Here is a 55,760-nt window from a genome sequence, read left to right on the forward strand (position 1 = left end):
GGGCGCCCCGCCCGCTCACTGCGGGTGCAGGCGCATCAGGGCGCTGACCCGCTTGCCGACGGGGACCCGTTCCGCGGTGACCTGCGCGGCCAGCGCGTGGACGATTTCCAGCCCGTGCCGGCCGACCCGCTCGGGGTCGCGCGGGAACCGCAGCGGAAGGGCGACGCTGCTGTCGTAGACGGACACCGTGATGGCGGCGTCCGTGCCCTCCAGCTCCAGGATGTACGGGCCGTTGCTGTGCCGTTCGGCGTTGGTGACCAGTTCGCTGACGACGAGCAGCAGCGCGTCCTCGGCTCGGTCGCCGATCCGCGCGCACCACTCGGTCCTCAGCTGCTCGACGAACTGCGCCGTGAAGGCGCGTGCGTCGGCGATGCTTCCGGGCTCGCCGGTGTAGTGGGTCGCCCGCCTCAGGGGTTCCACGGGTACGTCGAAGCCCGTCGGTATCACTTCCCCGCCCAGGTGCTCGGTCATGCGTTTCTCTCTAGGAAGCCGGACTGGCCGCACGTTGCTGCACCTGTCCTCGTACCCCGAGTCTCGCCGCGCACTCCCCGTGCGGGGCGGCGCATCGAGCGGTTTCGGTCACACGCGGGTCAGCTCGACGGCGGCTGCTCGCTGGACGCGGGCGCGGAGGAGGCCGGCTCGGGGACGAGCGGCTCCGAGGACGGTGGCGGGGAGGAGGGCGCCTCCTCGGAGGTCGGCGTCGTGGAGCCCTGGGACGACGGGGACGACGGGGCCGACGTGCTGGACGTGACGGGCACCGGCGTGGTGGGGCCGACGGAGGTGGACACGCTCGTCGAGGGGGTCGGCTTCGCGGGCGGGTGGGTCTTGCGGTCGTGTTCTCCGGTGTCCCCGCGGTGCCGGGCGATCCAGGCGTGGTGGTCGGGGTCGTACAGGACGAAGACGGTGATGACCCGTGTGCTGGGGGCCACGGCGACGACGTTGGAGGGGTTGTATCCCGGCCAGGAGTCGCCGGTGCGGACGACGGTGCCCTGCTGGGCGACCGGCGGGGTGAGCGGGTTGCCGCAGGCGCAGCGCACGCTCGGTGAGCCGTGGGCGTCGACGAGGACGGCGGTGCCGGCCTGCAGGACGGCCTGGTAGCTGGTGGCGGCGCCCTCGTGGTAGCCGTGGTTGGTGACGCGGGTGTCCATGCGCAGCTGTACGGGCGTCAGGGAGCGCAGATACGCGGGGACCTGGGCCGGGGGCACGCCGGCGACGGCGGCGAAGGCGCGGTTCTTCTCCGGTTCCGCCGTCAGATAGCGGATCTGCCGTTCGACGTCGCAGGCGGAGCGTTCGCGGGTGCCGCCGTACAGGCCGGGTGCCGAGCCGTCGACGCCCCGGACCGCGTTCACCGGGGCCGAGGCGCTGGCGGGGGCCGGGGAGACGGGGGGCACCGAGCTGTCGGTGGCGGTGGACGGGGTGAAGGGGTCGGGACCGGTCTTGCCGGCGGCCTGCAGGAACACCTCGCCGTGGGTGCCGGAACCGCCGCCGCCGCCGCCGGAGCGGCCGAGGACGACCGCCACGACCACGGCGGCGACGATCAGCGTGGCGATGACGGCGATGCGGGGAGCGGACTTCCACCAGGGGCGGCGCGGTTCGGGTGCCTGGGACGCGCCGCCGGTGGGCTGGGACGGCGGCCCGGAAGGCGGCGGCTGGGCGGGGCCGCCGGGCCCGGAGAGCGGGCCGGAGGGCGGCCCGGTCGGCCGGCCGGAGGAGTTGGGCGGTCCGCTGGGGCGCCCCGAGGAGGGCGGTTCGACGCTCACAGGCCCCTCTTCCCGGGTGGGTTCTTCGCGGCATTTCCTCTGTTTTGCTCCGCTTCGACCCACACCATCCTCATTGTCGTACGGGATCCGGTCGTGTCGCGAGCGGACGCGGACGGCTCTCCCGGCGCGCGCCCGCAGCCCGCGCTGCATAGCGTGGCGATGTGAGCCCGCGAACCACATCCGCCCCTGCAGTCGCACGGCACGGCTGGATCCAGGCCCTGGCCACGGTGTTGTCCGGACTCGTCGCCATGGTGGTGACGGCGGCCCTCGGGCTGTGGGCGGCCGGTGCGGCCGACCTGCCGCAGGGCGGGTTCTGGCGGGTGGTGGCGGCGACCCTCGTCACGGCCGTCGGCGGCTCGGTGGAGGTGACCGGCAGCGCCGGTTCGCTCGCCGACACCGGGGCCGGCGTGACGGTGATGCCGCTGTCGGTGACCCTGGTCGGCGCGCTGGCCGTGGCCGGCGGCTTCCTGCGGCCACTGCGGCACCGCGCGGTGGCGGGCGGCGCCGAGCTGGCGGGCTGGGCCGGCCGTATCGCCCTGCTCTGGCTGGCGGCGCTGCTCGCTCTGGCTTTCACCGCCCGGCACACGTTCGCCATCCCGCTCGGCAACGACACGCTCAGTGATCTGGGCGAGATCTTCGGCATCGAGCCCGAGGTCGGCTTCACCACGGACGTGCCGCTGACGGTGCTGTTCGGTCTGCTGTGGCTGGCCGGGGTGCTGGCGCTGGCCCTGCTGGTGGCGCGCGGGGCACCGCTGCCGCCGCGCGTCCTGCGCTTCGCCGACTCGGTGCGCCCGGCGGCGTACGCGATGGTCGCGCTGCTGCTGGCCTGCGTCGTCGTGGGCCTGGTCATCGCGCTGGTCGTCGCGGCGACTCGCGGGCACGCGGCGGAGACGTTCGCGGTGATCCTGCTGGGGCTGCCCAATGTCGTCTGGCTGGCGTTCACCCTGGGCCTGGGAGCGACCTGGCACGGCCGGGTCGACGGGCCGTTCGGGCTGCCGATGCCGCGCCTGCTGGACGAGGTGCTGCGCACCCCGGACGTCTCCACGGTGAATGTGCACACACTCGCCGAGCGCGACGCCAAGGCGTGGTGGCTGGTGGTCGTGGCCGCCGTGCTGCTGCTCGGGGCGGCGTTCGTGATGGCGGTGCGCTCCCCGGCCCGCATCCGGCTGTGGCAGCACGCGGTGCACCTGGCGATCGCGCTCGCCCTCACCGTGCTGATGATCTGCCTGGTCTGCCGGATCTCCGCCCACTACGGCCTGTCCCTGCTGGGCATCGGCGACCTGGGCGGCGGCCTGTCCGGCGAGCTGTTCCTGCGCCCCGACGTGTGGTCGGCGCTGGGCTGGGCGCTGCTGTGGGGCCTGGTGGCCGGCTTCCTCGGCTCCCTGGCGGCCGTCCGGGTGCGGCGCCGCGGGCCGCGCCCCTGACGCGGGCGCGGTGACGCGGGCCCGGCCCGCTAAGGCCGGGGTTCGAAGACGGGCCGTGCCCATCGCGGGGGCTCCTTCGGGCCGCCGCGCTCGTGCGGTACGACGCTGAGGTCCACCTCGGTCGGCGGGTGACCGCCGGCGGTGCCGCCCGCGGCCGCCGCGCGCAGGTCGGCGACGAAGGCGAGGCAGGTGGGGTGGCGGTCGTCGGGGCTCTTGGCCAGGGCGCGGGCGAAGACGGCGTCGAGGGCGGCGGGCAGGTCGGGGCGGGCCTCGGTGAGCGGGTCCGGGTCGTCGTACTGGTGGGCCCACAGCAGGGCCATGTCGTCGTCGCGGCGGAACGGCGGGCGGCCGGCGAGGGCCTCGTGGACGACGCAGGCGAAGCCGTAGACGTCGCAGCGGCCGTCGACCGGACGGCCGGAGATCTGCTCCGGCGCCACGTAGTCGAGGGTGCCGACGAACTGGCCGACGGTGGTGAATCCGGTCAGGGACAGCGACTTCTTGGTCAGCCCGAAGTCGGTGAGGTACGCGTGTTCGGGGTGTTCGCTGTCGGTGCCGCGGGCGACGAGGATGTTGCCGGGTTTGACGTCCCGGTGGACCAGACCGTGCTCGTGGGCGGCGTCGAGCGCGGAGGCGACCTGGGCGGCGATGCGCACGGCGGTGTCGACCGGCAGCGGGCCCTGCCGGTCGAGGAGGTGGCGCAGGTCGCTGCCGGCGACGAAGCGCATGGCGATGTACAGCACGCCGTCGGTCTCGCCGGCCTCGAAGATCGGCACGATGTGCGGGTGGTCGATCGCGGCGGCCACCCGCGACTCGTGGGTGAAGCGCCCCCGGAAGGTGTCGTTGCGGGCGAGTTCCGGCGCGAGCAGCTTCAGCGCGACGGTGCGGTCCAGCCGCAGGTCGTGGGCGCGGTAGACGACGGCCATGCCGCCGCGGCCGATCTCCTGCTCGATGCGGTAGCCCGCGATCTGGCGGCCGATCAGCTCGGCGGGGCGGCCCGAGAACAGGCTGGTGTCACGGCTCATCGCGTCTCACCACCCGGGTGGGGGCGTGGGCCGCCGGCGAGGGGCCGGCCCGTTGCGCGTCATCGGCGGCGTCGGCGGGCGGGCGGTCCGCCCGGGGTTCCGCGTCGACGGCGTAGGTGCTCAGCCGGGTCCCGTCCGCGTACACCCACCGCTCGTGCGCGGCGTCGAACAGCCAGACGTCCTCGCCGTCGACGACGACGCCGATGCGGGTGCCGTGCGTGCGCCGGCGGAACGTCTCGCCGTCCAGCGTGCCGGCGCTCAGCTCCTCGACGGCGCCGCGGTAGCGGGTGAGGGCCGCCTCCACGCCGGCGAGCAGCGGGCGCGGGTCGGCCGTGACAGCGGCGGGTGCGCCCGCCCGGGGCGGGTCCTGGGGCACGGCGACGAGGAGTCGGCCGTCCACCCAGGCGGACCAGCCGTTGGAGCACAGCACATGGGCCCAGTCGCCGCGCCGCTCCGTCAGCTGCACCGGCAGCAGTGCGTCCAGGGCGACGGTCGGCCGGGCCGGGTCGGGCGCCTCCCAGGCCGGCATGCCGCCCCGGGGCACGACATGGGTGGGCGCGAAGCCCGGTACCGGCGTGGTCATCGGGGTGCCTGCTTCGGCGTCACGATCACGGTTCGGGTTGCCTGCTTCCGCATCACGGTTCGGGGGCCTACTTGCGCATCACGACGGGTTCGTGCCGGCGCAGCAGGCGGGCCACGGCCCAGCCGTAGAGCGCCGACAGCACGAGCAGCATGGCGATGTCGAGCAGCCACACGCCCGCCGAGTGCCTGAACAGCGGGTCGGAGGTGAGGGTGCCGGGCACGATCCGGGCGAGCCCCACCGTGCCGGCCATCGCGCCGAGCGCCCACCGCGAGGGCACCAGCCAGGACAGCTGCTCCAGACCGGGCACGCCGTGCAGCTTGAGCAGGGCGCCGCAGAACACCACCTGCACGATGGCGAGCAGCACCAGCAGCGGCATGGTGACCTCTTCCTTGCGTACCAGCGCCGACACCAGCAGCCCGAGCATCATCGCGGTGAACGCCAGCAGCGCCACGGCCACGGTGATCTCGACCAGCGGCGGCAGCAGCACGCCCTTGCCGCCGGGCGCGTTCAGGTCGACGCCGAGCAGCGCGACCAGGGTCAGCACGACCGCCTGGAGGATCGTGACGGTGCCGAGGACGACGACCTTGGACATCAGATACGCCGATCTGGACAGGCCGACGGCTCTCTCCCGCTGGTAGATCACCCGTTCCTTGACCAGTTCGCGCACGGCGTTGGCCGCGCCGGTCAGGACGCCGCCGACGCACAGGATGAGCAGCGCGTTCATCGCGGTGTCCCGGGTGAGGTGGCTCCCGGCCAGGGCGCGGGCCATGGCGCCCATCACGAACGGTAGCGCGATCATGATGGCGAGGAAGGTGCGGTCGGCGCTGAGCGCGGCCGTGTAGCGGCGGATCAGCGTGCCGAGCTGTGCGCCCCAGCTGCGCGGCGGGGACGGCGGCTCCATGATGACGGGGCCCTCGCGGGGGACCCGCGGCTGGGCTCCGGCGTCGACGACGTAGCGGCGGTGCTGGGGCGAGGTGCGGTACTCCCCCGCCCAGTCGCGGTCCTGTTCGCGTTCGAAGGCCTCGAAGGCCTCCGGCCACTGCTCGTAGCCGAAGAAGGGCAGGGCCTCGTCGGGCGGTCCGTAGTAGGCGACCTTGCCGCCGGGCGCGAGGACGAGGAGCCGGTCGCACACGTCGAGGCTGAGCACGCTGTGGGTGACGACGATGACGGTCCGGCCGTCGTCGGCGAGGCCGCGCAGCATGTGCATCACCGAGCGGTCCATGCCGGGGTCGAGTCCGGAGGTCGGCTCGTCGAGGAAGAGCAGCGACGGCTTGGTCAGCAGCTCCAGCGCGACGCTGACCCGCTTGCGCTGGCCGCCGGACAGGCTGTGCACGGGCTGGCCGGCGCGCTGTTCCAGGCCCAGTTCGCGGATGACCTCCTCGACGCGGGCCCGCCGCTCGGCCTTCGCGGTGTCCTGCGGGAAGCGCAGTTCGGCGGCGTAGGACAGGGCGGCGCGGACGGTCAGCTGGGGGTGCAGGATGTCGTCCTGCGGGACGAGTCCGATGCGCTGGCGCAGCTCGGCGTAGTCCCGGTAGAGGTCGCGGCCGTCGTAGAGGACGGTGCCGTGGCCGGCGGGGCGCTGTCCGGTCAGGGCGCCCAGCAGGGTGGACTTGCCGGCGCCGCTCGGGCCGACGACGGCGAGCAGGCACTTCTGCCCGACCGGGAAGGACACGTGGTCCAGCAGCGTCTTGCGGCCCCGGTCGACGGCGACCATGAGGTCCTGGACGTCGAGGGAGACCTCGCCGGTGTCGACGTACTCCTGCAGCTGGTCGCCGACCAGGCTGAACGCGAAGTGGCCGATGCCGACGATGTCGCCCTGGCCGATGGTGGCGACGTCGATCGGGCGGCCGTTGAGGAACGTGCCGTTGTGGCTGCCGAGGTCGGCGATCTCGTAGCTGCCGTCCGGCAGATGGCGCAGTTCGGCGTGGCGGCGGGAGACGACCAGGTCGTCGAGGACGAGGTCGTTGTCGGCGGCGCGGCCGATGCGCACGGTGCGGGTGGGCAGCGGCCGGACGGTGGTGGGCCGGGCGAAGGTGCCGGTGAGGGCGGGCATCGACACACCGGAGGGCCGCTCGGGCGCGGGAGCGGCGGCGGGCGGGCTGACCAGCACGACGCACGGGCCGTCGGCGGGGTTGCCGAACCGGATGACGCTGCCGGGGCCCACGCCCCACTGGTGGACGCGCCGCCCGTCGGCCCAGGTGCCGTTGGTGCTGTGGTCGTCGTGGAGCGTCCAGTGGTCGGAGTCCGGGTGGAGCACCGCGTGGTGCCAGGAGACCCGGGCGTCGTCGAGGACGATGTCGCACAGCGGGTCCCTGCCGACGTGGTAGTCGCGGCCGGGGGTCATCACCGTCGTACCCGAGTCGGTCTCCAGGACGAGCTCGGGCGCGGTCGAGGCGACGGGGCGCTCCGCCATGCCAGGATTCTATCGATTGGCACTGTTATGCGCCGTTCGAATGGGAAATCCCGGGTGCGACGGCCGGGTCAGGCGACCGGGGCCACCAGCACCGGGGCGGCCCGCTGCATGCGCAGCGCGTCGACCGACTCGGCGAGCAGTTCGTACTCGGTGGTGTCGTCGCTGGCGGCGATGCGCACCAGCCGCCCGGCGGCCAGCGCGTCGGCCACCTGCTCCTGCCGCCCCACGTCCGCGCACCAGGCACGCAGCACGGCGGGCACGTCCGGCACGGTGTCGGCGACCGGCACCAGCGCGCTCGCCGGATACGCCGCGCTCTGCGGGCTCGGGTCCAGCCGCTCGGCGATCCAGGAGGCCCGGTCGCGCAGCCACCACAGGGCGAGCGCCAGCGTGGGCGCCCGGTAGGTGCCGAGCGGTACCCCGATACGCCGTCCGTCGCAGACGCCGTACGCCGTGACATGGCACAGGAATTCGTCGTGCACCGTCCCACTCCCCCGTCGGTCGCTCGCGCGCCGGGCCTCGCTTTCGGTGCGGCTCGTAGGCGGTGCACTACCGCCCGTGTTCGAGTATGTTCACGGCTGAATCACTGTCACCACGACTTTCCGGCCACTCTCCTGGCATATTCACGGCCGTCCTTGGCCGAAATCCGGCGCCGACGGTCACGGGCGCCCTTACCTCGCGGGTAATCGACCCCGCCGACGCGCTCGGGCACCGTGGAGTCACCGGATCGCACCGATCCCCGATCCGGCTTCCGACCAGGACGTATGACCTCGTGGAGGGTGATTCCCCATGTCCGTGACCACCGACCGCTACGACTCCGCCGTCGCCCGCTACTTCGAGGCCTGGAACGCCGCCGACGCCGAGGCGCGTGCCAAGGCGGTCGCCGCCGCCTGGACGGCCGACGGCTCCTACACCGACCCCCTCGCCGACGTCCGCGGCCACGACGGCATCGCCGCGCTCATCACCGGGGCCCGCGAGCAGTTCCCGGGGTTCGCCTTCCGGCTCACCGGCGCGGTCGACGGGCACCACGACACGGCCCGCTTCTCCTGGGAGCTGGTGAGCGAGGCGGACGGTTCGGCGCCGGTGGCCGGCTTCGACGTGATCACGCTGGACGCCGAGGGCCGCATCCGCGCGGTGCTCGGCTTCCTGGACCGGGTGCCGGCCGGGGCCTGAGCAAGAGCGCCGACGAGTTCTCCGGCGGCCGGGGCCTGAGCCGGGGGCGGCGATGAGTTCTCCGGCGGCCGGGGGTCTGCACCGCGAGGCCACCGACCGCCGGAGGACATCATGACGACGCACACCGCACTGGACGCCGAGTTCACCGCCGTCCTGCGCAAGAGCCCCGCCCAGGGCGGCTGGACCTATCTGGTCTGGCCCGATTCCGTCGGCTTCTTCGGCACCCGCGGACTGGTGAAGGTCCGCGGGACCGTCGACGGCCACCCGTTCGAGAGCTCCTTCATGGCGCTCGGGGACGGCACCCACAAGCTCCCCGTCAAGGCCGAGGTCCGCCGGGCCATCGGCAAGGAGGCGGGCGACACGGTGACCGTCCGGCTCACCGAGCGGCTCGGGCGCTGAACAGCCGCCTCAGCCGCCTGCGCACCGCCCGGGAAATCGGCTCAGCCTTTGATCGCCGCGTCGATCCGGGCCAGTTCCTCGGCGTCGAAGTCGAGGTTGCCGGTCGCGGCCACGCTGTCGCGCAGCTGCTCCGGGCTGCTCGCGCCGACCAGCGCCGAGGTGACCCGGCCGCCGCGCAGCACCCAGGCCAGCGCCATCTGGGCCAGCGACTGGCCACGGGACTTGGCGATGCCGTCCAGCTCGCGCAGGGACGCCACCAGGTCCGCGGTGACCGCGTCGCGCTGCAGGAAGGGGCTGTCGCTCGCCGCCCGGGAGTCCTCCGGGATGCCGTCCAGGTAACGGGCGGTGAGCAGGCCCTGCTCCAGCGGCGAGTAGGCGATGGAGCCGACCTGGAGCTCGTCGAGGGCGTCCAGCAGACCGCCCTCCTCGGGGCGGCGGTCCAGCATCGAGTAGCGCGGCTGGTGGATCAGCAGCGGCGTGCCGAGGTCGGCCAGGATCCGGGCCGCCTCGCGGGTCTGCTCCGCCGAGTAGTTGGAGACGCCGACGTACAGGGCCTTGCCCTGCTGGACGGCCGAGTGCAGCGCGCCCATCGTCTCCTCCAGCGGAGTCTCCGGATCGGGCCGGTGCGAGTAGAAGATGTCGACGTACTCCAGGCCCATCCGCTTCAGGCTCTGGTCCAGCGAGGACAGCAGGTACTTGCGCGAGCCCCACTCGCCGTACGGGCCCGGCCACATCAGATAGCCGGCCTTGGTGGAGATCACCAGCTCGTCCCGGTAGGCCGCGAAGTCGTCCCTCAGCGCCTCACCCAGGGCCAGCTCGGCGGCGCCGGGCGGCGGTCCGTAGTTGTTGGCCAGGTCGAAGTGGGTGACGCCCAGGTCGAAGGCGGTGCGCAGGATGGCCCGCTGGGTCTCGACCGGGCGGTCCGGGCCGAAGTTGTGCCACAGTCCGAGCGACAGCGCCGGGAGTTTCAGGCCGCTGCGTCCGGTGCGCCGGTAGGGCATGTCCGCGTAGCGGTCGGGGTGTGCGGTGTACAACGCGACTCCATGAGGGGTGAGGCACGGATCCGGTTCGTGGAAACCGCTACCCACTCTGGCCTGACCTGGGGGCAGTGGTCCAACAGAAGAATCCGATGGGATTCAGCGGCTACGCTGCTCAATCATGGAACTGCGCCATCTCCAGCACTTCGTGGCGGTCGCCGAGGACCAGCACTTCACCCGGGCGGCCGAACGCCTGCTGGTGTCCCAGTCCGGGCTCTCGGCCTCGATCCGCGCCCTGGAGCGGGAGTTGCAGACCCCGCTGTTCGTGCGCACCACCCGCCGGGTCACCCTGACCGAGGCCGGGCGGGCGCTGCTGCGGGAGGCGGAGCGCATCCTGGCCGGCGTGCGGGCCGCGCACGAGGCGGTCGCCGCGGTGCAGGGCGTGCTGCGCGGCACGCTGTCGCTGGGCACCGAGCAGTGCATCGCCGGGGTGAACGTGGCCGGGCTGCTGGCGGCCTTCCGGCGGCGGCATCCGGACGTCGAGATCCGGCTGCGGCAGACCGGCTCGGGCGCGCTGGCCGAGGAGGTCGCGGCCGGGCGGCTGGACTGCGCCTTCGCCTACCGCACCCAGGCCGACACCGACCAGCTGCGCTCGGTCGCGCTGGCCGGCGAGCCGACGACGGTGCTGTGCCATCCCACGCACCGGCTGGCCGAGGCCGGCGCCCCGGTCACGCTCGACGACCTGGACGGCGAGGTCTTCGTCGACTTCCACCCCGACTGGGGGCCGCGCCGCGCCACCGACGCCGCGTTCGCCGCCGCGGGCGTACGGCGCACGGTCGCGCTGGAGGTGAACGACGTGCACAGCCTGCTGGACCTGGTCGACGAGAACCTCGGCATCGCCGTCGTACCGCGCCACTTCCGCCACAAACGGCCGTCGCTGACCGCGCTGCCGGTCAAGGGCGCGGACCGCCCGGCCTACGAGACGGTGGCCCTGCTGCCGCCCGCCCAGTCCACCAGCCCGGCGGCACGGGCGCTGATGGCGCTGGGCGAGATCCGGGGGGCGTGAGCGCGGGCGCTGGTCGCGCTGGGCGAGATCCGGGGAGCGTGAGCGCGGGCGCTGGTCGCGCTGGGCGAGATCCGGGGAGCGTGAGCGCGGGCGCTGGTCGCGCTGGGCGAGATCCGCCGGGCGTGAGCGCGGGCGCCGCCGAGGCGCCCGGGAACCTCCGGGAACGGGGAGCGGCCGCGCGCGGACTGCGCGATGGTGGACCCATGCATGCGAAGGACATCCTCATCGACGGCTACGGCCGCATCCAGGAAGAAGTCCATGCCGCCGTCGAGGGGCTGGGTCCGCAGGACCTCACCGCCCGCCCCTCCGCCGACGCCAACTCCGTCGCCTGGCTGATCTGGCATCTCACCCGGGTCCAGGACGACCACATCGCCGACGCCTTCGACCTGGACCAGGTGTGGCTGGCCCAGGACTGGGAGAAACGGTTCGGCCTCGACCTGCCCCGCCGGGACACCGGGTACGGGCACACCTCCGCGAAGGTCGCCAAGGTCCGGGTCGAGAGCCCCGAGCTGCTCACCGGCTACTACGACGCCGTGCACGAGCAGACGCTCACGGCCCTGCGCTCGCTGGCCGCCAAGGACCTGGAACGCGTCGTGGACGAGCGCTGGGACCCGCCGGTCACCCTCGGCGTGCGCCTGGTCAGCGTCCTGTCCGACGATCTCCAGCACGTCGGACAGGCCGCCTACGTCCGGGGGCTGCTTCAGAGCGCGTAGCCCGGCAGGATCACGTCCTCGATGAGGGCCTTGCGCTCGTCGAACGGGATGAACGCGCTCTTGACGGCGTTGACCGTGACGGTGCGCAGGTCCTCGACGGTCCAGCCGGCCTGTTCCACCAGCAGGGACATCTCGCGGGTCATCGTCGTCCCGGACACCAGGCGGTTGTCGGTGTTGAGCGTGACGCGGAAGCCGAGGTCCTTCAGGGCGGTGATCGGGTGCTCGGCTATGGAGGCGGCGCAGCCCGTCTGCAGGTTGGAGGTCGGGCACATCTCCAGCGCGATCCGCCGGTCGCGGACCCAGGAGGCGAGGCGGCCCAGCTTGCCGTCGACGATGTCCTCGGTGAGCCGCACACCGTGCCCGATGCGCTGCGCGCCGCACACCTGCAGGGCCTGGTGGATGCTGGGCAGGCCGTGCGCCTCACCGGCGTGGATGGTGAACGGCACGCTCTCGCGGCGCAGGTGCTCGAAGGCGGCGAGGTGGTCGGCGGGCGGGAAGCCGTCCTCGGCGCCGGCGATGTCGAAGCCGACGACACCGGCGTCGCGGTAGGCGACGGCCAGGTCGGCGGCCTCGCGGACCCGGTCGAACATGCGCATGCCGCACAGCAGGGTGCCGACGCGGACCGGCGTTCCGGCGGCGGCCGCCTTGGCCATACCGGCGGCGAGGCCCTCCTGGACCGTCTCCACGACCTCGCTCATGGCCAGCCCGCCCCGGGTGTTCAGCTCGGGGGCGTAGCGGACCTCGGCGTAGACGACGCCGTCGGCGGCGAGGTCGAGGACGTACTCCTCGGCGGTGCGCAGCAGGCCCTCACGGGTCTGCATCACGGCGAGGGTGTGCTCGAAGGTGGCGATGTAACGGACCAGGTCACCGGAGTTGGCGGCCTCGTAGTACCAGGCGGCCAGCTCGTCGGGGTCGGTGGTGGGCAGCGTGTGGCCGACCTCGGCGGCCAGCTCCACGACGGTGGCGGGGCGCAGGCCGCCGTCGAGGTGGTCGTGCAGGACGGCCTTGGGGAGGCGGCGGATCACATCGCTGTCTACGCGCGTAGCGTTCATGGCGGGTCTTTCCTTGAGCGGGGAGGTTCCAAAAGGGCGGGGCCGGACTCAGCCGGCGGGCTGCAGCAGGTCCCAGCGGTTGCCGTACAGGTCCTGGAAGACCGCGACGGTGCCGTACGGCTCATGCCGCGGCTCCTCCAGGAAGGTCACGCCGGCCGCCGTCATACGGGCGTGGTCGCGGGCGAAGTCGTCGGTGTGCAGGAAGAAGCCGACACGCCCACCGGTCTGGTCGCCGACGCGGGCCGCCTGGGTCTCACCCTTGGCCCGGGCCAGCAGCAGGCCGGTCCCCGAGGTGCCGGCACCGGGCTCCACGACGACCCAGCGCGAGCCGTCGGGGCGCGGGGCGTCCTCGGCGAGCCGGAAGCCGAGGGCCTCGGTGTAGAAGCGGATCGCCTCGTCGTAGTCGTCGACGACGAGGGTGACCAGGGCGATGCGTCTCATCGGAACCTTCCGTGCGGGCGATTAGCGGGAGAGGTTATACGTAAAACGTCGCGGGCGCCAGCCGCGTCGGGGCGGACCTAGGACGAGAGGCCCGGTCCGCCCCCGACCACAGCCCCAGGTGCCGGCCGAAGCCGACGGCTACCGTCCCCGTCATGAAGATCACCAAGGAGCCCCGCGACGCCGGGCAGCGCAAGCGGGATGTCCTGGCACGCCTGGGCCGTGAGCGGGACGTGTGGGTGGCGACGGCGGACTCCGCGGGCCTGCCGTGCCTGGTGGCCCTGTGGTTCGTCTGGCACGACGACTCGCTGTGGCTGTCGACCCGGCTCACCAACCCGACCGGCCGCAATCTGCGGGACGGCCGGCGCACCCGGCTGGCGCTCGGGGACACGCAGGACGTGGTGCTCATTGACGGGGAGGTGGAGCCCTACGGCGCCGCCGAGGTGCCGGCCGCGGCGGCCGAGGCGTTCATACGGCGGACGGGCTGGGATCCCCGGCGCGACAGCGCGTCGTACGCCTTCTTCCGGGTGCGGCCGGTCGCGGTCCAGGCGTGGCGGGGCACACACGAACTGCGGGAGCGGCAGGTGATGCGCGACGGGGTGTGGGTGATCTAGCCGCCCCCGCGTCACACGGTGCCCTCCTGAGGGTTACCCAGTGGTAATTCCCGGTGGTTTGATGTCCGGCGCCGCTGCCTCACGCCCCTTCACCCACAGGGAGATCCAGTGACGCTTCCCGCACCGCGCCGCACCCTTGGCGCCGTCGTGCTCGCCCTCGCCCTGCCCGCCGCCGCACTGGCCGGCGCGGCGCCCGCGGCCGCGGCCGATCCCGCCCCGGCGCTCAGGGTGCTGACGTACAACACCTTCCTGATGAGCAAGAACCTGTACCCGAACTGGGGCCAGGACCACCGGGCCGCCGAGATCCCGAAGGCGCCCTTCTTCCACGGCAACGACGTCGTGGTGCTGCAGGAGGCCTTCGACAACTCCGCCTCCGACGCGCTGAAGAGCGCCGCCGCGAGCGAGTACCCGTACCAGACACCGGTGGTCGGGCGGAGCAAGGACGGCTGGGACGCGACCGGCGGCGCGTACTCGGCGACGACGCCGGAGGACGGCGGCGTGACCGTGCTGAGCAAGTGGCCCGTCCTGCGCAAGGAGCAGTACGTCTACCAGGACGCCTGCGGGGCGGACTGGTGGTCCAACAAGGGCTTCGCGTACGTCGTGTTGAACGTCAACGGCACCAAGGTGCATGTCGTCGGCACGCACGCGCAGTCGACCGACCCGGGCTGCGACGCGGGTGAGGCCGCGGCGATGCGCAGCCGGCAGTTCAAGGCGATCGACGCCTTCCTCGACGCGAAGAACATCCCGGCGAACGAGGAGGTACTGATCGCCGGCGACATGAACGTCGACTCGCGCAGCGCCGAGTACGGCTCGATGCTCACCGACGCGGGGCTGGTCGGGGCCGACGCCCGCACCGGGCACCCGTACTCCTTCGACACGCAGGAGAACTCGATCGCCCGCTACCGCTACCCCAGTGACCCGCGCGAGGACCTGGACCACGTGCTCTTCCGCGCGGGTCACGCCCGCCCGGCGGTGTGGCGGAACGAGGTGGTCAAGGAGCAGTCGGCGCCCTGGACGGTGTCCAGCTGGGGCACCGACTACACCTACACCAACCTCTCCGACCACTACCCGGTGACTGGGTACGCCGGCTAGGAGTCGGCCCGGTACAGGCCGTCGAGCCGGGACAGCTCGTCGTCCGTCAGGCGCAGGGCGCCCGCCGCCACGTTCTCGGCCAGGTGGTCGGGGTTGCCGGTGCCGGGGATGGCGAGCACGTGCGGGCCCTGGTGCAGCGTCCAGGCGAGGCGGACCTGTGCCGGGCTCGCGCCGTGGGCGCGGGCGACGGCGAGCACCTCGGCGTCGTGCGCGGACGTGGCGCCCTGCTCGCCGGCCTCACCGGCGACGGCGTAGAACGGCACGAAGGCGATGCCCGCCTCGCCGCACAGGCGCAGCAGTTCCTCGCTCTCGGGGGTGCGGTGGTCGAGTCCGTAGCGGTTCTGCACGGACACGACCGGCGCGATGGCCTGCGCCTCGGCGAGATGGCGGGGCGAGACGTTGGAGATGCCCAGGTGGCGGACCAGGCCGGCTTCGCGCAGCTCGGCCAGGGCGCCGAAGTGCTCGCTGATCGACTCCTGCCGCATGCGGCGCAGATAGACGAGGTCGAGGTGGTCGCGGCCGAGCTGGCGCAGGTTCTCCTCGACGTGACCGCGCAGTTCGTCGGGGCGGGCGGAGGTTCCCCACTCCCCCGTGTAGGTGCGGAACGGGCCGACCTTGGTGGCGATCACCAGGTTCTCGCGATACGGCGACAGCGCGCTGTTGATGATCTCGTTGGCGGAGCGCAGCGAGGAGAAGTAGAAGGCGGCCGTGTCGATGTGGTCGACGCCGAGCTCGATCGCCTTGCGCAGGACGGCTATGGACCGGTTCCGGTCGCTCGGGGTGCCGTGGTGGAAGGCGGCGCTGCCCGTCAGCCGCATCGCGCCGAAGCCGACGCGGCTGACGGTGAGATCGCCGAGTGTCCAGGTGCCCGCGTGGTCTGCGGTGATCGTTTCCGTGGTCATCGGCGGATCCTATCCGTGCGGCAGGCGTCAGAGCGGCTTGCTCAGGACGGCCTTGCGGTGGCTGAAGGTCTCCAGCGAGTAGCGGCCGTGGTAGCTGCCCATGCCGCTCTCGCCGACGCCGCCGAACGGCAGGTCGGAGACGGTGAGATGGGCGAGCGGCAGGCCGTGGCCCAGTCCGCCGGAGGAGGTCTCGGCGGCGATGCGCCGGCGGGTGTCGTCGGAGTCGGAGAAGACGTACAGGGCGAGCGGCTTGTCCCGGTCGTTGATGAAGTCGACGGCCTCGTCCAGGCCCGCGACGGTGACGATCGGCAGGATCGGTCCGAAGATCTCCTCCTGCATCACCGGCGCCTCGGGGTCGACGTCGGCCAGGACGGTCGGCGCGATGTACTTCTCGGCCCGGTCGCCGGCGCCGCCGGTGACCACGCGGCCGGAGTCGAGCAGGGCGGAGAGCCGGTCGAAGTGGCGCTCGTTGACGATGCGGCTGTAGTGCGGGGCGCTGCGCGGGTCGGCGCCGTAGGCCTTCTCGACGGCGGCGGCGAGCGCCGGTTCGAGGGCGGCGGCCGTGGCCGGGTCGGTCAGCACGTAGTCGGGGGCGACGCAGGTCTGGCCGGCGTTGAGGAACTTGCCGCGTACCAGCCGGTCGGCGACGACGTCGAGGTCGACGCCCGCGTCGACGAATGCCGGGGACTTGCCGCCCAGTTCGAGGGTGACCGGGGTGAGGTGCTCGGCGGCGGCCCGCATGACGATACGGCCGACGGCGCCGTTGCCGGTGTAGAAGATGTGGTCGAACCGCTCGGCGAGCAGGGCCGTGGTCTCCGCGACGCCGCCCTCGACGACGGCGACGGCGTCGGTGTCGAGGTGGGCGGGCAGCAGCCGGGCCAGTGCGGCGGAGGTGGCCGGTGCCAGCTCGCTGGGCTTGACGATCACGGCGTTGCCGGCGGCGAGGGCGCCCACCAGCGGGGCGAGCAGGAGCTGGGCGGGGTAGTTCCAGGGCGCGATGACGAGGACGACGCCGAGCGGGTCGTACTGCGTCCAGGCGGTGGCGTCGGTGCCGAGGTGGGGCGGGACGGGGGCGGGCTCCGGGCGCAGCCAGGTGTCGAGGTGGTCGAGGGTGTGGTCGATCTCCCGGATCGTGAAGTCGATCTCCGTGCGGTAGGCCTCCGCCTCGCTCTTGCCGAGGTCGGTGTGGAGGGCGGCGGCCAGCTCGGCGCCCTGGTCGGTGAGCATCGCGCGCAGGGCGCGCAGCTGGGCGGTGCGCCATGCGACGGGCTTGGTGCGGCCGGTGCGGAACGTGGCGCGCAGCCGGGCGACGGTGCCGGTGATCTGCTCGGGGGTCTGGTTCACGATGCCTCCTCGGTAGGTGCAGTTGCCAACCTTTCAGGTACCGAAATGAATTCCCAGAGGCCGGCACAGTGATCGGCCTCACGTGCCCGTCCCGCATCGCCGCTCCGAACTCACGTCGCCGGCCCACACCGGCGCCGCGGGCTCACGTGACCAGCTCCCGCCGGCGCCGCTCCAGATACCGGCGCTCGGCCGGTCCGGGGGCCAGTGCCAGCGCCCGGTCGTAGGCGTCCAGGGCCTCGGCCGTGCGCCCCAGCCGGCGCAGCAGGTCGGCGTGTACCGCGTGGAAGACGTGGTAGCCGTCCAGGTCCAGGGCGTCGACGAGGGCGAGGGCCGGCTCGGCGCCCTCGGTCTCGGCCACGGCGACCGCGCGGTTGAGGGCGACGACGGGGCTCGGCGCGAGGGCCATGAGCTGGTCGTACAGCTGCCGGATCTGGCCCCAGTCGGTGGCCTCGGCGCTCGGCGCGTCACTGTGGACGGCGTTGATCGCGGCCTGGATCTGGTACGGGCCGGGCCGGCCGCGGCGCAGGCAGCGGCGGACCAGGTCCTGTCCCTCGGCGATCAGCGTCCGGTCCCAGCGGGAGCGGTCCTGCTCGGGCAGCGGGACGAGGGCGCCGTCGGCGTCGGTGCGGGCCGGGCGGCGGGACTCGGTGAGCAGCAGCAGCGCGAGCAGGCCGGTGACCTCGGGTTCGTCGGGCATCAGTTCGGCCAGCAGCCGGGCCAGGCGCACGGCCTCGGCGCACAGGCCCGGATCACCGTCGTATCCCTCGTTGTAGATCAGGTAGACGACGGCCAGCACTCCGCGCAGCCGGTCCGGCAGATCGGCGTCCCGGGGGACGCGGTAGGGGATGCCGGCGTTGCGGATCTTCGCCTTGGCACGCACCAGGCGCTGGGCCATGGTCGGTTCGGGGACGAGGAAGGCGCGGGCGATCTGCGCGGTGCCGAGCCCGCCGAGCAGCCGCAGGGTGAGGGCGACCTGAGCCGGGACGGCCAGCGCGGGGTGGCAGCAGGTGAAGATCAGGCGGAGCCGGTCGTCGCGCACGGGTCCCTCCTCGGCGGGCGGATCGGCGGCGTACAGCCGGGCCGCCTCGGCGTGCCGGGCGTCGCGGCCGGCCTCGCGGCGCAGCCGGTCGATGGCACGGTTGCGGGCGGTGGTGATGATCCACCCGGCGGGGCTCGGCGGGACGCCCTTGTCCGGCCAGGTCCGCACGGCCACCGTGAAGGCGTCCTGCACCGCTTCCTCGGCGAGGTCGATGTCGCCGAGGAAGCGCACCAGGACGGCGACCGCACGGCCGTACTCCGCGCGGAAGACCGACTCGACGTCCGCTGTCATCAGTCCGCTTCGCCCATGAAGGGCCGTACCTCGATCGGCAGGGTGGTGGCGAGGGCGGCCTTGCGGCCCCATTCCAGGGCCGCGTCCAGGTCGGGCGCCTTGATCAGGCAGATGCCGCCGAGGTGCTCCTTGCCCTCCGCGTACGGCCCGTCGGTGATCAGCACCTCGCCGCCCTCGGGGCGCAGCACGGTGGAGGACTCCGGTCCGTGCAGCCCCCCGGCGAACACCCAGGCCCCGGCCTGGCGCAGTTCCCGGTGGAAGACCTCCAGGTTCCTGCCGATCCCGGCGAGCACCTCGGGGGCGGGCGGCTCGCCGACCGGCTGCATCACGCTGAGCAGGTAGTGCTTCATGACGGCCTCCTCGGCCTCGTGGGGTTGTGTCACCTCCTACACGAACGACGACGCCCGGGATCGACACCCGGGCCGGGCAGATCGGGAAAAATCTTCGGCATGACCATCGCCGCACACCCCCTCGTCGCCCGCGCCCGGCAGCTCGCGGACGACGTCCTCGCCCCGCACGCCGAACGCGTCGACCAGGACGGGGGTGCCCGCGAGCCACATCGAGGCGGTGAAACGCTCGGGGCTGCTCGGGGTGAACGCGCCGGCGGAGTACGGCGGGGCGGCGGCGCCGGGTGCGGTGGCGCGGGAGACGGCGGAGATCCTCGCCGGGGCGTGCTGCGCGACCTGGTTCGTGCAGACGCAGCACCACACGCCGGTGCAGACGCTCGCCGGGAGCGACGCGCCGGTGCGGGAGCGGCTGCTGGGCCCGCTGGCGCGCGGGGAACTGCTCGCGGGTGTGGCCTACGCGCATCTGCGGGCGCATCCGCGCACCCCGGTCCGGGTGACACGGGAGCGCGGCGGGCGGCGCTTTGACGGGACCGTGCCCTGGTACACCGGGTGGGGCCTGAACGACGTGATGCTGCTCGCCGGGATCAGCGAGGACGACGAGGCGCTGTTCGCGTTCACCGAGGCGCGCGAGCAGCCCGGGCTGCGGGCGTCGGAGCCGATGCGGCTGGCGGCGCTGACCGCCTCGCGGACGGTGTCCCTGGAGCTGGACGGGCTGTGGGTGGGCGAGGACGCCGTGGTGCTGCGGATGCCGTACGCGCGGTGGGCGCAGGGCGACCGGGTGAAGACGGTGAGCGCCTCACCGGCGGTGTTCGGCGTCGCCGAGGCGGCGCTGCGCCTGCTGGACGACGGCACCGCGGGGCCGTTTCGGCGGCGCCTGGCCGAGGTGCGGCGCCGGGCCTACGCGCTGGCGGACCATCCGCTGCCGCACGAACACCTGGAGGAGCGGCTGGCGTTGCGCACCGAGGCGCAGGAAGTGATGCGGGCGGCCACCACCGCGGCGGTGGTGGCCGGTGGCGGGCGGTCGCTGGCGCTCGGCAGCCGGGCGCAGCGGCTGGCCAGGGAGGCGATGTTCCTGCTGGTGCAGGGCCAGACGCCGCTGACACGCCGGGCGCATCTGGACGCCCTGGCTCATCCCGCGAAGGGCACCTGAGCGGCCGGGTTCGCCTCCGCGGCGAAGGGGTGCCGCCACAGGCCCTGTTCGGCCAGCCGGGGCAGTACGCCCTCGCCGAACCAGTACGCCTCCTCCAGGTGCGGATAGCCGGACAGCACGAACTCCTCGATGCCCAGCGCCGCGTACTCCTTGATGCGTTCGGCGACCTCGTCGTGGCTGCCGACCAGGGCGGTGCCCGCGCCGCCGCGCACCAGGCCGATGCCGGCCCACAGGTTGGGGTGGATCTCCAGGCCGTCCCGGTTGCCGCCGTGCAGGGCGAGCATGCGCCGCTGGCCCTCCGACTCGCTGCGGGCGAGGCCCTCCTGGACGGCCCGCACGGTCTGCGGGTCGAACCCCTTGAGCAGCCGGTCCGCCTCCGCCCAGGCCTCGGCGGCGGTGTCGCGGGTGATGACGTGCAGCCGGATGCCGAAGCGCAGGGTGCGGCCGTGCCCGGCGGCGAGCCCGCTGATCCAGGCGATCTTCTCGGCGACCTGGGCGGGAGGCTCGCCCCAGGTGAGGTAGACGTCGGCGTGGCGGGCGGCGATCTCGCCGGCGACGGGCGAGGAGCCGCCGAAGTACACCTCGGGGACGGGGTCGGGCAGCCGGGCGAGCGTCGCGTCCTCGACCCGCAGGTGCTCGCCGTCCAGATCGACGCTCTTGCCCGCCCACAGCTCCCGCACGATCTGGAGGAATTCGCCGGTACGGCGGTAGCGGGCGTCCTTGTCGAGGAAGTCGCCGTAGGCGCGCTGCTCGTGGCTCTCGCCGCCGGTGACGACGTTGAGCAGCAGCCGTCCGCCGGAGTGCCGCTGGAAGGTGGACGCCATCTGCGCGGCGAGCGTCGGCGAGACGAAGCCGGGCCGGAAGGCGACGAGGAACTTCAGGCGCTCGGTGTGGCGGCTGACCATCGCGGTGGTCAGCCACGCGTCCTCGCACCAGGCCCCGGTCGGGGTGAGCGCGCCGGTGAAGCCGAGGTCCTCGGCGGCGCGCGCGATCTGGCTCAGATAGGCGACCGTGGGCGGCCGGTCCCGTCCGAAGGCGGTCGCCGGTGTGCCGTGGCCGCCGCCGACGACATGGCGGCTGTCGCCGTTGGTGGGCAGGAACCAGTGGAAGGTGAGGGACACGCGGGGTCTCCGATCGGATCGCTTCGGTGGGCGTGCTCAGCTCGCCGCGGCCAGGACCGGGCTGCGGTGCAGGGCCGCCGCGAACTGGTCGACGACCTGGCCGAGGGCCTCGGCGGTGGCCGGGGCGACGGTCACGGAGCCGTCCTCGCGGACGGTGATGTCCTTGTCGAGGGTGAACCAGCCCGGGACGATGTGGGCGGCGCCCATGGAGTTGAGCACCGGGCGCAGGGCGTAGTCGAGGGCGAGTACGTGCGCGGTGCTGCCGCCGGTGGCCAGCGGCAGCACGGTCCTGCCGGTGAGGGCGTACTGCGGGAGCAGGTCCAGCAGCGCCTTGAGCACGCCGGAGTACGCCGCCTTGTAGACGGGGGTGGCGACGACGACGCCGTCGGCGCGGGCGAAGAGTTCGGTCGCCTCGACGATCGCGGGGTGGCGGAAGTCGGCGCCGAGGAGTGCCTCGGCGGGGATGGTGCGTACGTCGAGCGGGACGACGTCGTGGCCCTGTGCGGTCAGCCGCTGGTCGAGGTGGCGCAGCAGGCGGGCGGTGCGCGAGGAGGCGGAGGGGCTGCCGGAGACGGACAGGACGGTGGCCATGGGTGTCCTCTTTCTTGCGGAACCCCGTTGCGGAGGGTGCGCGGGGGCGAGCGTGCGCCGTCGAGGTGCGGCGCGGGTGAGCGGCGGCACGGATGAGGCGCGATACGGGCGCGGGGAGAAGGGAAGGCGGGCACGCCGGAATCAAGGCAGGCGGCAGGGAGCCGAACCGGGCGGCCGGGGGAGGAAGAGACGCGGCGCGGGGTCAGGCCGCGAGGCGACAGGAGGAGCTGGAGACACGCGCGAGGTCGACGTGGCGTCGCCGCGTGAGGTCCAGTCGCATCGTCATGCCGTTGATCGTCTCAGCCGTGTCCGAGAACCGTCAAGCTGCTGCCGACCCCTGTGACCTCTACACATAAGGATTGAATAAGCGCAGAATAAGACAAAGCGGCGCTTACCGCTCACCGCACCTGACGCGGTCGGCCAGCAAGTCAAAGGAGACGAGTCATGGCCAACCTCTCGCACGGCAGGGGTGACATCACCACTCACCCGGATGTCTCCGAAATGCAGGCACGTTACGCCCGCATGCTCGGCGGTCGCGATGTGGCGCTCGTGGACGGACCGGTGTTCCTGCTCGGTCTGTACTGCGCCGTGTCCCCGTGGATCGTCCACTACACGACCAGCCAGCCCCCGCTCGTGACGCACAACCTGATCATCGGCATCGCGATCGGCCTCCTGGCCCTCGGATTCACCCGCGCCCCCGAGCGCATGTACGGCCTGAGCTGGGCCATGTGCGCGCTGGGCATCTGGATGATCATCGCCCCGTGGGTCGTCGGCAGCAGCCCCGACACGGGTGTGGTGGTGAACAACGTCATCATCGGCGCGCTGGCGCTGGTCCTGGGCATGATGTGCGCCGGCACCGCGGCGAGGAGCACGCCGAGGACCTACGGCGAGGGCATGACGCCGCGGCCGTGACCCTGGAGGCCGCAACCCTGAACCATGAGGTGAGGCACCGCAGGAGAAGAAGGTGAAGGAAACACGGGCCGGCCCGCACGACACGGGCCGGCCCTTCGTGCGCCCCAGCCGGAAAAAAGCAGGTCAGAGCGATGGTGACCGTTTCGCGGTGATTGCGATCCCCCACCGAAGGAAAGCTCTGTGATGCGTGCCCCTCGGACCCTGCGTACCGCCCTCGTCGCCGCCGGCGTCACCGCCGCCCTGGGCGCGTCGGCCGCCGGTGCCTTCGCCGCCCCGCCGGCGCCCGCCGCCCAGGCCGCCGCGCCGGCCGCGCCCGCGCACAGCCCGCACCCGGCCGAGCGCGTGTACGTCAAGACGGTGAAGCTCGCGGACAAGGTCTCCCTGGCGAAGGTCTTCAGGACCGGCAAGCACCGCTACGAGGCGGAGATCTGGGCCAAGGGCGTCAAGTACGGCACCCTCGTCGCGCACGGCAAGCCCGCGCACGGCCGCAGCAACGGCCTCCACGTCACCCTGCGGCCGAACGGCACGGTCACCTCCTGGGTCGAGCGCGCCAAGCCGAAGCCGGTCGTCAAGCGGGTGCTGGTGGCCTCCGCACCGCTGGCCGACGGCGTGTCCACCGCCCGGATCTACAAGGTGACCGCCCACCACCACGAGGCCGACATCTACGCCCACGGCGTCCGCATGGGCACCCTGGTCGCCGACGGTCGCGCCGCGTACGGCGAGCACAACGGCCTGCACATCGTGCTGCGGCCGGACGGCCGGATCGGCTCGTGGCTCGACCGGACGCCGGCACCCGCCCCGCAGCCGGACGACGACCCGCAGGACGAGCCCACCGCTGCCGACGCCCCGCGGCAGGCGGACGCCACGAGCCTCGCCGCGCTCTGAGGCCCGGGCGCCTCACCGCGGGTGGGCGCCCGGCCGCCGGCGGTGGACGAGGCCCGGCCGGGACCTCCTCCACCGCCCGCGGGCGTTCAGCTCACGCTGAGCGCCGTGTCGTCGATGACGAACGAGGTCTGGAGGGTGGAGCCCTCCGTGCCGGTGAACTTGATCGTGACGGTCTGGCCCGCGTAGCCCGCCAGGTTGAAGCTGCGCTGCACGTAGCCGCTCGACGCGTTCAGGTTCGAGTAGGTGGCGAGCGTCGACAGCACCGTGCCGCTGCTGTTGAGGACCTGCGCCTTGAGCGTGTCGTACGCCGTCGTCGTGGTCGTCTCGGCGGTGTCGACGTGCAGGTAGAAGCTCAGCGTGGCCGTGGTGCACCCGGCGGGGACGGTCACCGACTGCGCGAGCGTGTCGGTGTGGGCCGAGCCGTAGCCGTTCAGCCAGGCCTTGTAGGAGCCGGTGCGGGCGGCTTCGCCGGTGTCGTTGGTGATCACACCGCTGGAGGCGGTCCAGTAGGTGGCGCCCGACTCGAAGCCGGGGTTGGCCAGCAACTGGCCCGCGGTGCAGGTGCCGCCGCTTCCGCCGCCCCCGGTGCCGGTGCTCGCGCCGGCGAGCCAGGCGGTGGCGTTCAGGCCGAGCGCTGCGTTGGTGGCGCTGGTGTCGTTCCAGCCGTCGTACAGCGTGTTGCCGCTCTGCCCGGTGCCGTCGTCGACGGGCGAGCTGTCGCCCCAGAAGGCCACCCGGCCGCTGCCGAAGGTCGACGTGGCGAAGAACGCGCCGGTGTTGCCGGAGTAACCGGTGCGGTAGAGCAGGCCCTTGACGTTCGGGTTGTCGGCGGGCTTGAGCGTGGCCGTCGTACCGCTGGCGATGAGGCTCTTGGTGACGGTGCCGAAGGAGCCGTGCAGCACGGGGTCGGCGGGGTCGCTGACGGCGGCCGGGTGGTCGGAGCTGATGCTGAGCGCGTCGATGGAGAAGCCGAACGGGTCGGTGGAGTCGACGCTGTTGTTCGTCATCAGGTCGTTGAGGATCTCGACCGCGTCCTGGCCGTCGTTGTTGCGGTCGGCCCCGGTGTGGTCCGAGATCATGAACAGTCCGCCGCCGTTCTTGACGAAGTTCATGATCGCCGTCTTCTCGGCGCTGGAGAAGAGGGTGTTGGGCTCGGGCAGGACCAGGGTGTCGAACTTCGACAGGTCCGTGGCCGAGGTGCCGCCGTAGCTCAGACTCGAACCCGAGGGCAGCGTCTTCAGGCTGTACTCGCCGGTCTTCTGCAGCGCCACGCCCCAGGAGGACAGGGCACCGGTCCAGTCCGTCTCGGTGGACGGGGTGGCGTCCTGGCCGAGCGGGTCGGGCTGGCTGGTGGAGATGATCCAGTCCGCGTTCCCGGCGGTCTCGGCGTGCGCGTTGTCGAACAGGACGCGGTGGGGGGTGGCCGCGTGCGCGGGGGTGGGCGTCGCCGCGGTCTGCAGCGCGGCTCCGGTCAGGCACAGGCCGAGGGCGGCGAGGACGGTGGTGACCGTGCGGCGGGGTCTGGTCGTTCCGGGCATCCGGCGAACCTCCGGGTGAGGGGGGAGAGAAGGCGGTGCGGGCGCCGATTCTGCGCGCGTAGAGAACGGGTCGAGCGGGAGTGTTCTACACGCGTGGAGACAGTTGAAAGGTACATGGCATGACGGCCCGGTGAACAGACCGGACGCCGCCCGCCGTCACTCATCCGGCGTACAGATAGGGCGTCGTCGTGGTCAGCGGCACGAAGCCGAGGCGGCGCAGGATGGGACGGCTCTGGTCGGAGGCGTCGACCTGGAGGTAGCGGTGGCCGAGAGCGGCGGCGGCGCGGGCGCGTCGTGCGACGAGCGCCCGGTAGATGCCCCGTCCGCGCCAGCCCTCGACGGTTCCGCCGCCCCACAGGCCGGCGAAGTCCGTCCCCGGCACCACCTCCATCCGGGCCGCGCTCACCGGGACGTCGCCGGCGAGCGCGACGACGGCCACGACGGTGTCCGGCGCGTCGGCGAGCCGGTCGAGCATCTGCTGCCGCAGCCGCGAGGCGTCCGTGCCGAACGCCTTCTCGTGCACCTCGGCCACCAGGTCCACGCCCGCCGCGTCGGTGACGGTCCGCAGGTGGATGCCGTCGGGCGGGTCGACGTACTGCGCCACGGCGGCCGTCTCGGCGACCATCAGCGTCTCCTCGGCCTCCGGGGTGAACCCCGCCGCCATGAGCAGAGCGCCGAGGCCGGCCGGCTCGTCGTGCCCGTACAGCTTCCACTCGAACTCGCGGCCGAGCGCGGTGTAGTGGGCGATCTGCTCGGCGATCGCGGCCTCGGCGCCGGCCGCGTCGAGGGCGGACCACAGGACGCCGTTCCATCCGTGGGCGGGCGCGACCTGGCGCACCACGTTCCCGGTCCGCTCGATCCGGGCGCCGCGACCGTCGGGCCGGGCGTCACGGCGCATCTGACGGTCGTAGTGCGCGCGCAGGGTGAGGTGATCCGTTTCCATGCGGCCACCCCAGCATCCGGGGACAGCCGGCGGCAACGGGGTTTCGCGCGGAACACCTGCGGCGAGCACTGCCCCCGGTGCGCCGCCGCGCACGCCTGGGCGCTGCGGTGGCCGCCGGTGGCCGGTGGCCCGGCTGCCGTGGTGGGGCCGGTCGGTCCGTCAGCGGCCGGTGCGCGGGCGGAAGCGCCGGTAGAGGGCGGCGCCGCCGAGGACCAGAGCCGCGCTCCCGACGGCGGCCGGCAGATCGAGGTCCGAGCCGGTGTGGGCGAGGGACGTCACGGTGTGCCGCGGCGGGGTGTGCGGCGCGGGGCGCTGCTTCGGGGGCGTCGACGGCCGCGGGGTGGGGTGTTCGACGCCGGGCGACGGATGGCCGCCTGAGTGGTTCACGGACGTGTTCCCGGTGGCGGGGTTGCCGACGCCGACGACGTTCACACTGTTGCCGCTGACGTTCACCGGCAGGTGCACGGGCAGCTGGACGCCGTTGCCGGAGAGCACGCCCGGGGAGCCGGCCGTGTCCGCGCCGGCCCGCGCGCCGCCGGCCGTACCGGAGCGGGAGGCGCCCGAGGCGCCGGAGCCCGGGCCCGGGCCCGGGGAGCCGGAGTCGGAGGTGTTCGCGCAGCTGTTGCCCGCCGCCGGGTTGAGCACGCCGGCCACGCTCACCGTGTTCCCGCACACGTTCACCGGCACGTGCACCGGGAGCTGGAGGGTGTTGCCGGAGACCAGCCCGGGTGAGCCGGCGGCGGTGCCGTCCGCCCCGGAGTCGGCGTACGCCGCTCCCGCCACGGCCATCGCGCCCGAGGCGGCGGCGACGGCGATCAGACCGTTTCGGGTAACCCGTTTCATAGGTTCCCTGCCTTCCAGACGTGGGTGCGGGCGCTCGCCCGCACCGACTGAAACGCAGACGAAGGGTCCTGGTTATGGCGTATCGGACGTTCATTGTTTCTTCACCCCATCGAGCGTCCTGTTTGTCGAACAAGCGGTAAAGACGCCCGGCTCCTTGCCCTCCATGGCACGACGGGCGGGGCGCGCGAGGCCCGCTTATGGTGGGCGAGGGCGCCGATCCCGGTCCGCGACGGGGCGCCCTGGGAGGCATGGATGCTGTCCGAGGTATCGACGCGGTCCGCGGCGATACGCCGCTGCGCGCTCTCCGGAGCCCTGGGGCTCGCCCTGCTGGGCTCCGGAGTGCCGGTGGCGCACGCCGGTCCCGAGCCCGATCTGAGCCGTTTCTACGAACAGAAGATCACCTGGGGCAGATGCCAGGGCGACGGCATGCCCAGGGATCTGCAGTGCGGGAAGATCACTGTCCCGCTCGACTACGCCCGCCCCGGTGCGGGCAAGCTCGACCTGGCCCTCGCCCGCTATCGCGCGACGGGGCATCGGCGCGGCTCGGTGGTGCTGAACTTCGGCGGGCCCGGCGGAGCGGGTGTGCCTCAGCTCGCCGAGAGCGGCAAGGACTTCATGGGGCTCACCAACGGCTACGACGTGGTGACGTTCGACCCCCGCGGCGTCGGCCGCTCCTCCCCGGTCAGCTGCGGCGAGGGCGAGGACGACGCGTTCGCCGCGGCGGCAGGCGACGACGGCCTGGCCGACCCGCGCGCCGCACTGGAGCAGCTGCGCCGGGCGGCCGCGGCCTGCGCCCGGCACTCGGGGCCGGTGCTGCGGCACATCGGCACGGTCGACGCGTCCCGGGACCTGGACGTGATGCGCGCGGCACTGGGCGACGACAAGCTCAACTACCTCGGCTTCTCCTACGGCACCCGGCTCGGCGCGGTGTACGCGACGCAGTTCCCCGACAAGGTGGGCCGGATGGCGCTGGACGGCGTGGACACCCTGACCGAGCCGCTGGCCCAGCAGGGCATCGCGGGGGCGCAGGGACAGCAGGTGGCGCTGGAGGATTTCGTCGACTGGTGCGTCAAGGACATCGCGTGCCCGCTCGGGCAGGACGCGCGCTCGGCCCGCGAGCAGGTCGTGAAGCTGGTCCGCTCGATGGACGAGGACCCGGTGCCGAGCGACTTCGGCAAGCCGTTCTCCGGCCAGGACCTGGTGGGCGCGATCGGGCAGGCGCTGTACAGCACACAGCTGTGGCCGTCGCTGGAGCGGGCGCTGGCGGAGCTGGTCGAGGACGGCGACACCAGCGGCGTCATGGGCTTCACCTCGGGCGGCTTCGCGCCGCCGGTCCGGCGCGACCCGGGCGACCGGGGCGGCGGTGGGCTGACGGACGCCGAGGACGTGCCGCTGGACAACCTGCCCGCGGCGCTGATGGCGATCAACTGCGCCGACGACCCGGACCGCCCCTCCGCCGAACGGCTCACCGCGGACCTGGGCCGGCTGCGCGCCGCCTACGAGCAGGCCTCCCCCGTGTTCGGCCGGTTCCGGCTGGCGCAGGTGCTGATGTGCTACGGCCGCCCCAAGGGCACCGACTTCGTGCGCGAGAAGGTCAAGGACCTGCACACGCCGAGGATGCTGCTCGTCGGGACCCGGGGCGACCCGGCCACGCCGTACCGCTGGACGACGGAGACCGCCGAGCGGCTGGGCTCCTCGGCGGTGGTGCTGGACAACCGGGGTGACGGGCACACCGGCTACGCGTCGTCCAAGTGTGTGCACCGCAAGGTCGACGACTTCCTGCTGTACGGCTCGCTGCCGGCCAGCGGCAGCTCGTGCGGGCGGGACGAGGACGACTGAGCACCGCGGCCGCTGCCGCTCAGGCGGCGTGCCCGGTGACGAACCCGTCGATCAGCCTCGTCAGTATGTGCGGCTTCTCCACGGGGAGTTCGTGCCCGGCGTCGACGAGGCGGACCACGGCGTCCGGGTAGGCCGTCGCCATGCGCAGCATCTGCGCGACCGGCAGCTGGACGTCGTGGCTGCCGTGTACGAGCAGGGTGGGTGTGCGGATCTCGCCGACCCGGTCGAGGACGTCGAAGGCGCGCATGGCGCCGTAGAGGGTCATGACGACCTCGCGCGGTATCGCGGCGGAGGCCTCGACGTACCGGCGGATCTCCTCGCGCGGGTGGCCGGGCGCGAAGGCCCGCTGGATGTTGGCGGCGACGAAGAGCCGGTAGGGCACGAGCGTGGACGCCGCCATCAGCAGGCCCCTGGCCCGGCTGTAGGTCATGCGGCTGATGGAGTTCACGAGCACCATCCGCTCGACGCGCTCGGGCTGGGACAGGGCGATGGTCTGCGCGATCATCCCGCCCATGGAGTGGCCGACGAGCACGCACCGCCGCACCTGGAGGTGGTCGAGCAGCGCGAGCACGTCCGCGGCCAGCTCCGCGATGGTGCCCACGCCCGCGCCGCTGCTCTCGCCGTGTCCGCGCAGGTCGAGGCGGATCACCCGGCGCCGCTCGGCGAAGTGGCCGAGCTGGTGGTCCCAGCGGTGCCGGTCGGCCGTCCAGCCGTGCACGAACACCAGGGGCGCGGCGCCGTCGCGGGGCCCCTCGTCGTCGTACGTGAGTGTGGCGCCGTCGACCTCTAGCTGCGGCATGGGAGTCTCCTGCGAGCAGTCCGGTTACTGGCGAGTAGCCTAGCTGTACGCCCGGCGCACGTCACCGCCGTCGAGCCGGCGCTCTCGTCCGGACCCGTCCCCGTTACCCCAAATGCCCGATACGCGAATCGGCCCTATGGTGCTGTCATGGAGCACGCACTCAGCCCTGCAACTCTCGCCGAACTGCGCCGACCGCGCCCGTATCCGGCGGTGTCCGTGCTGACGCCGACGCACCGCCGGGAACCCGACAACGCCCAGGACCGGGTCCGGCTGCGCAATGTCGTGGCCGAGGCCAAGCGCCGGCTGGAGGCCGATCCGGCGGTCAGCCGGGAGCGCCGCGCCGAGGTCGCGCGCGAGCTGGACCGGGCACTGGCCGAGGTGGACCTGACCCACGCCGAGGACGGGCTGGTGATCTTCGCCGCTCCCGGTGAGCACCAGGTGTGGTCGCTGGCCCGCCCGGTGCCCGAGCGGGTGGTGCTGTCGGACACCTTCCTCACCCGCAACCTGGTCTCCGCCCAGGCCGCCGACCGGCCGTTCTGGGTGCTGTCGGTCTCCGCCGACCGCGTCGCACTGTGGAGCGGCGGCCACGACCGGGTCGCCGAGGACCGCTCCGGCGGCTTCCCGCGCACCCGCGACCGGCAGAACTTCGACGCCGAGCGCCAGGAGCAGGTCGGCGACGCCCGGATCCGCGACGAGGGCACCCGCCAGTTCCTGCGGGAGGCCGACACCGCGATGGCCGAGGTGCTGCGCGACGACCCCCGGCCGGTGTACGTCACCGGCGAGCAGGCCGCGCTGTCCCTGTTCGACGATGTCGGCACGGTCGCCAAGTGCGCGGTGCACATCCGGCACGGCGGACTGGCGCACGCCTCGCCCGAGGCGGTGTGGCAGGCCGTACGGCCGGTCGTCGTGGAGCAGCAGCGCAAGACGGCCGACTCCGTCGCGCAGGAGCTCGAAGCGGCCCGCGGGCGGCGGGCGTTCGCGGCCGGCCTGGACGAGATCTGGCGCAGCGCCCGTGAGGCCCGGGTGCGGCTGCTCGCCGTCGAGGAGAACTACCGGGTGACGGTCGTCGATGCCGGCGACCACCTGGAGCCCGCGGCGGACGGCGAACTCGACGCCCGCGAGGACATCGTCGACGAGATCGTCGAGCAGTGCCTGGAGACCGGCGCGGACGTGCGGTTCGTCCCCGACGGCTCGCTGGGCGACGCGGAGGGCATCGCGGGCGTCCTGCGGTTCTGAGCCGCCGGGTTCGCCTCCCGGGCCGCCTTGACGGCCGTGGCACCCTGGGTCGCGTGCGCCGCCGGGCCGTGCGCACGCGACCGGGGAAGGAGCCGTGGGATACGTGGCAGAGCCGTTGGGTGTGGCCGTACTGGGCGCGGGGCACATGGGGGCCGACCACATACGCCGTCTGGACCGGGTGGTGAGCGGGGCGCGGGTCGCCGCCGTGGCCGACCCGGACACCGGGCGGGCGAAGGAAGCGGCCGCCGGGATCGACCAGGTGAGCGTGCACGCGGAGGCCGAGGCCGCAATGGACGCCCCGGGCGTGGCGGCGGTGCTGATCGCCTCCCCCGGCCCGGCGCACGAGGAGGCCCTGCGGGCGGCGTTCGCGCGCGGGCTGCCGGTGCTGTGCGAGAAGCCGATGGTGCCGGACTCCGCCGGTGCGCTGCGGGTGGTGGAGGCGGAGGCGCGGCTCGGCCGGCGCCTGGCGCAGATCGGCTTCATGCGCCGCTACGACGCCGGGTACCAGCACCTGAAGTCCCTGCTGGACGGCGGCTCGCTGGGCCGGCCGCTGATGCTGCACTGCGTCCACCGCAACGTCTCCTCGCCGCCCGGTTTCACCAGCGCCATGCTGGTCAACAGCTCTCTCTCGCACGAGATCGACGCGGCGCGCTGGCTGCTGGGGCAGGAGCTGACCGCGGTGACCGTGCTGCGCCCGCGCTCCTCGGCGGCCGCCCCCGAGGGGCTGGTCGACCCGCAGTTCGTGCTGTTCGAGACCGAGCGGGGCGCCCTGGTCGACGTCGAGGTGTTCGTCAACTGCGGCTTCGGCTACCAGGTGCGCTGCGAGGCCGTCTGCGAGGCGGGCAGCGCGCGGATCGGCGAGGAGCACGGCATGGCGGTCACCGCGCGGGGCGGCGCGGGGGTCGAGGTGCCGCAGGACTACCTGGTGCGGTTCGCGGACGCCTACGACCGTGAGGTGCAGGCCTGGGTCGACGCCATCCGCCGGGGCCGGGTCACCGGCCCCGGCGCCTGGGACGGCTATACCGCCTCCGTGGTCGCCGAGGCCGGGGTGCGCTCGCTGGAGCACGGCGGGCGGGTGAGCGTCGAACTCGCCCCGCGCCCGCCGCTGTACGGGCCGGTCAGCCGCTGACGCTGGGCGTGCCCGTCTCCAGGTGGCCGGTGAACCGGCGCGACCAGGTCGCGTCGGAGTCGACCGTGACCGTGACGTCGTACCAGCCGTCGCTGTAGGCGACGGCGTTGAAGAAGTCCTCGGCCGAGGAGTTCGCGTCGACGCGGTAGGTCCAGGGGCCGTCGCCGCGGTAGCGGTTCGCGGTGACGGTGAAGGTCACGGCGGACGCGCCCGTGTTGGCCATCCTCAGATAGAGCGCGAGCTTGCCGGTCCCCGGTTCCACCGCGTAACGGCTGCCGGCCTCGGCCGCCTTTCCGGCCTTGGTGGCGTCGCCGGTGACGCGGCGCAGGAAGCGGTTGGGGCCGACCACGGTGAAGTCGTACTTCCCGTCGCCGTACCCGGTGCCGATGCCGAAGGAGTCGGTGGCGGTGGCGCCGGGAGAGACCGTGTACTGCCAGGGCGTGGTGTCCCGGTAGGCGTTGGGGTGGATCGAGAAGTGGGCGGCGCGGGTGGCGGGCGTGCCCTGGCTGGCCAGGGTGAACCAGGCGAGGATCTTGCCGCTCGCCCCGAACTCCAGCCGGTCCAGGTAGGCGTTGGGCTGGTAGGGCCGGGCGGGTGCCGGGCGAAGCTGCGGTTCTCCTGCATGAGGATCACCACGTGCCGTACGTCGGAGAGGGTGCCGGTCGCCGCGGAACCCGCCGCGGCCGCGGGCCGGGCCGCGGCGCCCGTCGCCAGGCCCGCCGCCGCGGAGGCGCCCAGGCCCACGAAACCTCTTCGGCTGATCGGTGTCATGCCCACCGTCCTCGTCACGGGAGTGCCCCAGCGGCACACCGCGCGCAAGGGTGCACTCGGCGGTCGTCGGGGTCCATACTCATGCGGTGATCGGGACGTGAACGGCGGTCGTCCAGCGCGTGCGAACACCTGCGCGTCGAACACGCGCTTGAGTGTCTGCGCGCAGCGCCCGACGGTCCGTCAAGTTGCTTACGCGTACTACGATTTGCCCTCGGTGGTGACCTACGCCGATCGCACCGCGAGGTCACTCCGGGAAGACTGTGGCATATGCCAGGAGCACCACCGTATCGTGTGGTGCCAAATCCCTTACACGGCATCGCGGGCTGTGCAACAGTCGTAACCGGTCCCACCCGTCCGCCTGGCCGTACCGTCCCCGCATCGGAGTGCGTCATGCCGTCCCATGTCTCCGCGGACCGCCCCTTCGCCCAGCCGCCCTCGCGCGGCTCGGTGGAGGCGCTCATATCGCAGACACGGCGGCTCAAGGGCGACGTCGACGCCGTACGGCGCGATGTCCAGGGCGACGGCAGCGACCCCCGGGAGCGCTGGCAGCGCGCCCTGTACGACCTCGCCCTGCACCAACTCGACGACCTCGACGAGCACTTGGCGCAGCTGCGGGACGGCCCGCAGCCCCCCGCGTCCGGGGAAGCGGCCGTCGAGAGGGGCGAGGCCCCGAGCGGTTCCCTGCTCAGCCGGGTCGGCAGCGCCGAGTGGAACCTGCTGACGGACGAGGCCACCTGGTCCGCAGAGCTGTACCGCATCCTCGGCCGCGACCCGGCGGGCCCCGCGCTCACCCTCGACGAACTTCCCTCCCTGGTACTGGAGGAGGACCGGCCCAAGCTGACGGCGATGGTCACGGACTGCCTGATCGACGCCAAGCCGATCGACGGCGAGTTCCGCATCGTGCGCCCGGACCGCGAGGTCCGCACGGTGCACATGATGGGCGAGCCGGTGCTCGACACCGACGGCAGCACCGCCTCCATGTGGGCGGTACTGCGCGACGTCAGTGAACTGCGCCGCAGCGAGCAGGCGGTGAGCGAGACCCGTGACTCGCTCCGGCGCCGGCAGCAGCAGGCACAGACCGAGCACCGGGTCGCGGTCGAGCTGCAGGAGGCCGTGCTCCCCCCGTGGCACGGCTCCCTGCGGCTCCCGCACCGGGGCACCGGCTCCCTCGACATCGCCGCCCACTACCTGCCCGCCCCCGCGAGCGAACTGATCGGCGGCGACTGGTACGACGCCCTGGAACTGCCCACCGGTGAGAGCCTGCTGGGCGTCGGAGACCTCACCGGCCACGGACCGGCCGTGACGTCCACCATGGCGATGCTGCTCGGCGCCGTGCGCGGCATGGCGATGGCCGGCGCCCAGCCCGGGCAGCTGATGGCGCTGCTGAACCAGTTACTGGACACCAGCGGCCGGCCGGCGCTGGGCAGTGCCGTCTGCTGCCGCTACCGGCCGGCCGACCGCACCCTGGTGTGGGCGCAGGCCGGACACCCCGCCCCCGTGCTGTACCGCGCCGGGACGGCACGCAGGCTGCCGCCCCCGGACGGCATTCTGCTGGGCGCCACTCCGACCGCCTCCTTCGGCCAGGCCGAGGAGACCCTTCTGGTGGGTGACCTGCTCCTGCTGCACACCGACGGACTGGTGCCCGGGCCTGCGGCAACGGACGGTTCCGACCCCCTGCTCGACCTGGCTCCCCGGATCGCGGGAGCCGCCGACGCACAGGACTGCGTGCGCGCGGTCGTGGCGGAGTTCGGCGCCCTGGAGCGCCAGGGCGACGCGTGCGTGCTGGTGGCCCGCGTGGAGTCGTAGTGCCGTGGCGGGCGCCGCCTACGCCGGTGCGGCGCCCCCGGCCTTGCCCTGCCTGCCCTTCGGCAGGGCCTGCATGATCTCCTCGCGCAGCTCCTGGATCTTCGGGTAGCCGGCGTACTCGGCGGTGAGCCGGTACATCTGGCGCAGCCTGTCCCAGGTGCGGCGGGAGGAGTTCGACCCCATCGACATCAGGGCCAGGCGGGCGTAGCGGTCGGCCTGTTCGGGGTCGTCGGCGATGAAGCAGGCCGAGGCCATGGACAGGTGGTCGAAGATCTTCGACCGCTCGCGGCCGTCGATCCGCAGTTCCAGCGCCTTCTGCGCGTAGTACTGCGCGTGCACGGCGGCGCCCGGGTCGAACTCCGCCAGGGTGCGGTAGGCGAGCGCCTGCATGCCGTACAGATCCTCGTCCTTGAAGGTCTGCATCCAGTCCGGCGTCTCCTCGGTGTTCTTGTCGGAGACGAACAGGTCCTCGGCCCGGCCCAGGGTGCGCCGCATCGCCTGGCCCTTGCCCATGGACGCCTGTGCCCAGGCCTCGATGGTGTGGAACATCGCCTTGGTTCTCGGCAGCAGCTGTTCGCCCGCACCGGACTGGGCGAGCTTCATCAGGTCCAGCGCGTCGTCGGGCCGGCCCAGGTGCACCATCTGCCGTGCCGCCCGGGACAGTGCCTCCCCGGCGCGCGGCCGGTCCCCGCCCTCACGGGCGGCGTGGGCGGCGATGACGAAGTACTTCTGCGCCGTGGGCTCCAGGCCCACGTCGTGCGACATCCAGCCGGCCAGGACGGCGAGGTTGGCGGCGACGCCCCACAGGCGGCGCTGGATGTCCGTGGAGTGGTGGTAGGCGAGGATGCCGCCCACCTCGTTGAGCTGGCCCACCACGGCCTTGCGCTGCAGGCCGCCGCCACGAGCGGCGTCCCAGGCGCGGAAGACCTCGACCGAGCGTTCGAGTTCCTCGATCTCCTGCGTCCCGATGGGGGCGGCCTCGTAGCGGTCGTACCCAGCGGGGTCGGCGTGCAGGGGGTGGTCGATGTGGGGAGCGTCGGGGCTAAGGGTCGGATCGGTGTGCAGCCAGTCGTGCATGGCGCCGCTGAGTGCGGATCCCGCGGCGAGCGCGGCACCCGCGCCCACCAAGCCGCGTCGGTTGAGCATGAGGTCCATTCCCGTGAATTCGGTGAGGACCGCCGCGGTCCGCTCGGGCGCCCACGGCACACCGTCGGGATGCTCCACGCTCCCGTCGCCCTGCCGTTTCCCCGCGCGCCCGCGCCTGACCAGACCGAGGTCCTCGATGGTCACGACACGGCCGAGACGCTCGGTGAACAGGGCCGCCAGCACCCTCGGCACCGGATCGCGCGGGATCTCGCCCGTCTCGATCCAACGCCGCACCCGGGAGGTGTCGGTCGACAGCTGGGGGTGGCCCATGGCCGCCGCCTGCTTGTTGACCAGCCTCGCGAGTTCTCCCTTGGACCAGCCGGCCAGGCCGAACAGGTCCGCAAGTCGGGTGTTGGGTTGTCCGCTCACTCAAGCCCCCAGGTTCTCGGCTGAGTTGACACTAGCCCCGGGAAAGGTGCCGGGCGACTATTCGCCAGGGTTCGCCAGGGTCCGCCAGATGGTGTGCCAGTGGCCATCGGGTGTCAGGTAGATATGCGCCACCCCGACCCGGTCGCCACCCGTCCCGACGGGCGCATTCCCCCAGGGTGCACCATGGCGGCCGGGCCGGAGGGCGCATTGACGTCGCAGGCACACGAAGGGATCTGTCTCGCCCATGTACGCAGCATCGTCCTCCGTGTCCGCCCCGCCCCGGCCGCTGCTCCCCCGCCCCGCGGCGGGCGGCACCGGCCCCTACCTGGCCCCCGCGCGAGGAGCGGCGCCCGTGCTCGGCGCGGGCCGCGGCCGCCGCGGTCCGGGGGCCGGCACACAACCGCTCAGCGGGAGACTCGACTTGTCCGGCCCCCAGGGCGCGCAGCTGCGCACGGCCCTCGCGTCGGTGCACCGGATCTGCCCGGAGTTCGCCCCGGTGCAGGTGCTGCGCCGCAGCGGGCGCTCCGTGCTCCTGGTCGGCACGACCGGTCGCAGCACGGCCGTCGCCAAGTGTTTACTGGATCACTCCCCCGAGTGGGCCGAGCGGTACCGGCATGAAATAGCCGCATACCGCACGTTCGTCCGGCACCGCCCCCCGGTGCGGGTGCCGAGGCTGATCGCGGCGGATCCGGACAACTGCACGCTGATCGTCGAGCGGATGCCTGGACGGGTCGCGGCACTCCAGCGGCATCCGGTGGAGGCGCCGCCGCGGGCCGACGTACGGGCGGCGCTGGCCGCGATCTGCCGGCTGAACGCCTGGCGGCCGCCGGCCGGCACCTTCGACGCCCCGCTGAACTACGCGGCCCGTATCAACCGCTACCACGAGCTGGGTCTGCTCACCGACCGCGACCTGGGCGATCTGCAGAAGCTGCTGCACGGGATCGCGCACGCGGCGGGCCGGGGCGGCATGGGCCAGTTCTGCCACGGCGACGCCCTGCTGTCGAACCTCCTGCTGTCACCGGCCGGTCCAGTGCTGGTGGACTGGGAGCACGCGGGCTGGTACCTGCCGGGGTACGACCTGGCCACGCTGTGGTCGGTGCTCGGGGACGCGCCGGTGGCCCGGCGGCAGATCAGCCAGCTCGCGCAGCAGGCGGGACCGGCGGCGCGGGACGCGTTCCTGGTCAACCTGATGCTGGTGCTCACCCGGGAGATCCGCACCTACGAGACGGCCGTGCAGCGTTCGATGCACGACGCGGCCCCGGCGGCCCCGGCCGCCGCCCACCCGGGCACCACCCCGTCCGGGGAGGAGCTGCGGCTGCTGCTGCGGCGGCTGCACGACGACTGCCAGCTGGTCCGCCGCGCGGTACGCGCAGCGGTAGGAACCCGCTGACTCCGGACGCCGTCCACCCGGCCCCGGGCCCCTTCGTGGGGCCCGGGGTCATTGGTTTGGGCCACTGATGCCGCGCAGGCGGGTGAACCACCCGCCCCGAAACCCGCCCCACCCACGGTGTGACGTGGGAAGTCTCCCGTATGACCGCATGATTGACGGATCGTCGGCGAGCCGGTACCACTGACCGGGTTCGGCCCCGCACGCCCCGTCATGACCGCCCGTCTCTGGAGGCAGCTTTGCGCGGTTCCGTCACCGACCCCCACCACTCCCCCGGTCACAGACGTCTCGCCCGCCGGGGCGCCGTCGCGGTGGCCTCCGGCGCGCTGCTGCTGCCGCTGCTGGGCGCCGGCCCCTCCCACGCCGAGGACTCGGCGGGTGCGCTGCAGCGGGCCTTCGCCGTCGCGGCGGCCGAGTACCACGTGCCGCAGAGCGTGCTGCTGGGCGTCTCCTATCTGCAGTCCCGCTGGGACGGGCACGCCGGCGCCCCGAGCGTGACCGGCGGCTACGGCCCCATGCATCTCACCGACGCCCGCACCGCCCTCGCCGCGGACACGCACCACGGCGACGGCACCGAGGACGCGCGCGGCGACGAGGCCCGCCCGCCGCTGCGTCCCGCCCCCAAGGTCCCCGAGGACGCGGCGCTGCCCGCGCGGCTGACGACCCTGCCGAAGGCCGCCGAGCTGACCGGCATCCCGGCCGAGGAGCTGCGCTCCGAGGAGTCGGCGAACATCGCGGGCGGCGCCGCGCTGCTGGCCGCCGCACAGAAGGACCTGGGCGCACCGCTCAGCTCGGACCCGGCCGAATGGTACGGCGCGGTGGCCCGCTTCTCGGGCGCCGACGACACCGCGACGGCGGCGGCGTACGCCAACGACGTGTACGAGGTGATCCGCACCGGGCAGGAACGTTTCACGGACTCCGGCCAGCGGGTGGCGCTCGCGGCGCAGCCGGGCGTGACCCCCGACACCGCGCAGCTGGACCGGGCGGGGCTGCGCAGGTCGTCGGCCGCCGGCACCGAGTGCCCGACGTCGGTGTCGTGCGAGTGGGTGCCCGCGCCGTACGAGGAGTTCGGGGACAACGACTACGGCAACCACGACGTGGGCGACCGGCCGGCCTCGCAGCGCATCCGGTACATCGTGGTGCATGACACCGAGGGCGGCTGGGAGGGCGTCCTCAACCTGATCAAGGACCCGACCTATGTGTCGTGGAACTACACCCTGCGCTCCACCGACGGGCACATCGCCCAGCATGTGAAGGCCAAGGACGTGGCCTGGCACGCGGGCAACTGGTACATCAACGGCGCGTCGGTCGGCCTGGAGCACGAGGGCTTCCTGGCGAACCCCGACGCCTGGTACACGGAGGCGATGTACCGTTCCTCCGCCCGGCTGGTGAAGTACCTGGCGGACCGGTACGGCATCCCGCTGGACCGGCAGCACATCCTGGGCCACGACACGGTGCCCGGCCCCACGACCGGCACGATCCCGGGCATGCACACCGACCCCGGCCCGTACTGGGACTGGCGGCACTACTTCGAGCTGCTCGGTCATCCGGTGAAGCGGACCGCGCGGGGCGGCGGCGGCCTGGTGACGATCCGGCCGGACTACGCCGCGAACCAGCCGGTGTACACGGGCTGCACGGCGAAGGGCCAGCCGTGCCCGGCGCACGGCTCCAGCGAGGTGAGGCTGTACTCGCAGCCGGACGAGAACTCCGCGCTGATCAAGGACATCGGCCTGGGCACCACCCCGACGACCGGGGTGAACGACCTGTCCTCGCGGGTCTCCACCGGCCAGCAGTTCGCGGTGGCCGGGCAGGACGGGGACTGGACGGCGATCTGGTACCTGGGCCAGAAGGCCTGGTTCAAGAACCCCAAGGGCAGCCCGGCGGCCGTCCCGGCGGCGGGCCTGGTGGTGACCCCGAAGGCGGGCGCGGCGAGCATCCCGGTGTACGGCAGGGCCTACCCGGAGGCCTCCGCCTATCCGGCGGGCGTCCCCGCGCAGTCGGTGTCCGCGCTGCCGTACAAGGTGCTCGCGAGCCAGAGCTATGTGGCCGGGGACAAGGTGCCGGGCGAGTACTACTACGCGGTGACCTTCGACGAGGCCTCGCACCGGGTCGTCGTCGGCAAGGACCTGTACTACGAGATCCAGTACGGCCACCGCGTGGCGTTCGTCCGGGCGGCCGACGTGCAGGTGTCGCAGTCGGCCGGGTAGCAGCGGCGGGCCTCAGCCCTGCTGGAACAGCTCCGCCGGGAGCGGCTTCAGCAGGGCGTACAGGTCGTCGGTGATGGGCCGGTCCCAGGCGGCGATGGTGACCAGGACGTTGTCGCTGCGGTCGAACTGCACGCAGGAGATCCGGGACTCCGACAGCTTCAGCCGGCGCACGATGAGGAGGTTGTCGCCCTGCAGGACGGGCACGTCCTCGGTGCCGACGACGGTCACCTCCTCGTCGTTCTCCAGCGCCAGCAGCAGCTGGGCCACCTCGAAGGGGACCTCGCCCTCGGCGACCTCACGGGCCGGGGAGCCCTCGGGGAGGTTGCCGATGATCATCGCGGGGCCACGGCCGCCGAAGAGGTCGTAGCGCAGGTAGACGCCCTGGCAGGTGCCGTCGGGGGCGGGCAGCAGGCCGGCGCCCAGGTTTCCGGGCCAGTCGCCCGGGTCCATGGCCAGCACGTCGAAGTCGGGGCCGGCGGGGGTGGCGCTGCGGCGACGGAGGAACGACATGCGGCCAATGGTACGTGCCCGGGGCCGCTCGGCGTCGTGCGGGCCGCCGGCTAGGTGATCTTGCGGTGGCGTTCGTGGTGGCGGGCGACGCGGGCCCGGTTGCCGCAGGACGGTCTGCACCACTCCTGCCGGGGGTGCTCCTTGAGGAAGTAGCGCACACAGCGCGGGGCGTGGCAGGCCCGCAGCCGGTGCCGCTCGGGGCCGGCGAGGAAGGCGATGGCGGCGCGGGCGAGGCGGGCCGCGAGATCGTCGGGGCCGGCGGCCGGGCGGTGCACCCGCACGGGCTCGGCGCCCTCCGCCCCGGCCCAGCTCAGCACCGGCACCACGGGCCGGCGGGCGGCCGCCGCGTTGAGCCGCTCCAGCGCCTCGGGCACGGGCATCAGCCGGGCGGCGTCGGCGGAGCTGGGCGCGGCGGGGCGTACGGCATGGGCGAAGAGGGCCCGGACGGCGGCGCGCAGCTCCCGCACGGCGGCGAGGGTGGTCTCGTCCACCACGGCAGTGGGCAGGTGATCGTCGACGGCCGGGGCCGCGGGCACGCCGCTGTCGATCCCGTCCGGCGTCAGCTCCGGGTGGGCCCGTACCCAGGCGGCCAGCCCGGTGGTGTCGGCGAGGTCGTCGGCGACCCCGCCGTGGCCGTCGTGCCGTACGGTCAGCGCGAGATCGAGAGCGAGCCGGGCGTCCGTGCTGATCGGGTCCTGCATGCGGCCGATGATAGGCCGCCCTCCTTCAGGGGCAGCCGGTCCGGCGGCCACCCGGACCGGGTCCGTCCCGCGCCGCCGTATGTCACTCCTCCGCCGGCTGTGGCGGTACGACCGCGATCGGGCACACCGCGTGCAGCAGCACCGCGTGCGTGACGGAGCCCAGCAGACGCGTGGGGGCGAGGAGCCGGCGGCGGTGGCGGCCGACGACGACCAGGTCTGCGCCCCGGGAGGCGGCGACGAGGTTGCCCGCCGCGTCGCCGGGGACGACGGACGGTTCGGCCGTCACCTCGGGGTGGCGTTCCCGGTGCGGCGCGAGGAACCCGTCGGTCAGGACGCGCGTCTCGGCCTCGACGGCCGCCTGGTCGATGGCCGGCGGCAGGAACTCGCCCGGCGTCGTCCAGCTCTGGGCGGGCCACGGGTAGGCGGCGACCACCTGGAGCCGGGCCTCGCGCAGGGCGGCCTCCGCGAAGGCGAACTCCAGGGTTGCCTCGTCGGGACCGTCCGCGTTGAGGCCGACCACCACCCGGGGCCCCGGTTCGACAGGGACGGTGTCCTCGGCCGTGCGGTCGGGTCGGGGCACGATCACGACCGGGCACTCGGCGTCGCGCGCGGCGGTCAGACCGTTGGAGCCGAGCAGCAGGCTCGCGAAGCCGCCCCGGCCGCGCGAGCCGAGCACGAGCAGCTGGGCGTCCGCGGCCAGTTCCGGCAGGGCGGCACCCGGTGCGCCGTCGATGCCGACGTACTCCGTCGCCGGCAGCCCGGGGCGGTCGGCGAGGCGGGCGCGGACCTCGGTGAGCACCGGGTCCTCCTCCGGCGGTGGCGGGACGACCACGGGGGCGCCGGGCTGGGCCCAGGCGACGTACTGCCGCACATGGACCGCCCGCAGGGGTGCCGAGCGCCTGCGGGCCGCGTCGGCGGCCCAGTCCAGGGCGCGCAGGCTGTCCTCGGAGCCGTCGACCGCCGCGATGACCGGCAGGGTGCTCATGCGTCCCTCACCTCCGGAGTACGACCTTCCTGATCCTGGGGCCAGCCTGGCGCAGGAGCGGTCGCCGGAGGTGCTTCCGTGGTCGCGTGTCCGGAAAAGGCCGGAAAAACTGAAAAAGGAGAGGGGCTGGTACTCCCGCGAGGGTCAGAGCGCGAGCAGTCCGGCGGCGGTCGGCTTGAAGCCGCATGCGCCCAGGTAGAAGGGCTCCAGCTCCCGCTCGTAGTCGACGTGGAGCCAGGCGCAGCCCGCCGCGCGGGCACCTTGGGCCGCTTCGGCGACGAGGGCGGCGCCGACGCCGGCCCCGCGCTCGGCCCCGGCCACCATGGTGTCCAGGACGAAGGCGTGGGCGCCGCCGTCCCAGGCGAGGTTCACGAAGCCGACCAGCACGCCGCCGCGCCGGGCGCAGACCCAGCCCAGGCTGTGGCGGTGGAGCCGGGCCCGCCACTTCTCTCCGAGGGGCGGGTGACCGAAGCTCTCCGCGTGCAGGCCGTCCACTTCGCCGTCGGTGAAGTCGCCCCGCCACTCATAGGTGATCGTCACCGCGGCATCGTATGCGGCTCAGGTCAGGTCGAACTCGCCCTCCCGGGCGCCGGAGACGAAGGCGCCCCACTCCGCGGGGGTGAAGATCAGGGACGGGCTCTCGGGCCGGCCGCTGTTGCGCATCGCGATGAACCCTTCGACGAAGGCGATCTGGACATCCCCCAGGCCCCGGCTGGTCGACTGCCACTGGGCGTTGCTGAGGTCCAGCTCCGGCTTGTCCCAGCTCGCGAGCGGCTGCTGCTGGATGGTGCTCTCGGCCACGTCCGTGCTCCTCCCGACTTGTCGTCCGCGGCCAGCCTAGCGATCGACCGGTGCCCCCAACAGGCCACGTGAGGGGGACCTTTGGCGCTCCTTCAGGACGTGGGGGGTTCGGATCCCACCAGCCACATGGAGAAGAACTGCGAGCCGCCGCCGTAGGCGTGGCCGAGGACCCGCCGGGCGCCGGCGACCTGGTGCTCCCCGGCCTGGCCGCGCACCTGGAGGGCGGCCTCGGCGAAGCGGATCATGCCGGAGGCGCCGATGGGGTTGGAGGACAGCACCCCGCCGGACATGTTGACGGGCAGCTCACCGTCCAGTTCGGTGACGCCGGACTCGGTCAGCTTCCAGCCCTCGCCCTCGTCGGCGAAGCCGAGGTTCTCCAGCCACATGGGCTCGTACCAGGAGAAGGGCACATAGATCTCGGCCGCGTCGATCTGCCGGCGCGGGTCGGTGATGCCGGCCTGCCGGTAGACGTCGGCGGCGCAGTCCCGGCCGGCCCGCGGGGAGACGAAGTCCTTGCCGGCGAAGAGTGTGGGTTCGCTGCGCATGGCCCCGCCGAGCATCCAGGCGGGCGGCCTGGGGGCCCGGGCGGCCCCGGCGCGGTCGGTGAGGACCATGGCGCAGGCGCCGTCGGAGGAGGGGCAGGTCTCGGAGTAGCGGATGGGGTCCCACAGCATGGGCGAGGCCATCACCTTCTCCAGCGTGATGTCGTGTTCGTGGAGGTGGGCAAAGGGGTTCTTCAGCGCGTTGCGCCGGTCCTTGTGGGCGACGAGCGCGCCGATGGTGTCGGGCGCCTGGCTGCGCCGCATGTAGGCGCGCACGTGCGGGGCGAAGAAGCCGCCGGCGCCCGCGAGCAGCGGCTGCTGGAAGGGGACCGGCAGGGACAGTCCCCACATGGCGTTGGACTCGGACTGCTTCTCGAACGCCACGGTCAGCACGGTGCCGTGCACGCGGGCCGCGATCAGGTTCGCCGCGACGAGGGCGGTGGAGCCGCCGACGGAGCCGGCGGTGTGGACGCGCAGCAGGGGTTTGCCGACCGCGCCGAGGGCGTCGGCGAGGTACAGCTCGGGCATCATCACGCCCTCGAAGAAGTCGGGCGCCTTGCCGATGACGACGGCCTCGACGTCGGCCCAGGTCAGCTCGGCGTCGTCCAGGGCGCGTCGGGCTGCCTCGCGGACGAGCCCGGCGAGGGAGACGTCCCGGCGGGCCGCGACGTGCTTGGTCTGGCCGATGCCGACGACGGCCACGGGCTCCTTGCTCATCGGGGCTCCCCTTCGAGGACGGCGACCAGGTTCTGCTGCAGACAGGGCCCGGAGGTGGCGTGGGCGAGGGCGCGGTCGGAGGCGCCGCGGTGGATGCGGGCGGCGGCCTCGCCGATGCGGATCAGGCCGGCGGCCATGACGGGGTTGGCGGCGAGCGCGCCGCCGGAGGGGTTGACGCACACCTCGTCCCCGAGCCGCAGCGCGCGGCGCAGGATCACCTCCTGGGAGGTGAAGGGGGCGTGCAACTCGGCGGTGTCCACGGGTGCTTGGAAGGCTCCCGCTTTCTCGGCGGCCAGCCGCGTGGAGGGCGAGTCGGTCAGGTCGCGTACGCCGAGACCGTGCGCCTCGGTGCGGTGGTCCATGCCGCGGATCCAGGCGGGCCGGTCGCACAGCTCGCGGGCCCGCTCCCCGGCGGCGAGGATCACGGCGGCGGCGCCGTCGCCGATCGGCGGGCAGTCGCCGGTGCGCAGCGGGGCCACGACGTGGTCGCCGTGCGGGACGGGCCCGGCGAGCTGGGCGTGCGGGTTGGCGGTCGCGGCCTCGCGGCTGCGGGCGGCGACGGCGGCGAGCTCGCCCTCGCCGGTCAGGCCGGCGTCGAGGAGCGCCTGTGCCTGGAGGGCGGCGAGGGCGACGGAGTCGGGCCACAGCGGGGCGACGTAGTACGGGTCGAGCTGGCGGGTGAGGACGTCGCGCAGCGGGCCGGGCGACGACTTGCCGTAGGCGTACACCAGGGCGGTGTCGGCGTCGCCGGTGAGCAGCTTGGTCCAGGCCTCGTACAGGGCCCAGGCGCCGTCCGTCTCGACGTGCGACTCGGAGATCGGCGGCCAGGCGCCGACGCCGTCGAGTGCGAGGGTGAAGGAGAAGGCGCGGCCGGCGAGGTAGTCGCAGGACCCGGAACAGGTGAAGCCGATGTCGGCGGTCCGCAGGCCGGTGCGCTCCAGCACCTCGTGCAGCACCGGCATGAGCAGCTCCACCTCGGACTGCTCGTCGCTGGTGCGCCGGTGGTCGGTCTGGGCGAAGGCCACGACCGCGATGTCACGCCTCACAGCAGCTCCTTGTAGGTGTCGTACTCCGCGTCGGGTTCGCCGGTGGGCCGGTAGTGGTCGGGGTAGCGGGTGCCCTCGGTCCACACGGGCTCCACGCGCAGTCCCATGCGGACCTGGTCGTAGGGGATGCCGGCGATGCGGCCGTGCAGGGCGAGGCCGGCGCCGTCCAGGGCGATGTGGGCGTAGACGTAGGGGACCTCGATGTCCAGGTTCTTCGCCTTGATGTTGACGATGCAGAAGGTGGTGACGGTGCCGCGCGGCCCGACCTCGACCTGCTCGGTGGTGGCGACCCCGCAGGTGGGGCAGGCGCCGCGGGGCGGGACGTAGACCTTGCGGCAGACCGGGCAGCGTTCGCCGACGGTGCGGTGCCCGGCGAGGGCGTGGAGGTAGGCGGACTGGGCGCGGCCGGGCGAGTAGGTGTAGTCCAGGCGCGCGGGGGCGACGATGCCGGTGACCGGGTCGGCGAACGCGCCGCTGTGGCCGGTGAGATGGCCGGGGTCGCCGTCGTACGGCTCGAAGCAGGCGATGTCGGTGATGGCGCCGCGGCGTTCCCCGGCCCAGCGGACGCGGACCCGCATGCCGGTGTGCACGGCGTCGGGGCCGGGGGCGTCGAGGGCGTGCAGCAGGGCGGTGTCGGCGCCGTCGAGGCGGATCAGGGCCCAGGCGAACGGTGTGGTCAGGGGCTGGCCGCGGCGCGGGGCCGGGTTCCAGGCCCAGGTGGTGACGGTGCCGGTGGCGGCGACCTCGACGAGCTCGCTCAGCTCGTCGGCGGTGACCGGGTCGTACTCGACGGGCGGGACGAGGACGCGGTCGTCGGCGGTGCGCACGCCGAGCACGACGCGTTCGCGCAGTCCGGTGAGGAAGGCGCTCTGCACGGGGCCGAGGGAGCGGGTGAAGGGGAACTCGACGACCAGCGGGGCGGTGAGCACTTCGGGCACGGTGACTCCCTGGTCAGGCCCGCTTGAAGTCGGGCGGGCGTTTCTCGGCGAAGGCGCGGGCGCCTTCCTTGGCGTCGTCGGTGCCGAACACGGGCCAGCCCCGCTTCAGTTCGGCGGCCAGGCCCTCGGTCTCGGTCAGGTCCGCGCTGTCGTAGACGGACGCCTTGACCGCCTCGACGGCGAGGGGGCCGCAGGCGTTGACCAGCTCGGCGATCTCCAGGGCCTTGTCGAGCGCGGTGCCGTCGGGGACGACGTGGCCGATCAGGCCGATGTCCGCGGCTTCGCGGGCGCTGTACGGCCGGCCGGTGAGCAGCATCTCCAGGGCGTGGGTGCGGGGGATCTGCCGGGGCAGGCGCACGGTGGAGCCGCCGATCGGGAACAGGCCGCGCCGCACCTCGAACAGCCCGAAGGTGGCGGAGGCGCCCGCCACGCGGATGTCGGTGCCCTGGAGGATCTCCGTGCCGCCCGCGACGCAGTGGCCCTCGACGGCGGCGATGACGGGCTTGCGCGGGCGGTGGTGGCGCAGCATCGCCTTCCAGTGCAGGTCGGGGTCGGCCTTGAGCCGTTCCCGGTGGCCCTCTCCGGCCAGTCCCCCGCCGTCGGCGAGCGCCTTGAGGTCCATGCCGGCGCAGAAGTCGCCGCCGGCTCCGGTGAGGACGACGGAGCGGACGGTGTCGTCCTCGTCGGCCTCGATCCAGCCGTCGTGGAGGCCGACGAGCATGGGCAGCGAGAGCGCGTTCTTGGCCTCGGGCCGGTTGAGGGTGAGCACGAGGGTGGCGCCCTCGCGCCGCACGGTGAGGTGTTCCGTTCCGGACATGGCCCGTCTCCCCTGCTGTCGGCTCTCTCGGAACGAGAACAGGTTGCAGGAGACGCCTGGGCACTTCAAGGGTTTTCTGACAGTCAGTCAGATTTCTGTCGCGCGGGCTCTTCCCACCGCTCGCGCCGTTTGCTCTGATGACGGCGGACCGGCGTCGCCGGCCGGGCCCGTCGAAGGTCAGGAGGAGCGGTGGAGTACAACCTTGCCGACCTGTTCGAGTCGGTCGTCGACGTCGTCCCGCGGCGCGAGGCCCTGGTGTACGTCGACCACCCGGGCACCGGCGCCGAGCGCCGGCTCACCTACGCGCAGCTGGACGCGGCGGCGAACCGCGTCGCCCACCATCTGGCCGACAGCGGCATCCGGCCCGGGGAGCATCTGGGGCTGCATCTGTACAACGGGGTGGAGTACCTGCAGACGGTGCTCGGCTGCCTCAAGGCACGGATCGTGCCGGTGAACGTCAACTACCGGTACGTCGAGGAGGAGCTGGCCTATCTCTACCGGGACGCCGATCTTTCGGCCCTGGTCTTCGACGCGGAGTTCGAGGGGCGGGTGGCGGCCGCGCTGCCGCGGTGCCCGCGGCTGCGGCATCTGGTGCGGGTGGGCGAGCCGGACGCCGTGCGGGTGGCCGCGGTCGCCTTCGGCGAGGCGGAGGCGCAGGCCTCCCCCGGCCGCGGTTTCCCGGCGCGCTCCGGTGACGACCAGTTCATCGTCTACACCGGCGGCACCACCGGGCTGCCGAAGGGGGTGATGTGGCGCCAGGAGGACCTGTTCTTCGCAGGCCTCGGCGGCGGGGCGCCGACCGGGGTGCCGGTGAGCCGGCCGCAGGAGCTGGCCGAGCGGGTGGCGGCCGGCGGGACGGGGATCACCTTCTTCCCGACCCCGCCGCTGATGCACGGCACCTCGACCCTCACCGCGTTCATCGGCTTCCACTTCGGGCAGCGGGTGGTGCTGCACCGGCGGTTCGTGCCCGAGGAGGTGCTGCGGACCATCGAGAAGGAGAGGGTGACCAGTGTGTCCCTGGTCGGCGACGCGATGCTGCGGCCCCTCATCGACGCGCTCGCCGGACCGCTGAAGGGCACCGACTGCTCCTCGCTGTTCAGCGTCTCCAGCTCCGGGGCGATCATGTCGGAGACCGTGCGCCGGGAGTTCCTGCGGCTGGTCCCGAACGTGATGCTGCTCAACAACTTCGGCTCCTCCGAGTCCGGCTTCAACGGCACCGCGACCGAGGACGCCGGGGCCGAGCGGGGTTTCCGCATCCGCGTCAACGCCCGCACCCGGGTGGTGGACCCGGCGACCCGGGAACCGGTCCGGCCGGGCGAGGTGGGCCGGGTCGCGCAGTGCGGGCACGTGCCGCTCGGCTACTACAACGACCCGAAGAAAACCGCCGAGACCTTCTTCGAGCGGGACGGGGTGCGGTGGGTGCTGCTCGGGGACATGGCGACCGTCGACGAGGACGGCGTGGTCACCGTCCTCGGACGCGGCTCGCAGTGCATCAACACCGGCGGCGAGAAGGTGTACCCGGAGGAGGTCGAGCAGGCGCTGAAGGCGCATCCCGACGTCTACGACGCCCTGGTGGCCGGGGTGCCGGACGCCCGCTGGGGCCACCATGTGGCGGCCGTCGTCCAGCTGCGCTCGGGCGCACCCCGGCCCACCCTGCGGGACATCCAGACCCACTGCCGCACCCGGCTCGCCGGGTACAAGATCCCGCGCCAGCTGGTGATCACCGAGTCGGTCCACCGCTCCCCGAGCGGCAAGGCGGACTACCGCTGGGCACGGGAGGTGGCGGTGGCGGCGGACCGTGAGTGACGCCGGCTACGTCGCGGGATGGGCGAGCTCTATGTCGTGTTCGCCCAGTCCCCCGCCCGCGACGGTGATGCCGGTCGCCCTGGGCGGGTAGCCGGTCGCGATCACCGTGTACGCGCCGCCGTCGAGGTCGGAGAAGGCGTAGGCCCCGTCGGCGCCGGTCGTGGTCGTGGCGACGACGTTGCCGGCCGCGTCCACCAGGGTGACCCGCGCGTCGCCGAGCGGTGCGCCGGCGCCGAGCACGGTGCCGCGCACGTACGCGCCCGCGGTGAGCTCGACGTCGAGGCGCGTGACGCCGGTGCCGGATATCTCGGCGGGCAGCGCCAGCGGCCGGTGCTTGGGGGCGTTGACGGCGACGGTGACCGGGCCGGGCACCAGGTCCGTGACGGTGAACTCGCCCAGGGAGCTGGTCCGTCCGGTGGCCAGGACGTCGCCGCGGACGTCGGTGACGATGACGACCGCGTCGGCGACCGGCGCCCCGCCGTCCGCGGAGCGCACCACGCCGGTCAGCCCGCCGGTGCCGTCGAGCAGCACGTCGTGACAGACCTCCCGGCCGGTGACGACCAGGGTGGTGGCCTGCGGGCGGCAGCCGTCCGCGGCGGCGATCAGCACATACGTCCCCGGCCCGGGCGCGGACAGGGTGTAGGAGCCGTCGGCCAGCGCGACCGCGCGGCCCAACTGCCGCCCCTCCAGGGAGATCAGGGTGAGCGCGGCCCCCGGCAGCGGCGCGGACTCGGCGCCGCGCACCTGGCCCCGCACCTCGGCACCGCCGGACGCCGGCCCGTCACCGGACAGTCCGGGCACCGCGGCCACCAGCTCCGCGACCGCCCGGGCCAGCGGTACGGCGACCGCCGCGCCCACGGCCTCCTCGCCTACGGGTTCCGCAGCGAGAGGCTCCGCACCGAGGGGTCCCTCGCTCGCCTTCTCGGCGGCGGGCGTCGCGGCCGGGCGGCGGCCCGGGATGAACGCGGCGACCAGCAGGGCCACGACGGCCGCACCGGCGCCGGTCGCCATCACCACCTTGAACCCGTTCTCGGAGGGCAGCGCGAGGGACCCGAAGTCCGTCGTGAGATGGGCGAGAAGGACCCCGGACACCGCGCTGGCCACGGAGGTTCCGATGGACCGCATCAGGGTGTTGAGGCTGTTCGCCGCCGCCGTCTCGGACGGCTCGACGGCGCCCATGATCAGGGCGGGCATGGCACCGTAGGCGAAGCCGACGCCGGCGCCGATGACACAGGAGACGAGGACGAGCTGCCAGACGGCGTTCATCAGCCAGATGTTCAGGCCGTAGCCCGCCGCGACGACAACCGCTCCGAGCATCAGGGTCACCTTGGGCCCCCGCGCCCGGGAGATCGCGGCGGACAGCGGGGCCGTCGTCATCATCACCAGGCCCGTCGGCGCGAGGACCAGACCGGCGTCGAGCATCGACCTGCCGAGGCCGTAGCCGGTCGCCTCGGGCAGCTGGAGCAGTTGCGGCAGCACCAGGGACATCGCGAACATCGAGAAGCCGAAGGCGATCGAGGCCAGGTTGGTGACTAGCACCTGCCGACGGGCGGTCGTGCGCAGGTCGACCAGCGGCTCCTTCGCGCGCAGTTCGTAGGCGCCCCACAGCAGCAGGACCACCACCGCGGCGGCGAACAGGCCCAGCGTGGTGCCGCTCCCCCAGCCCCAGTCCGCGCCCTTGGAGATGCCCAGCAGCAGACAGACCAGGCCGGCGGCCATGCCGAGGGCGCCCACCACGTCGAACCGGCCGCCCGTGCGCACCGCCGACTCCGGCACCAGCGCCAGGACCAGCAGGAAGGCCACCGCGCCGAGGACGGCCGAGGTCCAGAACAGCACGTGCCAGTCGAAGTGGTCCGCGATCAGGGCCGCCGCCGGAAGACCGAGCGCACCGCCCACGCCGAGAGAGGCGCTCATCAGCGCGGTGGCCGAGCCCAGCCGCTCGGCGGGCAGCTCGTCGCGCATGATGCTGATGCCCAGCGGGATCACCCCGGAGGCCAGGCCCTGCAGCGCCCGGCCCACGATCATCGGCACCAGGCTGTCGCTGAGCGCCGCCGTGACCGAACCCGCCACCAGCAGCACCACGCTCACCAGCAGCAGGCGCCGCTTGCCGTACATGTCACCGAGCCGGCCCATCACCGGGGTGGCCACCGCCGCCGCCAGCAGCGTCGCCGTGACCGCCCACGCCGCGTCGGACGCGGGAGCGTCCAGCAGCCTCGGCAGCTCCGGCACGATCGGGATGACCAGGGTCTGCATCAGCGAGACGACGATCCCGCCGAAGGCCAGCACCGCCACGACGAGGTTGGTCCGCGCGGGAGCGGCCACCTCCTCGGCGGGCCGGGGGTGTGCGTGGGACATGCTGTCGGGCCTCCGTGAGGGCAGCGCGCATCGATACGGCCCACGAAGGTAGGACAATTGATTGACTTAGGCAAGGAGATGGGGGAAGTGTGATCGTCCCGTGAGAATTCGGCTGGGACAGGAGGTCAACTCGCCCATGCCATAAGGCGTTCGCCCGTTTCGCGCTCCCGCAGCAGGACCAGCGACTGCTTCTCCAGCTGGCGGACCCGCTCGCGGGTCAGGCCGACGTGCCGGGCCACCTCCTCCAGGGTGCGCGGACGGCCGTCGTGCAGGCCGTAGCGCAGGCTGAGGATCATCGCCTCGCGGGGCGCGAGGGTGCCGACGGCGTCGCGCAGTTCCTCCGCCAGCGCCTGGTACTCGGCGACCTCGGGGGCCTGCAGTACTTCCGTGTCGGGGATGAGGTCGCCGACGACGGTCTCGCCGGTGTCGTCCACAGGGGTGTCCAGGCTGACGGCGTGCCGTCCCACCCGGCGCAGCCAGACCACCTTGTCCTCGGCGATCTTGCCCTCCCGGGCGACCTCCTCCGGGGTCGGTTCGCGGTCGAGGGCCAGTTGCAGGCGCCGCTCGACCTTGGCGAGCTTGTGCAGCTGCTCCACCACGTGCATCGGCAGCCGTACCGTGCGCGCGTGGTTGGCCAGGCCCCGCTCGATGGCCTGGCGGATCCACCAGGTGGCGTACGTGGAGAACTTGAAGCCCCTGGTGTGGTCGAACTTCTCCACCGCCCGGATCAGACCCAGGTTGCCCTCCTGGATCACGTCCAGCAGCGGCAGCCCCCGGTGGGCGTGGCGCTTGGCCATCGCCACCACCAGCCGCAGATTGGCCCGCACCATGTGGTCCTTGGCCGCCTGACCGTCGCGCGCGGCCGCCTCCAGTTCGCGGCGCCGGGCCGGGGTGAGCCCGCGCTCGCCGGCCTCGGCCTGCTCCAGCTCCTCAAGGGCCTGGACGCCGGCTTCGATGCGCTGGGCGAGCCACACCTCCTGCTCGGCGTCCAGGAGCGGGGTGGCCGCGATCTGCGCCAGGTACTGGCCGAGCAGATCCGGTTCGTCGTCGAGCCCGCCGACGGGATCGCGGCGCCGTGACGTGCGGGCGGAGCCCCGGCCGTCGCGGCGGGTGCCGCCCGAAGGGGCCGTTGGTGCCTGCGGAGGCATCGTTCGCTCCTCCCGCTCCGTCCTGCTGTCCAGGCCGCACGGGTACCCGGCGCTCCCCGGACGAACCGCTGCGAGGGCACGCATGCGGGGTGCGCAACCCCGGTACTCGTCCCGCGTCCGCGGCGAGAGGAGGAGCCGATGTCCACGCCCCTGACGGTCGACGCGCGCGCCCACGGGCTGGCCGGCGACGGCACCACCGACGACCGGCCGGCCCTGGCCGCCCTGGTGGACGAACTGGGCGCGGCTCGTGCGGCGGACGGGCTGCCGCGCCGCATCCTCGTGCCGCCGGGCCGCTATCTGATCCTGGACGAGCCGGTGGTGTGGCGCAGCGGGGTGTCGCTGATCGGCGCCGGGCGGGGCGCGACCTGTTTCGTGCTGCGCAACCCGGGCCGGCCCGCCGATCCGGTGCCGCTCGCGTGGTTCACCTCGCAGCAGCACCGGGCGGGCCCGGAGAACCATCTGGCCGACATCACCTTCGCGCACTTCGAGATCGACGCCTCGGGCGTGCGCACCACGCAGTACCAGCCGCTGGCCAAGGGCCTCGGGCTGCAGTACGTGCTGCGCGGCCGCTTCCACGACCTGTACGTGCACGACTCCGCCGCCACCGGATTCGGCTGCGACTTCCTGCAGGACACGGTCGTGGAGGGGGTGCTCGCCGAGCGGTGCGGGGCGCAGGACCCCGGGGAGAAGATGGGCGGCGCCGGCATCGGGATCGGCGTCGGCGGCTGGGGGGACGTGGAGCGGCTGACGGTGACGGCGTGCACGGCGACCGGCAACGGCACGAACGGGATCTTCCTGGAGCTGCAGCAGGCCGAGTGGACGCCGCCGCGGGGCATCCGGATCACCGCCTGCCACGCGGAGGACAACCGGTTCGGCATCTCCGACTGGGGCGCGGACGGGCTGCTGGTGGCCAACTGCACGATGCTCGGCAACCACGAGGCCGGGTTCGACGTGTCCTCGCAGGGCACCTCGGGGATCGGCGGCCGGGGCGGGATCGTCACCGGGTGCGTCATCGACGGCAACGTGCGCGACGGGATCGGGTTCGGCAACACGCCGGGGCCGTACGCCTTCCGCGGCAACCGGATCAGCGACAACGGGCGGTACGGGTACTGGGAGCACAATCTGGCGGGCGGCGACCAGGAGCCGGCCGCCGATGTGGTGCTGGAGTCCAACGACATCCGCGGCAACGCGCTCGACGGGGTGCGGGTGGACGCGCCGCTGCGGGAGCCGGCGTTCCTCGGGAACCGGTTCCGCGACAACGGGCGACGGGCCGCGCCCGCGGCGGCCGGCGGCGGTGACGGGGTGCGGTACCTGCCGCGTTCGGTGATCGACGAGAACGCCGGCTGGCCGGCCGACGGTCACCGCGGCAAGCGGGTGACGGTCGCCGGACAGAGCGCCCTGGTCCTGCGCAACACGGCCACCGAGCTGACGCTGGCGCCGTGCCGTCCCGGCGCCGGCACGGCCTGGAGCGACGGCACTCCCCCGCCGGGCTCCGCCTACCGGCTGCCGGACTCGCCCGGTCCGCGCGCCGGGCTCACGGTGGCGGCCCCGCTGACCCGCCCGCATGTGCACGGCAACCGGTTCTGGGACGACCAGGACCCGCGCACCCAGACCCACGCCCTGTGGATCACCTCCGACGGCCGCTGGGAGGGCGGCCGGGTCACCGACAACGACTTCACCGGCAACGCCGACCGCTCGACCCGCTACGACACCGCGCCGCAGGGCGGGCGCTGGCGGGACAACGACGCGTGAGAGCGTGAGAGGCGCCCTGCTGGGCTGAGGGGTCAGCCCCCCGCCGCCTGAACCCGTCCCTCGTGCGGTCGCTGAAGGCGGGCGCCCTGGCGCAGCAACTCCTGCTGGACCAGGTCGACGGGGACCTTGCGGGGGGTGCGGCCGAGGCGTACGGCAAGGGCGGCGCAGACGCCGGCGGCCTGGCCCGTGGCCATGGCGATGGGCATGACCCGGTAGGAGGAGTGCGCCACGTGGGAGCCGGAGATGCACCGGCCGGCGACCAGGAGGCGTTCGGTGCCCTGGGGCAGCAGACAGCGCAGCGGGATGTCGTAGAACCGGCCGCGCGGCACGCGCTTGAGGACCGTGCCGGTGCCGCGCGGGTTGTGGATGTCCACCGGGTAGGCGCCGTGCGCGACGACGTCCGGGAAAGAGCGGGCGCCGAGGATGTCGTGGCCGGTGAGGTGGTAGTCGCCGAGGATGCGGCGGGTCTCGCGGACGCCGATCTGGGTGCCGCTCTGCACGGCGTACGCCTGCTCGAAGCCCGGCACCCGGGTGCGCAGGAAGCGGTCGATCTGCTCCAGCTGGCGGCGGGCGACGACCTCGGCCCGGGTGAGGTCCCAGACGTCGATGCCGAGGGCCCTGGTCACCCGGGTGCTGTTGACGCTCAGCTCGTGCGGGTGCGGGGTGCCGAAGAACAGCATGTCCTCGCGGGCCAGGCGCAGTTCGCCCGCCTTGGTGGCCTCCTCCACCAGGTCCCACAGGCCGTGCACTCCGCGCCACTGGTCGGGGTGCGCGTGCACGTATCCGGCGAAGCCCTCCGGGTCGAAGTCGGCGACGCGGAACATCAGGGTCATCGGCTGCACCCGCCCGTCCTCGGGCCGGCCCACCTCGAACGGCGCCCCCGCCGCGGCCGCCACGTCGCCGTCCCCGGTGCCGTCCACGACCACGGAGGCGTCGATCACCACCGGCCCCGACTTGGTCTCGAACACCACCCGCCAGCCGTCGTCCAGGGGCAGCGCGGTGGAGGCGAAGGAGTGCAGCAGCAGCCGTACGCCGGCCTCGTCGAGCAGGTCGAGGAGGACCAGTTTGAAGATCTCGGGGTCGAAGGGCACGGTGTAGCCGGTGTCCAGGGAGGGCGGGACACAGCCGCCGCGCGCGGTGAGCCGGTCCAGCAGCTGCCACAGGAACCCGGCCACGACCGCCTCGCCCTCGCCGTGGTCGGAGGGCAGCAGCCGGCCGTCCTGGCCGGCGTCGTCGAAGACGGCCTGTTTCTGCTCGTTGTGGAACGACATCAGCGGCATCACCAGGGCGGCGGTGGCGTTGCCGCCGAGGAATCCGTAGCGCTCCACCAGGACGACGTCGGCGCCGGCCTCGGCGGCGGAGTGCGCCGCCGCGGTGCCGGCCGGTCCGCCGCCGACGACCAGGACGTCCGTGCGGCCCCCGTGCCGTGCCGGGCGCGCGGGCAGGGTGACGGTGCGGGGTTCTCGTGGCGGCTCCAGGAGGGGCATGGCTTCTTCCCGTCGGCTTCTTCCCGTCGGCTTCTTCCCGTCGGCTGGTTCCGGTCGGCTGCTTCTTCCCGTCGGCTGGTCCGGTCGCCGGACGGGGCTGTCGGTGGCGGCTCCCTCGTGCCTCAGACCGGGAACGGCGACTGGGCCCGTGCCGGCGGATCGCCCGCCTTCAGCTGGTCGACGCCGGTGACGTCGACCGGGTCGGCCGGGAAGGCCGGGAGGGTGTCGAGGAGGGCGCCGAGCCGTACACAGGTCTCCCGGGAGCGTTCCCGCAGCTGCCGGACCCGCTCGTCGAAGTCCCCGCGCCGCTGCGGGAACTCGTCCCACAGCCGGTCCACCTCGGCCAGCAGCAGCCCCGCCTGCTCCCGGGCCACGCCGACCAGCGCCGGGGCGCCCATCCGGCGGGCGAAGTCGAAGACCTTCCCGGAGTACGGCAGCGGCAGCACCGGCAGCCCGGACAGCGCCGCGAAGATCAGGAAGTGCAGACGCATGCCGACCACCAGGTCCAGATGGCTCATGAAACCGAGGACCTGGCCTGGGCTGTAGGCGTTGTGCAGGATCCGTCCGCGGTCGGGCGCGGTCATCCGGGACAGCACGCCGTGCGCGTGGCGGACGTCCTGCCGCTCCATCGGCACGAAGACCACGTGCGCGTCCAGCCGGCGGACCAGGAAGTCGGCGACGTCGGCGAGGAGCGCGTGGTAGTCGCCCTCGTCGAGCTTCTCCGCCGCCCGGCCCGGCTCGCGCACCGACATGCCCACCAGCCGCACCCCGGCCGGGACGCCCTCCTGGCGCATCATCTGCTCGGTGAACGGCTCCGGGGGCAGCAGCAGGGCGGGG

General features: G+C 73.3%; 52 protein-coding genes and 1 pseudogene (1 of these 53 running past the window's edge). 18 read left to right on the forward strand and 35 right to left on the reverse strand.

Going from position 1 to position 55,760, the window contains the following annotated elements; all coding sequences use genetic code 11:
* Positions 1 to 15: 15 nt before the first annotated feature.
* Positions 16 to 471 (reverse strand): ATP-binding protein, encoded by a 456-nt coding sequence (locus C3489_RS20140; protein WP_103783282.1) that lies wholly within the window; start codon positions 469 to 471, stop codon positions 16 to 18.
* A gap of 119 nt (positions 472 to 590) precedes the next feature.
* Positions 591 to 1,760: a DUF6777 domain-containing protein gene (locus C3489_RS20145; RefSeq protein WP_103783283.1), complete on the reverse strand. Its 1,170-nt coding sequence runs from the start codon at positions 1,758 to 1,760 to the stop codon at positions 591 to 593.
* A 161-nt stretch (positions 1,761 to 1,921) separates the two neighbouring features.
* On the opposite strand from C3489_RS20145, the gene C3489_RS20150 reads away from it, so the two are divergent.
* Complete coding sequence (locus C3489_RS20150) at positions 1,922 to 3,184, forward strand: streptophobe family protein (RefSeq protein WP_103783284.1); 1,263 nt, start codon at positions 1,922 to 1,924, stop codon at positions 3,182 to 3,184.
* Between the two features lie 29 nt (positions 3,185 to 3,213).
* On the opposite strand, the gene C3489_RS20155 is transcribed toward C3489_RS20150, so the two are convergent.
* From C3489_RS20155 to C3489_RS20170, 4 genes are all read right to left on the reverse strand, one after another.
* The gene (locus C3489_RS20155) at positions 3,214 to 4,206 is read right to left on the reverse strand and encodes a serine/threonine-protein kinase (RefSeq protein WP_103783285.1); all 993 of its coding nucleotides are present in this window, start codon (positions 4,204 to 4,206) and stop codon (positions 3,214 to 3,216) included.
* Positions 4,196 to 4,789 (reverse strand): hypothetical protein, encoded by a 594-nt coding sequence (locus C3489_RS20160; RefSeq protein WP_103783286.1) that lies wholly within the window; start codon positions 4,787 to 4,789, stop codon positions 4,196 to 4,198. The genes C3489_RS20155 and C3489_RS20160 overlap by 11 nt, the downstream gene beginning before the upstream one ends.
* A 67-nt stretch (positions 4,790 to 4,856) precedes the next feature.
* The gene (locus C3489_RS20165; protein WP_103783287.1) at positions 4,857 to 7,202 is read right to left on the reverse strand and encodes an FHA domain-containing protein; all 2,346 of its coding nucleotides are present in this window, start codon (positions 7,200 to 7,202) and stop codon (positions 4,857 to 4,859) included.
* 68 nt (positions 7,203 to 7,270) lie between these two features.
* Positions 7,271 to 7,681, reverse strand: coding sequence for a hypothetical protein (locus C3489_RS20170; protein WP_103783288.1), 411 nt, complete (start codon positions 7,679 to 7,681; stop codon positions 7,271 to 7,273).
* A gap of 307 nt (positions 7,682 to 7,988) precedes the next feature.
* Here C3489_RS20170 and C3489_RS20175 point away from each other — a divergent pair, with 307 nt between their 5' ends.
* Positions 7,989 to 8,372 carry a nuclear transport factor 2 family protein gene (locus C3489_RS20175; RefSeq protein WP_103783289.1) on the forward strand — a complete coding sequence of 128 codons (384 nt, stop codon included), beginning with the start codon at positions 7,989 to 7,991 and terminating at the stop codon, positions 8,370 to 8,372.
* A gap of 111 nt (positions 8,373 to 8,483) precedes the next feature.
* Positions 8,484 to 8,771, forward strand: coding sequence for a DUF1905 domain-containing protein (locus C3489_RS20180; protein WP_103783291.1), 288 nt, complete (start codon positions 8,484 to 8,486; stop codon positions 8,769 to 8,771).
* 41 nt (positions 8,772 to 8,812) lie between these two features.
* Here C3489_RS20180 and mgrA read toward each other — a convergent pair whose 3' ends face one another.
* Positions 8,813 to 9,805: an L-glyceraldehyde 3-phosphate reductase gene (mgrA, locus tag C3489_RS20185; RefSeq protein WP_103783292.1), complete on the reverse strand. Its 993-nt coding sequence runs from the start codon at positions 9,803 to 9,805 to the stop codon at positions 8,813 to 8,815.
* A gap of 124 nt (positions 9,806 to 9,929) precedes the next feature.
* Between mgrA and C3489_RS20190 the strand changes: the two genes are divergently transcribed.
* Together C3489_RS20190 and C3489_RS20195 are read left to right on the forward strand one after the other, a co-directional pair.
* On the forward strand, positions 9,930 to 10,814 hold the full coding sequence (locus tag C3489_RS20190; RefSeq protein WP_103783294.1) for a LysR family transcriptional regulator: 885 nt from the start codon (positions 9,930 to 9,932) through the stop codon (positions 10,812 to 10,814).
* Positions 10,815 to 11,017: 203 nt separating this feature from the next.
* The gene (locus C3489_RS20195; RefSeq protein WP_103783296.1) at positions 11,018 to 11,527 is read left to right on the forward strand and encodes a DUF664 domain-containing protein; all 510 of its coding nucleotides are present in this window, start codon (positions 11,018 to 11,020) and stop codon (positions 11,525 to 11,527) included.
* On the opposite strand, the gene C3489_RS20200 is transcribed toward C3489_RS20195, so the two are convergent.
* Complete coding sequence (locus C3489_RS20200; protein ID WP_103783298.1) at positions 11,515 to 12,579, reverse strand: adenosine deaminase; 1,065 nt, start codon at positions 12,577 to 12,579, stop codon at positions 11,515 to 11,517. The two genes, C3489_RS20195 and C3489_RS20200, sit on opposite strands and share 13 nt — an antisense overlap.
* A 48-nt stretch (positions 12,580 to 12,627) precedes the next feature.
* On the reverse strand, positions 12,628 to 13,020 hold the full coding sequence (locus C3489_RS20205; RefSeq protein WP_103783301.1) for a VOC family protein: 393 nt from the start codon (positions 13,018 to 13,020) through the stop codon (positions 12,628 to 12,630).
* Positions 13,021 to 13,172: 152 nt separating this feature from the next.
* Between C3489_RS20205 and C3489_RS20210 the strand changes: the two genes are divergently transcribed.
* Positions 13,173 to 13,631 carry a pyridoxamine 5'-phosphate oxidase family protein gene (locus tag C3489_RS20210; protein WP_103783303.1) on the forward strand — a complete coding sequence of 153 codons (459 nt, stop codon included), beginning with the start codon at positions 13,173 to 13,175 and terminating at the stop codon, positions 13,629 to 13,631.
* 108 nt (positions 13,632 to 13,739) lie between these two features.
* Complete coding sequence (gene sph, locus C3489_RS20215; protein WP_103783305.1) at positions 13,740 to 14,723, forward strand: sphingomyelin phosphodiesterase; 984 nt, start codon at positions 13,740 to 13,742, stop codon at positions 14,721 to 14,723.
* Here the strand turns inward: sph and C3489_RS20220 are convergent.
* The 4 genes from C3489_RS20220 to C3489_RS20235 form a co-directional block, all read right to left on the reverse strand.
* The gene (locus C3489_RS20220; protein ID WP_103783307.1) at positions 14,720 to 15,625 is read right to left on the reverse strand and encodes an aldo/keto reductase; all 906 of its coding nucleotides are present in this window, start codon (positions 15,623 to 15,625) and stop codon (positions 14,720 to 14,722) included. The two genes, sph and C3489_RS20220, sit on opposite strands and share 4 nt — an antisense overlap.
* A 27-nt stretch (positions 15,626 to 15,652) precedes the next feature.
* Positions 15,653 to 16,969, reverse strand: a complete 1,317-nt coding sequence (locus C3489_RS20225) for an aldehyde dehydrogenase family protein (protein WP_103783309.1) — start codon at positions 16,967 to 16,969, stop codon at positions 15,653 to 15,655.
* A gap of 142 nt (positions 16,970 to 17,111) precedes the next feature.
* Positions 17,112 to 18,299, reverse strand: a complete 1,188-nt coding sequence (locus C3489_RS20230; protein WP_103783311.1) for an RNA polymerase sigma factor — start codon at positions 18,297 to 18,299, stop codon at positions 17,112 to 17,114.
* Positions 18,299 to 18,649 carry a YciI family protein gene (locus C3489_RS20235; RefSeq protein WP_103783313.1) on the reverse strand — a complete coding sequence of 117 codons (351 nt, stop codon included), beginning with the start codon at positions 18,647 to 18,649 and terminating at the stop codon, positions 18,299 to 18,301. Before C3489_RS20235 ends, C3489_RS20230 begins: the two co-directional genes overlap by 1 nt.
* A gap of 99 nt (positions 18,650 to 18,748) precedes the next feature.
* On the opposite strand from C3489_RS20235, the pseudogene C3489_RS20240 reads away from it, so the two are divergent.
* Positions 18,749 to 19,796, forward strand: a pseudogene (locus C3489_RS20240) (acyl-CoA dehydrogenase family protein).
* Here C3489_RS20240 and C3489_RS20245 read toward each other — a convergent pair.
* The 3 genes from C3489_RS20245 to C3489_RS40055 form a co-directional block, all read right to left on the reverse strand.
* Positions 19,775 to 20,917, reverse strand: a complete 1,143-nt coding sequence (locus C3489_RS20245; protein WP_103783314.1) for an LLM class flavin-dependent oxidoreductase — start codon at positions 20,915 to 20,917, stop codon at positions 19,775 to 19,777. The pseudogene C3489_RS20240 and the gene C3489_RS20245 overlap by 22 nt on opposite strands.
* A 36-nt stretch (positions 20,918 to 20,953) precedes the next feature.
* Entirely contained in the window at positions 20,954 to 21,508 is a 555-nt protein-coding gene (ssuE, locus tag C3489_RS20250) for an NADPH-dependent FMN reductase (protein WP_103783316.1), read from the reverse strand.
* A gap of 202 nt (positions 21,509 to 21,710) precedes the next feature.
* A complete protein-coding gene (locus C3489_RS40055) occupies positions 21,711 to 21,794 on the reverse strand; it encodes a putative leader peptide (RefSeq protein WP_374936762.1) in 84 nt (27 codons plus the stop codon).
* A 158-nt stretch (positions 21,795 to 21,952) separates the two neighbouring features.
* Here C3489_RS40055 and C3489_RS20255 point away from each other — a divergent pair, with 158 nt between their 5' ends.
* On the forward strand, positions 21,953 to 22,420 hold the full coding sequence (locus C3489_RS20255) for an SPW repeat protein (protein ID WP_103783318.1): 468 nt from the start codon (positions 21,953 to 21,955) through the stop codon (positions 22,418 to 22,420).
* 183 nt (positions 22,421 to 22,603) lie between these two features.
* On the forward strand, positions 22,604 to 23,305 hold the full coding sequence (locus C3489_RS20260; protein WP_103783320.1) for a hypothetical protein: 702 nt from the start codon (positions 22,604 to 22,606) through the stop codon (positions 23,303 to 23,305).
* Positions 23,306 to 23,391: 86 nt separating this feature from the next.
* On the opposite strand, the gene C3489_RS20265 is transcribed toward C3489_RS20260, so the two are convergent.
* The 3 genes from C3489_RS20265 to C3489_RS20275 all read right to left on the reverse strand — a co-directional run bounded on the left by C3489_RS20265 (position 23,392) and on the right by C3489_RS20275 (position 26,629).
* Positions 23,392 to 24,843, reverse strand: coding sequence for a hydrolase (locus C3489_RS20265; protein ID WP_103783322.1), 1,452 nt, complete (start codon positions 24,841 to 24,843; stop codon positions 23,392 to 23,394).
* 160 nt (positions 24,844 to 25,003) lie between these two features.
* On the reverse strand, positions 25,004 to 25,786 hold the full coding sequence (locus C3489_RS20270) for a GNAT family N-acetyltransferase (RefSeq protein ID WP_103783324.1): 783 nt from the start codon (positions 25,784 to 25,786) through the stop codon (positions 25,004 to 25,006).
* Positions 25,787 to 25,945: 159 nt separating this feature from the next.
* A complete protein-coding gene (locus C3489_RS20275; RefSeq protein WP_103783326.1) occupies positions 25,946 to 26,629 on the reverse strand; it encodes a chaplin family protein in 684 nt (227 codons plus the stop codon).
* Between the two features lie 252 nt (positions 26,630 to 26,881).
* Here C3489_RS20275 and C3489_RS20280 point away from each other — a divergent pair, with 252 nt between their 5' ends.
* Positions 26,882 to 28,468, forward strand: coding sequence for an alpha/beta hydrolase (locus C3489_RS20280; protein ID WP_103783328.1), 1,587 nt, complete (start codon positions 26,882 to 26,884; stop codon positions 28,466 to 28,468).
* A 19-nt stretch (positions 28,469 to 28,487) separates the two neighbouring features.
* Here C3489_RS20280 and C3489_RS20285 read toward each other — a convergent pair whose 3' ends face one another.
* Positions 28,488 to 29,267, reverse strand: coding sequence for an alpha/beta fold hydrolase (locus C3489_RS20285; protein ID WP_103783330.1), 780 nt, complete (start codon positions 29,265 to 29,267; stop codon positions 28,488 to 28,490).
* A gap of 147 nt (positions 29,268 to 29,414) precedes the next feature.
* On the opposite strand from C3489_RS20285, the gene C3489_RS20290 reads away from it, so the two are divergent.
* Positions 29,415 to 30,503 carry a chemotaxis protein gene (locus C3489_RS20290; RefSeq protein ID WP_103783331.1) on the forward strand — a complete coding sequence of 363 codons (1,089 nt, stop codon included), beginning with the start codon at positions 29,415 to 29,417 and terminating at the stop codon, positions 30,501 to 30,503.
* A gap of 103 nt (positions 30,504 to 30,606) precedes the next feature.
* A complete protein-coding gene (locus tag C3489_RS20295; RefSeq protein WP_103783402.1) occupies positions 30,607 to 31,632 on the forward strand; it encodes a Gfo/Idh/MocA family protein in 1,026 nt (341 codons plus the stop codon).
* Here C3489_RS20295 and C3489_RS39875 read toward each other — a convergent pair.
* A complete protein-coding gene (locus C3489_RS39875) occupies positions 31,622 to 32,440 on the reverse strand; it encodes a phospholipase domain-containing protein (RefSeq protein ID WP_308460814.1) in 819 nt (272 codons plus the stop codon). The genes C3489_RS20295 and C3489_RS39875 overlap by 11 nt on opposite strands.
* A 353-nt stretch (positions 32,441 to 32,793) precedes the next feature.
* Here C3489_RS39875 and C3489_RS20305 point away from each other — a divergent pair, with 353 nt between their 5' ends.
* The gene (locus C3489_RS20305) at positions 32,794 to 34,209 is read left to right on the forward strand and encodes a PP2C family protein-serine/threonine phosphatase (RefSeq protein ID WP_103783332.1); all 1,416 of its coding nucleotides are present in this window, start codon (positions 32,794 to 32,796) and stop codon (positions 34,207 to 34,209) included.
* 18 nt (positions 34,210 to 34,227) lie between these two features.
* On the opposite strand, the gene C3489_RS20310 is transcribed toward C3489_RS20305, so the two are convergent.
* Positions 34,228 to 35,724 (reverse strand): hypothetical protein, encoded by a 1,497-nt coding sequence (locus C3489_RS20310; RefSeq protein WP_103783333.1) that lies wholly within the window; start codon positions 35,722 to 35,724, stop codon positions 34,228 to 34,230.
* 244 nt (positions 35,725 to 35,968) lie between these two features.
* On the opposite strand from C3489_RS20310, the gene C3489_RS20315 reads away from it, so the two are divergent.
* Together C3489_RS20315 and C3489_RS20320 are read left to right on the forward strand one after the other, a co-directional pair.
* Positions 35,969 to 37,114, forward strand: a complete 1,146-nt coding sequence (locus C3489_RS20315; RefSeq protein WP_103783334.1) for an aminoglycoside phosphotransferase family protein — start codon at positions 35,969 to 35,971, stop codon at positions 37,112 to 37,114.
* A 236-nt stretch (positions 37,115 to 37,350) separates the two neighbouring features.
* Positions 37,351 to 39,318, forward strand: coding sequence for an N-acetylmuramoyl-L-alanine amidase (locus tag C3489_RS20320; protein WP_103783336.1), 1,968 nt, complete (start codon positions 37,351 to 37,353; stop codon positions 39,316 to 39,318).
* 12 nt (positions 39,319 to 39,330) lie between these two features.
* On the opposite strand, the gene C3489_RS20325 is transcribed toward C3489_RS20320, so the two are convergent.
* From C3489_RS20325 to C3489_RS20365, 9 genes are all read right to left on the reverse strand, one after another.
* Positions 39,331 to 39,828: a hypothetical protein gene (locus tag C3489_RS20325; protein ID WP_103783338.1), complete on the reverse strand. Its 498-nt coding sequence runs from the start codon at positions 39,826 to 39,828 to the stop codon at positions 39,331 to 39,333.
* Positions 39,829 to 39,878: 50 nt separating this feature from the next.
* Positions 39,879 to 40,529 (reverse strand): ABATE domain-containing protein, encoded by a 651-nt coding sequence (locus C3489_RS20330; protein ID WP_103783339.1) that lies wholly within the window; start codon positions 40,527 to 40,529, stop codon positions 39,879 to 39,881.
* A gap of 82 nt (positions 40,530 to 40,611) precedes the next feature.
* Positions 40,612 to 41,514 (reverse strand): universal stress protein, encoded by a 903-nt coding sequence (locus tag C3489_RS20335; protein WP_103783341.1) that lies wholly within the window; start codon positions 41,512 to 41,514, stop codon positions 40,612 to 40,614.
* A gap of 144 nt (positions 41,515 to 41,658) precedes the next feature.
* Positions 41,659 to 42,054, reverse strand: a complete 396-nt coding sequence (locus C3489_RS20340; RefSeq protein WP_103783343.1) for a GNAT family N-acetyltransferase — start codon at positions 42,052 to 42,054, stop codon at positions 41,659 to 41,661.
* A gap of 18 nt (positions 42,055 to 42,072) precedes the next feature.
* On the reverse strand, positions 42,073 to 42,315 hold the full coding sequence (locus C3489_RS20345; RefSeq protein ID WP_103783345.1) for a DUF397 domain-containing protein: 243 nt from the start codon (positions 42,313 to 42,315) through the stop codon (positions 42,073 to 42,075).
* Positions 42,316 to 42,407: 92 nt separating this feature from the next.
* Positions 42,408 to 43,574: a thiolase domain-containing protein gene (locus tag C3489_RS20350; protein ID WP_103783347.1), complete on the reverse strand. Its 1,167-nt coding sequence runs from the start codon at positions 43,572 to 43,574 to the stop codon at positions 42,408 to 42,410.
* Positions 43,571 to 44,620, reverse strand: coding sequence for a thiolase domain-containing protein (locus C3489_RS20355; RefSeq protein WP_103783348.1), 1,050 nt, complete (start codon positions 44,618 to 44,620; stop codon positions 43,571 to 43,573). The genes C3489_RS20350 and C3489_RS20355 overlap by 4 nt, the downstream gene beginning before the upstream one ends.
* The gene (locus C3489_RS20360) at positions 44,617 to 45,558 is read right to left on the reverse strand and encodes a Zn-ribbon domain-containing OB-fold protein (RefSeq protein ID WP_103783349.1); all 942 of its coding nucleotides are present in this window, start codon (positions 45,556 to 45,558) and stop codon (positions 44,617 to 44,619) included. The genes C3489_RS20355 and C3489_RS20360 overlap by 4 nt, the downstream gene beginning before the upstream one ends.
* A 13-nt stretch (positions 45,559 to 45,571) precedes the next feature.
* Complete coding sequence (locus tag C3489_RS20365) at positions 45,572 to 46,375, reverse strand: crotonase/enoyl-CoA hydratase family protein (RefSeq protein ID WP_103783351.1); 804 nt, start codon at positions 46,373 to 46,375, stop codon at positions 45,572 to 45,574.
* 189 nt (positions 46,376 to 46,564) lie between these two features.
* Between C3489_RS20365 and C3489_RS20370 the strand changes: the two genes are divergently transcribed.
* The gene (locus C3489_RS20370; protein WP_103783353.1) at positions 46,565 to 48,181 is read left to right on the forward strand and encodes an acyl-CoA synthetase; all 1,617 of its coding nucleotides are present in this window, start codon (positions 46,565 to 46,567) and stop codon (positions 48,179 to 48,181) included.
* Positions 48,182 to 48,187: 6 nt separating this feature from the next.
* On the opposite strand, the gene C3489_RS20375 is transcribed toward C3489_RS20370, so the two are convergent.
* Both C3489_RS20375 and C3489_RS20380 read right to left on the reverse strand, forming a co-directional pair.
* Positions 48,188 to 50,536: an MFS transporter gene (locus C3489_RS20375; RefSeq protein WP_103783355.1), complete on the reverse strand. Its 2,349-nt coding sequence runs from the start codon at positions 50,534 to 50,536 to the stop codon at positions 48,188 to 48,190.
* A 125-nt stretch (positions 50,537 to 50,661) separates the two neighbouring features.
* Entirely contained in the window at positions 50,662 to 51,684 is a 1,023-nt protein-coding gene (locus C3489_RS20380) for a sigma-70 family RNA polymerase sigma factor (RefSeq protein WP_103783357.1), read from the reverse strand.
* Positions 51,685 to 51,822: 138 nt separating this feature from the next.
* Here C3489_RS20380 and C3489_RS20385 point away from each other — a divergent pair, with 138 nt between their 5' ends.
* A complete protein-coding gene (locus C3489_RS20385; RefSeq protein ID WP_103783358.1) occupies positions 51,823 to 53,436 on the forward strand; it encodes a right-handed parallel beta-helix repeat-containing protein in 1,614 nt (537 codons plus the stop codon).
* A gap of 32 nt (positions 53,437 to 53,468) precedes the next feature.
* Here the strand turns inward: C3489_RS20385 and C3489_RS20390 are convergent, their stop codons facing one another.
* Positions 53,469 to 54,923, reverse strand: a complete 1,455-nt coding sequence (locus C3489_RS20390; RefSeq protein WP_103783360.1) for an FAD-dependent oxidoreductase — start codon at positions 54,921 to 54,923, stop codon at positions 53,469 to 53,471.
* Positions 54,924 to 55,045: 122 nt separating this feature from the next.
* On the reverse strand, positions 55,046 to 55,760 hold the 3' portion of the coding sequence (locus tag C3489_RS20395) for a polysaccharide pyruvyl transferase family protein (RefSeq protein WP_103783362.1). Its footprint extends 518 nt past the window's final position; the window shows 715 of its 1,233 coding nt (coding positions 519–1,233); its start codon lies beyond the right edge, outside the window; the stop codon is at positions 55,046 to 55,048.

The sequence above is a fragment of the Streptomyces sp. Ru71 genome (genome assembly GCF_002920535.1).
GTDB lineage: Bacteria > Actinomycetota > Actinomycetes > Streptomycetales > Streptomycetaceae > Streptomyces.

Excerpts from the sequence above, each read along its gene's own strand:
- C3489_RS20140 (WP_103783282.1), bottom strand. The coding sequence starts at position 471 with ATGACCGAGCACCTGGGCGGGGAAGTGATACCGACGGGCTTCGACGTA.
- C3489_RS20155 (WP_103783285.1), bottom strand. The coding sequence starts at position 4,206 with ATGAGCCGTGACACCAGCCTGTTCTCGGGCCGCCCCGCCGAGCTGATC.
- C3489_RS20160 (WP_103783286.1), bottom strand. The coding sequence starts at position 4,789 with ATGACCACGCCGGTACCGGGCTTCGCGCCCACCCATGTCGTGCCCCGG.
- C3489_RS20165 (WP_103783287.1), bottom strand. The coding sequence starts at position 7,202 with ATGGCGGAGCGCCCCGTCGCCTCGACCGCGCCCGAGCTCGTCCTGGAG.
- C3489_RS20175 (WP_103783289.1), top strand. The coding sequence starts at position 7,989 with ATGTCCGTGACCACCGACCGCTACGACTCCGCCGTCGCCCGCTACTTC.
- C3489_RS20180 (WP_103783291.1), top strand. The coding sequence starts at position 8,484 with ATGACGACGCACACCGCACTGGACGCCGAGTTCACCGCCGTCCTGCGC.
- C3489_RS20190 (WP_103783294.1), top strand. The coding sequence starts at position 9,930 with ATGGAACTGCGCCATCTCCAGCACTTCGTGGCGGTCGCCGAGGACCAG.
- C3489_RS20195 (WP_103783296.1), top strand. The coding sequence starts at position 11,018 with ATGCATGCGAAGGACATCCTCATCGACGGCTACGGCCGCATCCAGGAA.
- C3489_RS20200 (WP_103783298.1), bottom strand. The coding sequence starts at position 12,579 with ATGAACGCTACGCGCGTAGACAGCGATGTGATCCGCCGCCTCCCCAAG.
- C3489_RS20205 (WP_103783301.1), bottom strand. The coding sequence starts at position 13,020 with ATGAGACGCATCGCCCTGGTCACCCTCGTCGTCGACGACTACGACGAG.
- C3489_RS20210 (WP_103783303.1), top strand. The coding sequence starts at position 13,173 with ATGAAGATCACCAAGGAGCCCCGCGACGCCGGGCAGCGCAAGCGGGAT.
- C3489_RS20220 (WP_103783307.1), bottom strand. The coding sequence starts at position 15,625 with ATGACCACGGAAACGATCACCGCAGACCACGCGGGCACCTGGACACTC.
- C3489_RS20230 (WP_103783311.1), bottom strand. The coding sequence starts at position 18,299 with ATGACAGCGGACGTCGAGTCGGTCTTCCGCGCGGAGTACGGCCGTGCG.
- C3489_RS20235 (WP_103783313.1), bottom strand. The coding sequence starts at position 18,649 with ATGAAGCACTACCTGCTCAGCGTGATGCAGCCGGTCGGCGAGCCGCCC.
- ssuE (WP_103783316.1), bottom strand. The coding sequence starts at position 21,508 with ATGGCCACCGTCCTGTCCGTCTCCGGCAGCCCCTCCGCCTCCTCGCGC.
- C3489_RS40055 (WP_374936762.1), bottom strand. The coding sequence starts at position 21,794 with ATGACGATGCGACTGGACCTCACGCGGCGACGCCACGTCGACCTCGCG.
- C3489_RS20255 (WP_103783318.1), top strand. The coding sequence starts at position 21,953 with ATGGCCAACCTCTCGCACGGCAGGGGTGACATCACCACTCACCCGGAT.
- C3489_RS20260 (WP_103783320.1), top strand. The coding sequence starts at position 22,604 with ATGCGTGCCCCTCGGACCCTGCGTACCGCCCTCGTCGCCGCCGGCGTC.
- C3489_RS20265 (WP_103783322.1), bottom strand. The coding sequence starts at position 24,843 with ATGCCCGGAACGACCAGACCCCGCCGCACGGTCACCACCGTCCTCGCC.
- C3489_RS20270 (WP_103783324.1), bottom strand. The coding sequence starts at position 25,786 with ATGGAAACGGATCACCTCACCCTGCGCGCGCACTACGACCGTCAGATG.
- C3489_RS20275 (WP_103783326.1), bottom strand. The coding sequence starts at position 26,629 with ATGAAACGGGTTACCCGAAACGGTCTGATCGCCGTCGCCGCCGCCTCG.
- C3489_RS20280 (WP_103783328.1), top strand. The coding sequence starts at position 26,882 with ATGCTGTCCGAGGTATCGACGCGGTCCGCGGCGATACGCCGCTGCGCG.
- C3489_RS20285 (WP_103783330.1), bottom strand. The coding sequence starts at position 29,267 with ATGCCGCAGCTAGAGGTCGACGGCGCCACACTCACGTACGACGACGAG.
- C3489_RS20290 (WP_103783331.1), top strand. The coding sequence starts at position 29,415 with ATGGAGCACGCACTCAGCCCTGCAACTCTCGCCGAACTGCGCCGACCG.
- C3489_RS20305 (WP_103783332.1), top strand. The coding sequence starts at position 32,794 with ATGCCGTCCCATGTCTCCGCGGACCGCCCCTTCGCCCAGCCGCCCTCG.
- C3489_RS20315 (WP_103783334.1), top strand. The coding sequence starts at position 35,969 with ATGTACGCAGCATCGTCCTCCGTGTCCGCCCCGCCCCGGCCGCTGCTC.
- C3489_RS20325 (WP_103783338.1), bottom strand. The coding sequence starts at position 39,828 with ATGTCGTTCCTCCGTCGCCGCAGCGCCACCCCCGCCGGCCCCGACTTC.
- C3489_RS20330 (WP_103783339.1), bottom strand. The coding sequence starts at position 40,529 with ATGCAGGACCCGATCAGCACGGACGCCCGGCTCGCTCTCGATCTCGCG.
- C3489_RS20335 (WP_103783341.1), bottom strand. The coding sequence starts at position 41,514 with ATGAGCACCCTGCCGGTCATCGCGGCGGTCGACGGCTCCGAGGACAGC.
- C3489_RS20350 (WP_103783347.1), bottom strand. The coding sequence starts at position 43,574 with ATGAGCAAGGAGCCCGTGGCCGTCGTCGGCATCGGCCAGACCAAGCAC.
- C3489_RS20365 (WP_103783351.1), bottom strand. The coding sequence starts at position 46,375 with ATGTCCGGAACGGAACACCTCACCGTGCGGCGCGAGGGCGCCACCCTC.
- C3489_RS20375 (WP_103783355.1), bottom strand. The coding sequence starts at position 50,536 with ATGTCCCACGCACACCCCCGGCCCGCCGAGGAGGTGGCCGCTCCCGCG.
- C3489_RS20380 (WP_103783357.1), bottom strand. The coding sequence starts at position 51,684 with ATGCCTCCGCAGGCACCAACGGCCCCTTCGGGCGGCACCCGCCGCGAC.
- C3489_RS20385 (WP_103783358.1), top strand. The coding sequence starts at position 51,823 with ATGTCCACGCCCCTGACGGTCGACGCGCGCGCCCACGGGCTGGCCGGC.
- C3489_RS20390 (WP_103783360.1), bottom strand. The coding sequence starts at position 54,923 with ATGCCCCTCCTGGAGCCGCCACGAGAACCCCGCACCGTCACCCTGCCC.